The sequence below is a fragment of the Herminiimonas glaciei genome, from assembly GCF_042664955.1.
Lineage (GTDB): Bacteria > Pseudomonadota > Gammaproteobacteria > Burkholderiales > Burkholderiaceae_D > Oxalicibacterium > Oxalicibacterium glaciei.
Genome location: NZ_JBHTBU010000002.1, coordinates 987,792 through 1,045,462 on the forward strand (window position 1 = coordinate 987,792; position 57,671 = coordinate 1,045,462).

At 55.3% G+C, this 57,671-nt stretch carries 54 protein-coding genes (1 of these 54 only partly in view); 31 read left to right on the plus strand and 23 right to left on the minus strand.

The genetic code is table 11. The features are described from left to right. Both ACFQPC_RS15605 and ACFQPC_RS15610 read left to right on the plus strand, forming a co-directional pair. Positions 1-370, plus strand: a 370-nt coding sequence (locus ACFQPC_RS15605) for a histone H1-like DNA-binding protein (protein WP_465261807.1), incomplete at its 5' end; no start/stop codon positions are given. 92 nt (positions 371-462) lie between these two features. Continuing rightward, on the plus strand, positions 463-1,005 hold the full coding sequence (locus ACFQPC_RS15610) for a YggT family protein (RefSeq protein WP_012080825.1): 543 nt from the start codon (positions 463-465) through the stop codon (positions 1,003-1,005). A gap of 52 nt (positions 1,006-1,057) precedes the next feature. Here ACFQPC_RS15610 and ACFQPC_RS15615 read toward each other — a convergent pair whose 3' ends face one another. The 8 genes from ACFQPC_RS15615 to ACFQPC_RS15650 form a co-directional block, all read right to left on the minus strand. Next, the gene (locus ACFQPC_RS15615; protein WP_382272767.1) at positions 1,058-1,990 is read right to left on the minus strand and encodes a carbohydrate kinase family protein; all 933 of its coding nucleotides are present in this window, start codon (positions 1,988-1,990) and stop codon (positions 1,058-1,060) included. A gap of 85 nt (positions 1,991-2,075) precedes the next feature. Next, on the minus strand, positions 2,076-3,248 hold the full coding sequence (locus ACFQPC_RS15620; protein WP_382272768.1) for a DUF3426 domain-containing protein: 1,173 nt from the start codon (positions 3,246-3,248) through the stop codon (positions 2,076-2,078). Between the two features lie 7 nt (positions 3,249-3,255). Continuing rightward, the gene (prmA, locus tag ACFQPC_RS15625) at positions 3,256-4,188 is read right to left on the minus strand and encodes a 50S ribosomal protein L11 methyltransferase (protein WP_382272769.1); all 933 of its coding nucleotides are present in this window, start codon (positions 4,186-4,188) and stop codon (positions 3,256-3,258) included. A gap of 143 nt (positions 4,189-4,331) precedes the next feature. Continuing rightward, positions 4,332-5,693: an acetyl-CoA carboxylase biotin carboxylase subunit gene (accC, locus tag ACFQPC_RS15630; RefSeq protein WP_012080821.1), complete on the minus strand. Its 1,362-nt coding sequence runs from the start codon at positions 5,691-5,693 to the stop codon at positions 4,332-4,334. A gap of 97 nt (positions 5,694-5,790) precedes the next feature. Continuing rightward, entirely contained in the window at positions 5,791-6,252 is a 462-nt protein-coding gene (gene accB, locus ACFQPC_RS15635; RefSeq protein ID WP_382272770.1) for an acetyl-CoA carboxylase biotin carboxyl carrier protein, read from the minus strand. 79 nt (positions 6,253-6,331) lie between these two features. After that, complete coding sequence (gene aroQ, locus ACFQPC_RS15640) at positions 6,332-6,769, minus strand: type II 3-dehydroquinate dehydratase (protein ID WP_012080819.1); 438 nt, start codon at positions 6,767-6,769, stop codon at positions 6,332-6,334. Between the two features lie 83 nt (positions 6,770-6,852). Beyond that, positions 6,853-7,374, minus strand: coding sequence for a TlpA family protein disulfide reductase (locus ACFQPC_RS15645; RefSeq protein ID WP_382272771.1), 522 nt, complete (start codon positions 7,372-7,374; stop codon positions 6,853-6,855). Between the two features lie 2 nt (positions 7,375-7,376). Further along, positions 7,377-7,991 carry a hypothetical protein gene (locus ACFQPC_RS15650; protein WP_382272772.1) on the minus strand — a complete coding sequence of 205 codons (615 nt, stop codon included), beginning with the start codon at positions 7,989-7,991 and terminating at the stop codon, positions 7,377-7,379. 74 nt (positions 7,992-8,065) lie between these two features. On the opposite strand from ACFQPC_RS15650, the gene mpl reads away from it, so the two are divergent. The 8 genes from mpl to corA all read left to right on the plus strand — a co-directional run bounded on the left by mpl (position 8,066) and on the right by corA (position 16,741). Beyond that, entirely contained in the window at positions 8,066-9,439 is a 1,374-nt protein-coding gene (gene mpl, locus ACFQPC_RS15655) for a UDP-N-acetylmuramate:L-alanyl-gamma-D-glutamyl-meso-diaminopimelate ligase (RefSeq protein WP_382272773.1), read from the plus strand. Continuing rightward, on the plus strand, positions 9,436-10,020 hold the full coding sequence (locus ACFQPC_RS15660) for a YqiA/YcfP family alpha/beta fold hydrolase (RefSeq protein ID WP_382272774.1): 585 nt from the start codon (positions 9,436-9,438) through the stop codon (positions 10,018-10,020). The genes mpl and ACFQPC_RS15660 overlap by 4 nt, the downstream gene beginning before the upstream one ends. Next, on the plus strand, positions 10,017-10,607 hold the full coding sequence (locus ACFQPC_RS15665; protein ID WP_382272775.1) for a chorismate--pyruvate lyase family protein: 591 nt from the start codon (positions 10,017-10,019) through the stop codon (positions 10,605-10,607). Before ACFQPC_RS15660 ends, ACFQPC_RS15665 begins: the two co-directional genes overlap by 4 nt. Positions 10,608-10,717: 110 nt before the next feature. Beyond that, positions 10,718-12,781, plus strand: coding sequence for a ribonuclease catalytic domain-containing protein (locus ACFQPC_RS15670; RefSeq protein ID WP_382272776.1), 2,064 nt, complete (start codon positions 10,718-10,720; stop codon positions 12,779-12,781). A gap of 79 nt (positions 12,782-12,860) precedes the next feature. Further along, positions 12,861-13,751, plus strand: coding sequence for a TonB C-terminal domain-containing protein (locus ACFQPC_RS15675; protein ID WP_382272777.1), 891 nt, complete (start codon positions 12,861-12,863; stop codon positions 13,749-13,751). After that, a complete protein-coding gene (gene aroE / locus ACFQPC_RS15680; protein ID WP_382272778.1) occupies positions 13,752-14,567 on the plus strand; it encodes a shikimate dehydrogenase in 816 nt (271 codons plus the stop codon). 91 nt (positions 14,568-14,658) lie between these two features. Next, on the plus strand, positions 14,659-15,354 hold the full coding sequence (gene mtgA / locus ACFQPC_RS15685) for a monofunctional biosynthetic peptidoglycan transglycosylase (RefSeq protein WP_382272779.1): 696 nt from the start codon (positions 14,659-14,661) through the stop codon (positions 15,352-15,354). 421 nt (positions 15,355-15,775) lie between these two features. Then, positions 15,776-16,741, plus strand: coding sequence for a magnesium/cobalt transporter CorA (corA, locus tag ACFQPC_RS15690; RefSeq protein ID WP_382272780.1), 966 nt, complete (start codon positions 15,776-15,778; stop codon positions 16,739-16,741). A 42-nt stretch (positions 16,742-16,783) separates the two neighbouring features. On the opposite strand, the gene hemL is transcribed toward corA, so the two are convergent. Continuing rightward, complete coding sequence (gene hemL / locus ACFQPC_RS15695; RefSeq protein ID WP_382272781.1) at positions 16,784-18,082, minus strand: glutamate-1-semialdehyde 2,1-aminomutase; 1,299 nt, start codon at positions 18,080-18,082, stop codon at positions 16,784-16,786. Between the two features lie 34 nt (positions 18,083-18,116). Then, positions 18,117-18,965 (minus strand): bifunctional hydroxymethylpyrimidine kinase/phosphomethylpyrimidine kinase, encoded by an 849-nt coding sequence (thiD, locus tag ACFQPC_RS15700; RefSeq protein WP_382272782.1) that lies wholly within the window; start codon positions 18,963-18,965, stop codon positions 18,117-18,119. A 54-nt stretch (positions 18,966-19,019) separates the two neighbouring features. Here thiD and ACFQPC_RS15705 point away from each other — a divergent pair, with 54 nt between their 5' ends. The 6 genes from ACFQPC_RS15705 (at position 19,020) to ACFQPC_RS15730 (ending at position 28,996) form a co-directional block, all read left to right on the plus strand. Beyond that, entirely contained in the window at positions 19,020-19,214 is a 195-nt protein-coding gene (locus ACFQPC_RS15705) for a rubredoxin (RefSeq protein WP_012080806.1), read from the plus strand. Positions 19,215-19,365: 151 nt separating this feature from the next. Then, a complete protein-coding gene (locus ACFQPC_RS15710) occupies positions 19,366-19,767 on the plus strand; it encodes a response regulator (protein WP_382272783.1) in 402 nt (133 codons plus the stop codon). Between the two features lie 20 nt (positions 19,768-19,787). After that, positions 19,788-20,153: a response regulator transcription factor gene (locus ACFQPC_RS15715; protein WP_012080804.1), complete on the plus strand. Its 366-nt coding sequence runs from the start codon at positions 19,788-19,790 to the stop codon at positions 20,151-20,153. A gap of 10 nt (positions 20,154-20,163) precedes the next feature. Then, a complete protein-coding gene (locus tag ACFQPC_RS15720) occupies positions 20,164-20,739 on the plus strand; it encodes a chemotaxis protein CheW (RefSeq protein WP_382272784.1) in 576 nt (191 codons plus the stop codon). Between the two features lie 52 nt (positions 20,740-20,791). Beyond that, complete coding sequence (locus ACFQPC_RS15725) at positions 20,792-23,074, plus strand: methyl-accepting chemotaxis protein (protein WP_382272785.1); 2,283 nt, start codon at positions 20,792-20,794, stop codon at positions 23,072-23,074. Between the two features lie 93 nt (positions 23,075-23,167). After that, positions 23,168-28,996: a hybrid sensor histidine kinase/response regulator gene (locus tag ACFQPC_RS15730; protein ID WP_382272786.1), complete on the plus strand. Its 5,829-nt coding sequence runs from the start codon at positions 23,168-23,170 to the stop codon at positions 28,994-28,996. Between the two features lie 46 nt (positions 28,997-29,042). Here ACFQPC_RS15730 and ACFQPC_RS15735 read toward each other — a convergent pair whose 3' ends face one another. After that, positions 29,043-30,530 carry a cryptochrome/photolyase family protein gene (locus ACFQPC_RS15735; RefSeq protein ID WP_382272787.1) on the minus strand — a complete coding sequence of 496 codons (1,488 nt, stop codon included), beginning with the start codon at positions 30,528-30,530 and terminating at the stop codon, positions 29,043-29,045. 113 nt (positions 30,531-30,643) lie between these two features. On the opposite strand from ACFQPC_RS15735, the gene ACFQPC_RS15740 reads away from it, so the two are divergent. The 6 genes from ACFQPC_RS15740 to ACFQPC_RS15765 all read left to right on the plus strand — a co-directional run bounded on the left by ACFQPC_RS15740 (position 30,644) and on the right by ACFQPC_RS15765 (position 35,280). Further along, positions 30,644-31,309: a YqgE/AlgH family protein gene (locus tag ACFQPC_RS15740; RefSeq protein WP_382272788.1), complete on the plus strand. Its 666-nt coding sequence runs from the start codon at positions 30,644-30,646 to the stop codon at positions 31,307-31,309. A gap of 15 nt (positions 31,310-31,324) precedes the next feature. Next, positions 31,325-31,720: a Holliday junction resolvase RuvX gene (gene ruvX / locus ACFQPC_RS15745; RefSeq protein ID WP_382272789.1), complete on the plus strand. Its 396-nt coding sequence runs from the start codon at positions 31,325-31,327 to the stop codon at positions 31,718-31,720. Next, positions 31,695-32,219 (plus strand): bifunctional pyr operon transcriptional regulator/uracil phosphoribosyltransferase PyrR, encoded by a 525-nt coding sequence (gene pyrR, locus ACFQPC_RS15750; RefSeq protein WP_382272790.1) that lies wholly within the window; start codon positions 31,695-31,697, stop codon positions 32,217-32,219. The genes ruvX and pyrR overlap by 26 nt, the downstream gene beginning before the upstream one ends. After that, a complete protein-coding gene (locus ACFQPC_RS15755) occupies positions 32,212-33,171 on the plus strand; it encodes an aspartate carbamoyltransferase catalytic subunit (protein WP_012080796.1) in 960 nt (319 codons plus the stop codon). The genes pyrR and ACFQPC_RS15755 overlap by 8 nt, the downstream gene beginning before the upstream one ends. A gap of 4 nt (positions 33,172-33,175) precedes the next feature. Then, positions 33,176-34,459 carry a dihydroorotase gene (locus tag ACFQPC_RS15760; RefSeq protein WP_382272791.1) on the plus strand — a complete coding sequence of 428 codons (1,284 nt, stop codon included), beginning with the start codon at positions 33,176-33,178 and terminating at the stop codon, positions 34,457-34,459. Positions 34,460-34,533: 74 nt separating this feature from the next. Continuing rightward, positions 34,534-35,280 carry a lysophospholipid acyltransferase family protein gene (locus tag ACFQPC_RS15765; protein ID WP_382272792.1) on the plus strand — a complete coding sequence of 249 codons (747 nt, stop codon included), beginning with the start codon at positions 34,534-34,536 and terminating at the stop codon, positions 35,278-35,280. On the opposite strand, the gene ACFQPC_RS15770 is transcribed toward ACFQPC_RS15765, so the two are convergent. Further along, positions 35,277-36,101 (minus strand): symmetrical bis(5'-nucleosyl)-tetraphosphatase, encoded by an 825-nt coding sequence (locus tag ACFQPC_RS15770; protein ID WP_382272793.1) that lies wholly within the window; start codon positions 36,099-36,101, stop codon positions 35,277-35,279. The two genes, ACFQPC_RS15765 and ACFQPC_RS15770, sit on opposite strands and share 4 nt — an antisense overlap. A 301-nt stretch (positions 36,102-36,402) precedes the next feature. Here ACFQPC_RS15770 and ACFQPC_RS15775 point away from each other — a divergent pair, with 301 nt between their 5' ends. Next, the gene (locus ACFQPC_RS15775; RefSeq protein WP_382272794.1) at positions 36,403-37,779 is read left to right on the plus strand and encodes a phosphomannomutase/phosphoglucomutase; all 1,377 of its coding nucleotides are present in this window, start codon (positions 36,403-36,405) and stop codon (positions 37,777-37,779) included. Positions 37,780-37,959: 180 nt separating this feature from the next. Next, positions 37,960-39,228, plus strand: coding sequence for a lipid IV(A) 3-deoxy-D-manno-octulosonic acid transferase (waaA, locus tag ACFQPC_RS15780; RefSeq protein WP_382272795.1), 1,269 nt, complete (start codon positions 37,960-37,962; stop codon positions 39,226-39,228). Between the two features lie 23 nt (positions 39,229-39,251). Here waaA and ACFQPC_RS15785 read toward each other — a convergent pair whose 3' ends face one another. Further along, positions 39,252-39,581 (minus strand): hypothetical protein, encoded by a 330-nt coding sequence (locus ACFQPC_RS15785; protein WP_382272796.1) that lies wholly within the window; start codon positions 39,579-39,581, stop codon positions 39,252-39,254. A gap of 110 nt (positions 39,582-39,691) precedes the next feature. Next, entirely contained in the window at positions 39,692-40,222 is a 531-nt protein-coding gene (locus tag ACFQPC_RS15790) for a DUF3617 domain-containing protein (protein ID WP_382272797.1), read from the minus strand. Positions 40,223-40,417: 195 nt separating this feature from the next. On the opposite strand from ACFQPC_RS15790, the gene ACFQPC_RS15795 reads away from it, so the two are divergent. Further along, entirely contained in the window at positions 40,418-40,714 is a 297-nt protein-coding gene (locus tag ACFQPC_RS15795; RefSeq protein WP_382272798.1) for a hypothetical protein, read from the plus strand. Positions 40,715-40,812: 98 nt separating this feature from the next. Here the strand turns inward: ACFQPC_RS15795 and ACFQPC_RS15800 are convergent, their stop codons facing one another. The 3 genes from ACFQPC_RS15800 to ACFQPC_RS15810 are packed head-to-tail and all read right to left on the minus strand — an operon-like array spanning position 40,813 to position 46,682. Next, positions 40,813-42,261: an efflux transporter outer membrane subunit gene (locus ACFQPC_RS15800; protein ID WP_382272799.1), complete on the minus strand. Its 1,449-nt coding sequence runs from the start codon at positions 42,259-42,261 to the stop codon at positions 40,813-40,815. Continuing rightward, entirely contained in the window at positions 42,258-45,407 is a 3,150-nt protein-coding gene (locus tag ACFQPC_RS15805) for an efflux RND transporter permease subunit (protein WP_382272800.1), read from the minus strand. Before ACFQPC_RS15805 ends, ACFQPC_RS15800 begins: the two co-directional genes overlap by 4 nt. Positions 45,408-45,419: 12 nt before the next feature. Continuing rightward, on the minus strand, positions 45,420-46,682 hold the full coding sequence (locus ACFQPC_RS15810; RefSeq protein ID WP_382272801.1) for an efflux RND transporter periplasmic adaptor subunit: 1,263 nt from the start codon (positions 46,680-46,682) through the stop codon (positions 45,420-45,422). A gap of 247 nt (positions 46,683-46,929) precedes the next feature. On the opposite strand from ACFQPC_RS15810, the gene ACFQPC_RS15815 reads away from it, so the two are divergent. Beyond that, entirely contained in the window at positions 46,930-47,571 is a 642-nt protein-coding gene (locus ACFQPC_RS15815) for a TetR family transcriptional regulator (protein ID WP_382272802.1), read from the plus strand. A gap of 43 nt (positions 47,572-47,614) precedes the next feature. On the opposite strand, the gene ACFQPC_RS15820 is transcribed toward ACFQPC_RS15815, so the two are convergent. The 3 genes from ACFQPC_RS15820 to ACFQPC_RS15830 are packed head-to-tail and all read right to left on the minus strand — an operon-like array spanning position 47,615 to position 49,955. Then, positions 47,615-48,919 carry a TolC family outer membrane protein gene (locus tag ACFQPC_RS15820; RefSeq protein WP_382272803.1) on the minus strand — a complete coding sequence of 435 codons (1,305 nt, stop codon included), beginning with the start codon at positions 48,917-48,919 and terminating at the stop codon, positions 47,615-47,617. Between the two features lie 52 nt (positions 48,920-48,971). After that, entirely contained in the window at positions 48,972-49,295 is a 324-nt protein-coding gene (locus ACFQPC_RS15825) for a rhodanese-like domain-containing protein (RefSeq protein WP_382272804.1), read from the minus strand. A 9-nt stretch (positions 49,296-49,304) separates the two neighbouring features. Further along, on the minus strand, positions 49,305-49,955 hold the full coding sequence (locus tag ACFQPC_RS15830; protein ID WP_382272805.1) for a protein-L-isoaspartate O-methyltransferase family protein: 651 nt from the start codon (positions 49,953-49,955) through the stop codon (positions 49,305-49,307). A gap of 378 nt (positions 49,956-50,333) precedes the next feature. Here ACFQPC_RS15830 and ACFQPC_RS15835 point away from each other — a divergent pair, with 378 nt between their 5' ends. From ACFQPC_RS15835 to recQ, 3 genes are all read left to right on the plus strand, one after another. Next, positions 50,334-50,600, plus strand: a complete 267-nt coding sequence (locus ACFQPC_RS15835; protein ID WP_382272806.1) for a YkgJ family cysteine cluster protein — start codon at positions 50,334-50,336, stop codon at positions 50,598-50,600. Between the two features lie 237 nt (positions 50,601-50,837). Further along, positions 50,838-51,671, plus strand: a complete 834-nt coding sequence (locus ACFQPC_RS15840) for an undecaprenyl-diphosphate phosphatase (RefSeq protein WP_012080779.1) — start codon at positions 50,838-50,840, stop codon at positions 51,669-51,671. A 9-nt stretch (positions 51,672-51,680) separates the two neighbouring features. Then, positions 51,681-53,504, plus strand: coding sequence for a DNA helicase RecQ (gene recQ, locus ACFQPC_RS15845; protein ID WP_382272807.1), 1,824 nt, complete (start codon positions 51,681-51,683; stop codon positions 53,502-53,504). 28 nt (positions 53,505-53,532) lie between these two features. Here recQ and trmB read toward each other — a convergent pair whose 3' ends face one another. Beyond that, complete coding sequence (trmB, locus tag ACFQPC_RS15850; protein WP_382272808.1) at positions 53,533-54,249, minus strand: tRNA (guanosine(46)-N7)-methyltransferase TrmB; 717 nt, start codon at positions 54,247-54,249, stop codon at positions 53,533-53,535. Between the two features lie 222 nt (positions 54,250-54,471). On the opposite strand from trmB, the gene ACFQPC_RS15855 reads away from it, so the two are divergent. Next, positions 54,472-54,927, plus strand: a complete 456-nt coding sequence (locus ACFQPC_RS15855) for a MarR family winged helix-turn-helix transcriptional regulator (RefSeq protein WP_382272809.1) — start codon at positions 54,472-54,474, stop codon at positions 54,925-54,927. 183 nt (positions 54,928-55,110) lie between these two features. Continuing rightward, positions 55,111-55,536: an organic hydroperoxide resistance protein gene (locus ACFQPC_RS15860; protein ID WP_041296651.1), complete on the plus strand. Its 426-nt coding sequence runs from the start codon at positions 55,111-55,113 to the stop codon at positions 55,534-55,536. An 89-nt stretch (positions 55,537-55,625) separates the two neighbouring features. Here the strand turns inward: ACFQPC_RS15860 and ACFQPC_RS15865 are convergent, their stop codons facing one another. Both ACFQPC_RS15865 and ACFQPC_RS15870 read right to left on the minus strand, forming a co-directional pair. Beyond that, a complete protein-coding gene (locus tag ACFQPC_RS15865) occupies positions 55,626-56,681 on the minus strand; it encodes a M29 family metallopeptidase (protein WP_382272810.1) in 1,056 nt (351 codons plus the stop codon). 143 nt (positions 56,682-56,824) lie between these two features. After that, positions 56,825-57,671: the 3' portion of a serine hydrolase domain-containing protein gene (locus tag ACFQPC_RS15870; RefSeq protein ID WP_382272811.1), read on the minus strand. 491 nt of this gene lie beyond the right edge of the window; 847 of the gene's 1,338 nt are visible here — the last part of the coding sequence; its start codon lies beyond the right edge, outside the window — the gene reads right to left on this strand; it ends in the stop codon at positions 56,825-56,827.

Genomic DNA, 57,671 nt, shown 5'->3' on the forward strand with positions numbered 1-57,671 from the left:
AAAGCCAGTGGCTAAAAAAGCAGCAGCTAAAAAGCCAGTAGCTAAAAAAGCTGTAGCTAAAAAAGTCGTTGCTAAGAAAAAGCCAGCGGCCAAAAAAGCAGCAGCCAAAAAGCCAGCGGCTAAAAAAGCAGTTGCTAAAAAAGCTGTAGCGAAAAAGCCAGCAGCAAAAAAAGCAGCCGCTAAAAAGCCAGCAGCTAAGCCAGCAGCCAAAAAAGCTGCAGCTAAAAAGCCAGTTGCTAAAAAACCTGCAGCTAAAAAAGCAGCGCCTAAAAAGCCTGCCGCCAAGCCAGCAGCAGTAGCAGCACCTGCAGTCAAGACGGTGTTGAATCCGGCAGCAGCATGGCCGTTTCCAACGGGCACACGTCCGTAAATCCAGGTTCGCCTGGATGCGCTTGATTAATTTCAGGCACAATCCCGCTGTGTGGCTTTTGTCGCACAGCGGTTTTTTTTTAAGGAGCCTCCGTGCTGGATAGTGTATTTACGCTGATTATCGATACCGTCGCCATCGTGCTGGCGGGTGCCTTGCTGCTCAGATTCTGGATGCAGGCGGTTCGCGTGCGTCCACCGATGGAGTTGGCACAATTTACCTATCAATTGACTGATTGGCTGGTACGCCCGTTGCGCCGTGTATTGCCCGGTGCCGGTGGTTATGACTGGGCCAGTGTGATTGGTGCTTTCCTGGTGGCGTTGGCGGCAACAGCTGTTGACTTGCTGCTGCGTGGCGGCTTCAGTGCGCAGACGCTGCTATTGTTGTCCTTGTTGCGGGTGGTGCAGTGGGCATTGTATGGCCTGATTGGCCTGATCCTGATTGAAGTGATTTTCAGCTGGGTGAATCCACGGGCTCCGCTGGCACCGTTTGTCCGCGCCCTGAATGATCCGTTGATGCGGCCTTTGCGCCGCGTGGTGCCTTTGATCGGGACGGTGGATTTATCGCCGCTGGTTGCGCTGATCCTGCTGCGCATCGCGATTCAGCTGGTCACTACCCTGGTGGCAGCACTGCTGTAGACACATATTTGTGCGGCCCGGCCTTGCGCCGGCACCGCACTTTGCCTATCAGTTACAGGCGATAGCCGAAAGCCTGCTGGAAGCGATCGTCGATTTCTGCACGCGACAATACATGGTTTTGCGGACCTTGATGCGCGATCTTGATCGAACCCATCAGGCTAGACAAGCGGCCGGTCGTCGCCCAATCCATATTGTTGGTCAGGCCAAACAACATGCCGGCACGGAATGCGTCGCCGCAACCGGTCGGATCGAGTACCTGTTCAGCTTTGACGCATGGGATATTCAAGTGTTCGCTGCCGGTGAAAATCTCTGCACCTTGTTCACCGCGTGTGACGACCAGTGCGGATACGCGTTCCGCGATCTGTTTCAGTGACAGGCCGGTACGCTCGGTCAGCAATTCCGCTTCGTAATCATTGACGGCGACGTAGGTTGCCAGCTCAATGAAATTCTTCAATTCATCACCATTAAACATAGGCAAGCCCTGGCCCGGATCGAAGATCAGTGGGATATCCAGGTCGGCGCAGTGCTGTGCGTGCTGCAGCATGCCGTCACGGCCGTCCGGTGCGACGATGGCGATGGCCACTTTGCTTGCATCTGCGACCTTGTTGTAATGGGAAAAGCTCATCGCGCCGGGATGGAAGGCATTGATCTGGTTGCCGCCGGCATCAGTCGTGATGAAAGCCTGGCCGGTGTAGGAATCGTCTATGGTTTTCAGGCATTGCTGGGAAATCTGCAATTGCTCGAGGCGCTCGCGGTAGGACGCGCCATCCTGCCCTATGGTCGCCATGATCAAAGGATCGCCGCCCAGCATTTTCAGGTTGTAGGCGATATTGCCGGCACAACCACCGAATTCGCGGCGTATCGTCGGTACCAGGAAAGATACGTTGATCTTGTGCAACTGCTCGGCCAGCAAGGCTTCAGCGAAACGACCTTCAAAGGACATGATGGTATCGAATGCAACGGAACCGCAGATTAAGGATTTCATATTAAGTAGGGAACAGGCCAGAGTAAGAAATTGGTCGCAATCATACACTGTGCCGCGGCATTGCGGCATTCAGTGAGACCGTGGTTCATGGATAGAACAGGTAGACGCGGTAACCCGATGCTTTCAGCTGCGTCAGTTCAAAAGATAATTTGACGCTGCGTTCACTGTTGGCGCTAAAGCCGATGCGTACATCTTCGCTATTGTGCAGATAGTCGGCAGGTGTAAAGACGCGCCTGAGCAGGGGTTTCTCGTTGATGTCATTGAGCGTCAATTCTATATGCGGCCATTCCTGATACGTACTGCTGTAGTTGCGTAGCAGCGTAGTGAGTACAAACGTATCCTTGTTGTTGGCCAGCGTTTGCAGTTCGCTGGACTCGATCGATACCTGGTCGATTTGTGCCGGCAGGTCGATGCGACAACCCAGCAGTTCACAAGTCTGGATCAGGGCCGGTTTGGCTTGCGGGAACCAGCCGGCAATTTGATTGCGGAATACATATGCGCCCTGCAGCAAGGCAGCGATCAGCAAGATGAAGCAGCTGACGCCAAGGAAGATGCGCAGCTTGCGGCTCAGGCGCTGTTTGCGCCGACCACGTTTGAGGAAGTCGGGTTCATCATCGGCATCGACTGCATCCAATGCATCTTCGCTTGCGGCTTGGGCGGACTTCCGGCTGCGGCGCCACGGTTTGCGTTGCAAATCGTTGATGGCCTGGTCCAGCTCATTCGGATCGTAAGTCGAAGCGGTGTTTTCTGCATTGATTTCATCCGGCAAGTCGCGCGTGAAATCCAGCAAGGTCATGCGCTGCAGCGGGTCTTCCGGTTTGTTTGCTTCGTAGGCGGGATCCGGCACATACTGGTCGGCGTCGCGTTCAAAGCCGGCCGGGATATCGAAATCGAGCTTGCTGGCGGCAGTGACTTCGGCTACCGGCTCTTCCGTGTCAGCGCTTGCAGTTTCATCCGGCTCGTCGGGAATGGATTCATTGCTATCGGCTATGGCCGGAGCACTGTCTTCGTTGGCGTCTTGTTCTATCTGCGGCGCAACAGCCGTGGCCTGGACCTGAACTTCTGTGGTTTCTGTGTTGGTGGTGGCGGGCACGGCTGGTGCCGCCGAGGTCGGATCTTCCGACGGCAGCAGGTTTTCTATGCCGTTAAAGATTTCCTTGCAATAACCGCAGCGCACCAGGCCTGCGCGCAACTTCAATTGATCATGCGCGACGCGAAACGTCGTTTGGCAGTGGGGACATTGAGTCGCGAGTGCCATGAGCGCGTTATGCCTGGCCGGATTCCGGACCGGGAGGAAGTTGGCCGGCGAGGGCAACCCAACCTTCATGTTCGGCCCAGACGCTGAGCTTGATGAAAGGGGCGTAAGCGGCGCTGACTTCTTCTACCTGGGTCGCAAGCACACCCGACAATATCAGTTTGCCGCCCGGCTTCACGCGTCCGGACAACATCGGTGCCATGACTTTGAGCGGGTTGGCGAGGATATTCGCGACGACCACATCAAAGGTATGCGCATGGCCGGAGTTCGCAAATTCGTCCGGCAGGTAATAGGCAACTTCGCAATGATTGCGTTCGGTATTGAAGAGTGCCGACTTGATCGCTTGCGGATCGATATCGATGCCGATAACGTCAGTCGAACCGAGCTTGGCCGCCACCATCGCGAGGATGCCGGAGCCGCAACCGTAATCGAGTACGCTCAGGCCGACCGGCGGATGCGCTTCCAGCCATTCCATGCACAGGCGTGTGGTCGGGTGGCTACCGGTGCCGAAGGCGAGGCCGGGATCCAGTTCCAATACCAGTGCCTGCGGATCAGGTGCATCGTGCCAGCTCGGCACGACCCAGATATTTTTACCGATATGGATAGGTTCGAATTGCGATTGGGTCAAACGTACCCAATCCTGTTCTTCTACCGCGCGCAGCGTAAAGGCAACATCTGTGGCAGCGAGGCCAACCGCCTGGGCGGCTTCGGCAACGATGGCGGCCTGGTCGGCTTCGATCGGTGTCAGTGCGACCACGCGGCTGTGTTCCCATGCCGCTTCTGTCGGTTCCATGCCGGGCTCGCCGAACAAAGGTTGCTCGGCGTCAGTGCCGAAGTCAGCGTCCTCTACCGAGACTGATAATGCGCCAGCCTCCATCAGCGCATCGGATAATGCTTCCGCATGCGTACGGGCGACTTCGATCACAATTTCGGTCCAGCTCATGAATACCTCGATGTACTTTACTGTCAGCCATTATAGGGGCTGTGTGCCCGCAAGGGGCAGGGTGATGATAGTTTGTATTCGCTGTAACAATCAAATGGAATGATTGTTACAGCGATTGGCTCGCCGCCAGGGAATGGTGCTGCTTACTCTTTAGGCAAATCAGGTTTGTTCGCCAGTTTTTGCTCGAGGTAATGGATGTTGGTGCCGCCTTCGATGAAGCGTGCATCCACCATCAATTCACGATGCAATGGGATGTTGGTCTGAATGCCTTCGACCACCATTTCCGACAAAGCGATCTGCATGCGCTTGATAGCCTGTTCGCGGGTTGCACCGTAGGCGATGACCTTGCCGACCATCGAATCATAGTGCGGCGGCACGTAGTAACCGGCATAAGCATGCGAGTCAACCCGGATGCCAGGACCGCCCGGCGCGTGCCAGGAAACGATCTTGCCCGGCGAAGGGGTGAATTTGAACGGATCTTCGGCATTGATACGGCATTCGATGGCGTGGCCGCTGAGGATCACGTCACGTTGACGGAAACGCAGTTTCTCGCCGGCAGCAATACGGATTTGTTCTTGTACGATATCGATGCCGGTAATCATTTCGGTGACCGGATGTTCGACCTGGACGCGGGTGTTCATTTCAATGAAATAGAACTCGCCGTTTTCGTACAGGAATTCAAAAGTGCCGGCGCCGCGATAGCCCATCTTGCGGCAAGCTTCGGCGCAACGGTCACCGATGCGTTCTATGGTTTTGCGTGGAATGCCCGGCGCTGGTGCTTCTTCCAATACTTTCTGGTGGCGGCGCTGCATAGAGCAATCGCGTTCGCCCAGCCAGATGGCATTTTTGTGTTCGTCGGCGAGGATCTGGATTTCCACGTGGCGTGGATTTTCCAGGTACTTCTCCATATACACTTCCGGATTGCCGAAAGCGCTGCCGGCTTCTGTCTTGGTCATGGTCACGGCATTCAGCAATGCCGCTTCGGTATGCACGACGCGCATGCCGCGTCCGCCACCGCCACCGGCTGCTTTGATAATGACCGGGTAACCAATCTTGCGTGCGATCTGTACGATTTCTTTCGCATCATCCGGCAATGCGCCTTCTGAGCCGGGGACGCATGGCACACCGGCCTTGATCATCGCCTGTTTGGCCGATACTTTATCGCCCATCATGCGGATCGAATCGGAACGTGGGCCAATGAAGACGAAGCCGGATTGTTCTACGCGTTCGGCAAAATCAGCGTTTTCGGACAGGAAGCCGTAGCCGGGATGGATCGCTTCGGCATCCGTCACTTCCGCCGCGCTGATGATGGCCGGCATATTCAGGTAGCTCAGTGAAGAAGGTGCCGGGCCGATACAAACGGACTCGTCGGCCAGCTTGACGTATTTTGCGTCGCGGTCTGCCTCGGAGTGGACAACCACGGTCTTGATGCCCATTTCGCGGCAGGCGCGCTGGATACGGAGCGCGATTTCGCCGCGATTGGCGATGAGGATTTTTTCAAACATAGTGGAAATTGGACTCGTCGTTATAAGGATGGAATCGAATCAGCGAGAGTGGAAGAGGGGCGGCGTGTGCGCCTGTATAGCCCCTGCTGCCATCTTATTAGCCGATGATAAACAACGGTTGGCCAAACTCGACCGGTTGGCCGTTTTCGACCAGGATTTCCTTGATGACGCCGGAAGCGTCAGCATCGATTTCATTCAAGAGTTTCATTGCTTCGATGATGCACAGGGTATCGCCTTCCTTGACTACCGAGCCGACTTCGACAAAGGCCGGCGAGCCTGGAGCGGAAGAGCGGTAGAAACTGCCGACCATAGGTGATTTGACGACGTGGCCTTTGATTTCAACTGGCGCTGCAGCGACTGGTGCGGCGGCGGCAACTGGTGCTGCTGCGGGCGCATATTGCGCTGGTGCGCCTTGCGGTTGCATCATCACGACTTGGTTTTGCGGTGCTGCCGAAGATTTGACGATACGGACTTTGCTTTCGCCTTCCGTCACTTCCAGTTCAGCGATATCTGATTCTGCGACCAGATCAATGAGGGTCTTGAGCTTGCGTAAATCCATGTGAATTTCCTTGGAAATTTTAATTTTTATGATTGAAGATGGCGGCAATTATAAGTCATTTGCCGACAAATGGGAGAAATTAGAGCTTTTTGAGTGCAAAAGAGATGGCTGCTGCATATCCTTCGGTACCCAAGCCGCATATCACGCCGACGGCGATGCCGGACAGATAGGAATGGTGGCGGAATGCTTCGCGCTGGTGAATATTGGAAACGTGAATTTCCACAAATGGAATGGCAACGGCGGCCAATGCATCGCGCAATGATACGCTGGTATGCGTGAGTCCGCCCGGATTAATCACGATGGCATCGATACCTTCTTTTTTCGCGGCCTGGATGCGGTCTATCAACGCACCTTCGTGATTGCTCTGGAAGGTGGTCAATTTGGCACCGGCTTGCGCAACCTGTTCGCTGGCAGCACGTTCCACATCGGCAAGAGTGGTGGCGCCATAGACCTCAGGCTCGCGCGAACCCAATAAATTCAGGTTCGGGCCGTTTAATAAAAGAATATTTTTTGCCATGGAGATGCAACTCCGTTTGACGACGATGGCCGCATTTTGCCGCTAAATGGCGCTGATTGGCAAGGAAAAATCTTGCTTTACGCTTAAAGAGCAGCGATGTCCGCGCGTAATTGATCCATCTTCAGGCGTCCCAGGTAGGTCTTGCGCACATCGCCTTTCGGTCCAATGATAACGGTGAAAGGCAGGCCGCCAGACTGGTTGCCGAATTGGCGCGACAGCTCGCTGCCGGTCAGGCCGGCTATATAAAGTGGATAGGTAATTTTGTATTTGGCGGCAAACTCGCGGATATTGCTCGGCGAGTCGATGCCGACGCCGAGGATCTGGATATGCTTCCCAGCCAGCTCGGTTTGTAATTCAGTCAACTCAGGCATTTCTTCCACGCAAGGTGCGCACCATGTTGCCCAGAAGTTAACAATCAGCGTTTTGCCCTGCCATTCGCCCAGCGTATGCATTTTGCCGGCGCTATCTTCCATTTGCTGGGCAAAGAAGGTGGCGACGGCCGGCGATTCGGGAGCGGCCGGGCTGTGGTGCTTATTACCGAAGTAGATGCCGATGGCAGCAAAGAACACGGCGATAGCGCCGAACAACAATACATTACGTTTCATATTTACTCGTTTTCCCCGGATAGCAGTGCGCGCACAGATTCTATATCAGCCCGCTCGTTACGGCCGGATGGCGATTTTTTCAGGGCGCCGCGTAAATCATCGATTTCATACAAGGCCAGGTGCACGCCTTCCTGCTGCCAGATGAAACTCAGGGTTTCTACCGGTTCGTTATGGCCTTTGAAGTGGCTGGATTCCGATACGTCAAAATCCACGCCTTTATTTAATAAGTAAATCTCCACATCTTTCGGGCTTTCCGCGAACAATTGCAGATGGATGTCCGAATGTTCGCCGGCCGTGCCGTTCAGGATTGCGCCGGTCAGATGCGGCTGGAAAGGTGTTAGTTCCGCCATTAGTCGTACTGCCAGTTGGCGTAAATGCAATAAGCGCGCGGGCTGGGTGTCGCTGAAAAACAGCTCGTTATACTGGCGGACTTCGTCCTCGATCTGGCTGTTGTCCGGCAGGATATTGCCGCGCACCTTGCCATTGCCCAGTATCTGTTTCACCGCCTTGCGTTTGGCGGTGCCGTAATCAAGCCCGTCTTCGGCAATCAGGCGTGCGGCGGCTACGGCGATTTCGGCACGCAGCAATTCTGTATCGGACAGGGGGTGAGTTGACATGGCGCGAATGATACTCCCGCCGACAGAAGCCCATCGTCGGGTAAAATCTCGTTATTCCAATCCGAAATTGTACAATGCATATCCACATACTTGGCGTTTGCGGCACCTTCATGGGTGGTTTGGCAGTTCTGGCAAAGGCCGCCGGGCATACGGTTACCGGATGCGACGCGAACGTCTATCCGCCTATGAGTACCCAGCTTGAAGCGCAAGGCATCAAGCTGATCGAAGGTTACGGTCCCGAACAGATTAGCCTGGCTCCTGATTTATATGTCGTCGGCAATGTCGTCTCGCGCGGCAATCCGTTGATGGAAGAAATCCTCAATCGCGGCTTGCCATATACCTCCGGCCCGCAATGGATAGGCGAGCACATCCTGCAAGGTAAGTGGGTGCTTGCGGTGGCAGGTACGCACGGTAAAACCACAACTTCGTCGATGCTGGCCTGGATACTGGAAGATGCCGGTTACGACCCGGGCTTCCTGATTGGCGGCGTGCCGATGAATTTTGGCATTTCTGCGCGCCTGTCCGGCAGCGGCAAGGAATCCTCATTCTTCGTGATCGAAGCGGACGAATACGATACGGCTTTCTTCGATAAGCGCAGCAAGTTCGTGCACTACCACGCGAAGACAGCGATCCTGAATAACCTGGAATACGACCACGCCGATATTTTTCCTGACCTGCAGGCCATAGAAACCCAGTTCCACCATCTGGTGCGCACCGTGCCCGGCGTTGGGCGCGTGATTGCGAATGGTCGTGAAGCTTCGTTGCAGCGCGTATTGCAGCGCGGCTGCTGGAGTGAGAGTGAGTGGTTTGGCGGCAAGGATGGCTGGTCGTTGGTTACGCACGATGACGGCAATTTCGACGTGATCTTCAATGGTGAATTGCAGGGCACGGTGCAGTGGTCGCTGACCGGCGAACACAATCGCATGAATGCACTGGCGGCCATCGCCGCAGCACGTCACGTCGGCGTGTTGCCGGCGCAGTCGATCGCTGCACTGGGGCAGTTTGAAAATGTGAAGCGGCGCATGGAATTGCGCGGTACCGTCAAGGACATCGCGGTGTATGACGACTTTGCGCATCATCCGACCGCGATCGCGACCACGGTTGAAGGCTTGCGCAAGAAGGTTGGCAAGGCGCGCATCCTGGCAGTGCTGGAACCACGTTCGAATACGATGAAGCTGGGCACGATGAAAGAAGCCTTGCCCGGCAGCCTGGTCGATGCCGACCTGATATTCGGTTATGGCGCCAGCGGTAACGGCAAGGATGCCTTGGGCTGGGACCTGGCCGAAGCGCTGGCACCTTTGGGTGAGAAGGCGCGTGCCTTTCATGATTTACCGGCATTGGTACAAGCCATTGCGCAGAGCGCGCAAGCGGGTGACCAGGTGTTGGTCATGAGCAATGGCGGTTTTGGTGGCGTGCATCAAAAAATTCTGGATGCGCTGGCTAAATGATTTTGTATTTGCACGGTTTTCGTTCGTCACCACTCTCGTTTAAAACCAGTTTGCTGGCCGCCCGTATGCAGACCCTGGGGCGCGGCGATGAATATGCCTGTCCGCAGTTGCCGGCGTCGCCGCGCGCTGCGATTGAACTGGCACTTGCTATTGCGCAAACAGTCCCGCCTGCCGAGCTCATACTGATAGGATCTTCGCTCGGTGGGTATTACGCCACCTGGCTGGCGGAGAAACTGGGTTGCCGCGCGGTTTTACTGAATCCGGCGGTGCATGCAGCACGTGATCTGGCGACGCAAGTTGGTGTCAAAACGCAATATCACTCGAATGAGGCATTTGAATTCAAGCGCGAGTATATTGATGAATTAGCGGCGCTGGCAGTGCCTGCGATTACGCATCCGGAACGCTATTTCCTGATGGCCGCGACCGGTGATGAATTGCTCGACTGGCGCGAAATGGTGGCGCAGTTTGCCGGTGCCAGGCAGCGTGTGATCCAGGGTAGCGACCACGGTATTTCGGACTTTGCCGAATACGCGGATGAAGTATTGGCTTTTTGCGGTGTGGATACCGGGGTGGCGCAGTGAAGTATCGCTCGCATCGCTCGGTTACGCAGGCGCACTGGTTTGAGCACGTCAACGGTGTCCATGCATCACCGCAAATGCGCGGCTGGCTGACCGATTCGATGTCGCTGACGATGAAACTGGTGGCGCGTTGCGAGCATTTCCGCATACGCCGCCTGGTGCAACAGCATGCGCTGCCGCTGGCTGATGAATTTGAGAAGGTTGGTTTGCCCGACCGTCGCCTGGTGCAGGAGCGGGAAGTATTGCTGTGCTGTGATGACACACCTGTCGTCTATGCACACACGATAGTGCCGCTGTCCGCCACTGCTTCCGACTGGCCTTTCTTCGGTCGCCTCGGTGAACGTTCGCTGGGAACGACCTTGTTTGGCGATCCGCGGGTCTGGCGCGGCGAACTTGAATATGCACGGCTGTCGGCACAGCATCCGCTGGTCTTGCGCGCTGCGGCTGCCTTGGGACAGGCCTTGCCAAGTCCCTTGTTTGCGCGCCGCTGTTTGTATCGCCGCGGCAAAGGTTTATTACTGGTGACAGAAGTTTTTCTCCCCAATCTGGCTACGATCCGGCAGAATCCGCACGCCGAGAGGAAAAGCTAAATAACACAGCGCAGCGATGCGCCTAATCCATGCAGCAATCGACTCCGCCTGCCAGCGTGAGCGATCAGTAGACGAAGCTGTTCGAACAATTATTAAATGCAAAGTATTGAATGAATCTATTTTTTGATGAATCCGGCGACTTCAAAGCCGGCGTCGCGATGTCGCAGCAAGGCGAGGCATATCAGGTTGAAATGCCTTCCGGCAAACGCAGCAAGGTGAGATCCAAGGATGTCCTGCTGCAGTTTGCCAGCCCTGCGCCGGCGGAATTCATGACGGACGCGCAAGCCATTGCAGCAGATATCGATCTCGATTTTCTGTGGGAAGTGGCGGGCCAGGAAGAGTTCGGCTTTGCTGAGTTGGGTGCCGAGTATTTCGGCCATGAACCGAAACCACATGAAGCGGCCGGCTTGATCCTGCGCTTGCATGCGGCACCGATTTATTTCTATAAAAAAGGTAAAGGCCGTTACAAGGCGGCACCGGAAGCTTCGTTGAAAGCGGCATTGGCCGGCGTCGAAAAGAAACGCCAGCAAGCCCTGGTGCAAGCGCAGTATGTCGAAGAATTAAAGGCCATGCGTTTGCCGGAAGCGATGCGTCCTATCGTACTGCAACTGCTTTTCAAGCCGGATAAGAATTCCATCGAATACAAGGCGCTGGATGCGGCCTGCACGGAATTGCAAATGGCACCGCAGCGCCTGATGCTGGCGGTAGGCGGGATTCCATCGGCCAAGGATTTGCATTTCTCCAAATTCCTGTTTGAATCTTTCCCCAAGGGTATCGGCTTCCCCGAGATTGCGTTGCCAAGCTTGCCGGAATTGCCGGTGGCCGATGTGCAGGCATTTTCGATTGATGATGTGACAACGACCGAAATCGACGATGCAATGTCGGTCACGCGCCTGCCGGATGGCAAGGTTTGTGTCGGCATTCATATTGCTGCACCGGGTTTGGGCATCAAGCGGGATGATGCATTGGATGTGATTGCGCGCCAGCGTCTGTCTACTGTCTATATGCCGGGCGACAAGATCACGATGTTGCCGGACGAACTGGTGGAAGAATATACGCTGGCAGAGGGACGGGTTTGCCCGGCCCTGTCCTTGTACGTTACGCTGGATCCGTCCGACTGGTCGGTGGTCGCCAGCGAAACACGCGCGGAGCGGGTACCGATTGCAGCCAATTTGCGTCACAACGATCTTGATGCTTACGTCACCGAAGATAATCTGGCGGCAGATGTTGGTGACTATCCGTACAAGGAAGATATCGCGCTGTTGTGGAAATGGGCGCAGGTCCTGGAGCAGGGCCGCATGGCCAAGCGCGAAAGCTTTGGCTTGCGGCCGGAACAAAATAATCGCGTCGACTTCAACTTTTATGTTGAAAACGATGTGGTCTCCATCCAGCGCCGCAAGCGTGGTGCGCCACTCGACAAAATTGTTGCTGAACTGGCGATCCTGACCAATAGCAGCTGGGGCAAGTTATTGCACGAACATGGCGTACCCGGTATCTATCGCGCACAAGGTGGCGGTTCCGGTAATGGCTGGGCGGCCAAGATGCAGGTACGGATGCAAACCCACGCGGCACCCCATCAAGGCCTGGGCGTTGATCAATATGCGTGGAGCACTTCGCCGCTGCGTCGCTATACCGATCTGGTCAATCAATGGCAAATCCTCGCATGCATAGAGCATGGCGTAACCGCTCCGCTGGTTGCACCTTTCAAGCAGCGTGATGCCGATCTGTTCGCAATCGTGTCGGCCTTCGATGCGGCTTACAGCGCGTATGCTGCCTTCCAGGCCGATATGGAACGCTATTGGTGCCTGCGCTGGCTGAGCCAGGAAAAAGGCGAGGCCGAGACCATGAAGGTCGAAGCGGCAGTCTTGAAGGAAGAAATCCTGCGCCTGGTCTATATTCCATTGGTCATCAAGCTGTCCGGTATGCCGCAGGTGGCACGCGGTTCGCAAGTCAAACTGGATTTGCTGCGCTGGGATGAAGTGGATTTGACGGTTGAAGCACGCCTGCTCGATATCATCCAGGATGCCGGCGCCAGTACCGCCGCGGCGGCCGAACTGGACGATGAAATGACTGACGATATGATGGAAGGTGATGCCGAGCCGGTGCCTATTGAGCCGGAGTTGCTGGAAACTGCCGTGCCTGACCCGGCCGCAAATCCTGCTTCGGCCGAATAAGCCGGCTCGATTCCACTGGATCAGCCCGGCTTTGCCGTAAAATTCATTTCTTTAATTACTATTGCTGACTATCCCGCACGTGAAGTCTTTTTTCCAGAATCGCTTTTTGTCTGCCGCCGTCACGATTTCCGTGCTGGCGCATGCGGCGTTGCTGGCCGTGCACTTCACGCCGCCGGAAGCCTTCAAGTTCAAGCCGACCGACCCGGGGCTGGAAGTGATACTGGTCAATGCCAAGCATGACAAGCAGCCACTGAAAGCGGATGCGCTGGCGCAAGCCAACCTGGATGGTGGTGGCAATGCCGATGCCGGTCGTGCCAAATCGCCATTGCCGGATCTGCGTAAAAGCGAAGATGGCGATAGCGCAAAAGCAGCCCGGCGCAAGATAGAAGAGCTGGAGCGGCATCAGCAAAAACTGCTGGCGCAGATGGAAAAGAAAACAGCGGTCCACACGCCTAAAGTCAGTGATGTCGAACCGGTGAAAGATTTGCCCCCGCAACGCAATGCGGTGGATATGCTGGATAGTGCGAAAGCCTTGTTGCGCCGTGAAGCAGAAATTTCGCGCAGCATAGAGGACTACAACAAGCGTCCAAAGAAAACCCAGGTGACGCCGAGCACACGCGAAGTGGGTTATGCGGCTTATTACAAAGCCTTGCAAGACCGTATAGAAAAAAACGGTACGCTGAATTTTCCGCAAAAAGACGGCAAGAAGTTATATGGTCAACTGGTGGTCTACATCCCCATTTTCCAGGATGGCACCATCTATATGAAAGAGGGCGGTCCACGCGTGGAGCGTACTTCCGGTAATCCTGCGCTGGACCAGGCCGCCCTGAACATCGTGCGACGTTCCGCGCCCTTCGGCAAATTCCCCGAGAATATGCGCTCGGTAGGCAAGGATGATGTGTGGGAAATTATTACGCGTTTCAACTTCACGCGTGACGATGCATTGCAAACCGAAACACGAGGCCAATGAGTGAGCACTGACCATTACGCAGTGATCGGCAATCCGATCGCACACAGCAAATCACCGGATATCCATGCACGTTTTGCCGCGCAAACGCAGCAGGATTTGACATACGATCGTTTGCTGGCGCCGCTCGATGGTTTCCTCGCCAGCGTGCAGAAATTCGTCGGCAATGGCGGCAAGGGTTTGAACGTGACGGTGCCGTTCAAGCTCGAAGCCTATGCGATGGCGAGTCGCCTGAGCGAACGTGCACGTGCTGCAGGAGCAGTAAATACGCTGAAATTCGAAAACGGCGAAATGCTGGGTGATAACACCGATGGCGTGGGCCTGGTGACGGACATCGTGCGTAATGCAGGTGTGGCGGTTGCCGGTAAAACGGTTTTATTGCTGGGTGCCGGTGGTGCCGCGCGTGGTGTGATCCTGCCATTGTTGCATGAAAAGCCGGCCAAACTGGTGATCGCCAATCGTACCCATGCCAAGGCGGTGGACCTGGCGGAACGCTTTGCACCGCAGCCCATACTTGAAGTCAGTGATTTCGGTGCACTCGACGATGCTTTCGATATCGTGATCAATGCTACCGCAGCCAGCCTTGCCTCTGAAGTGCCACCAATTTCGCCACGCGTTTTTGCCAAGCGTACTTTGGCATATGACATGATGTATGGCTCGGCGCCGACGCCTTTCATGCAGTTTGCTTTGGAACACGGCGCGACCGTGCGTGATGGTTTGGGTATGCTGGTGGAGCAGGCGGCGGAATCATTTTATGTCTGGCGCAATGTGCGGCCGGAGACCGCTGCAGTGTTCAAGGAACTGCGCGACAAACTGTAAGCTGCGCTGTATCCTGCGCTTACATCTGTAAGCGGGCTATTTCCCTCATGTTTTTTCAGACGTTTTTTACAATCAGGCAGACCATATAAAAATGAAAATACTGCGCAAGCTGCTGTTTTGGCTGATTGTCGTGCCGGTTCTTTTGGTGCTGCTGCTGCAACTGTATTTTTTCTTGCAGATAGGCTGGTGGGTGAATCACAACCCGAGCTCGACCAGCTTCATGCGACACCAGCTTTCCATCCTGCAGGAAAAGAATCCAAACGCGCAGCTCAAGCACAAGTGGATACCCTACAATCGCATTTCAAATAACCTGAAGCGCGCCATCATTGCATCTGAAGATTCCAATTTCTCCGAGCACGAAGGGGTGGATTGGGATGCCTTGCAAAAAGCCTATGAGAAAAATATTAAAAAAGGCAAGGTCGTAGCCGGCGGTTCCACCATCACCCAGCAACTGGCGAAAAATCTCTTCCTCTCCGGCGAACGCAGCTACCTGCGCAAAGGGCAGGAGGTGATCATTACTTATATGCTCGAGTACTGGATGGACAAAGAGCGCATTTTTGAAATCTATCTGAACGTGGTCGAATGGGGCGTCGGTATTTTCGGTGCCGAAGCGGCGGCCCAGCATTATTACGGTGTTTCGGCAGCGCAACTCGGTGCACCGCAGGCTGCTCGCCTGGCAGTCATGTTGCCGAATCCGCGCTTTTATGACGGACATCGCGGCACCGCTTACCTGGCGCGACGCACCGACCTGATCCTGCGCCGGATGAACTCTGCGGCCTTGCCCTGAGCGACTGCCGGCAGCAGTCATATTGCCTGTGTAAAAGAATAACTAAAGGACAAGGTGCCGGGCTTCATGCGCTTACGGATGTCCTTGCGGTAAAAATGCTGCAGTGCGCTATTCGCGGCTTGCTAGGCGTAGCACTTATCAGTACACTTGCGCTGTTTTCGTTTCCGGAGCCCTGAATTGGGTAGTCCTACTTATAGTTGTCCGCCGTCTTGCGACGGTCATTCCGCGAGATAGTGCTTTAGCGATCACCTTCCTTAAGCGTCTCTCGCCGGATTCGGTGAGTGGTCGCGTCCTGGCCTGTAAAGTTTGTTGCATGGCCGCGTTCCCTCAAAAAAGTTAATAAACTGCAGAGTTGGCGCTGCAGCATATGTTGTGTGTTTCATCAATCAAATTGATGTTTCCGGCGCGACAGGGAGAGCTAATGATCAATGTATTTGTATTGCAAAATGGCCGACTGAACCAGATCAATATCGACACGCGCGAGGATCTGGAAAAGGCTACGCCGGTATGGGTAGACCTGACCGACCCGAACGACGATGAGCGTGCGTGGGTCAAAAGTATTTATGGCGTGACCTTGCCGGGTGAGGATGATGTCAAGGACATCGAAGCTTCGGCACGTTACTACGAAGGTGAGAATGGCGACCTGCACCTGCGCACCGATTTCCTGCTCGAAGAAGATGATGGTCCATCACGTGTTGTGACGGTGGCTTTCATCCTGGCGCGCGACATCCTGTTTTCCGTACATCCTGAAGATTTGCCTATTTTCCGCCTGGTGCGCATGCGTGCGCGCTCGCGTCCCGGTTCGATCGCCGATTACAAGGATGTCTTGCTCGACCTGTACGCGACTGATGCCGAGTATTCGGCGGATGCGCTGGAAGGCGTTTATCAAAGCCTGGATGAGGTCAGCCGCAGCGTATTGCAGGAAGAGCTGAGCGATCAGGATGCGGCAGTCGCACTGAATGCGATTGCGCATGAAGAGGATTTGAACGGACGTATCCGTCGCAATATGATGGATACCCGGCGCGCGGTCAGCTTCCTGATGCGTGGCCGTTTATTGAATGCGGAGCAGTTTGAAGAAGCGCGCCAGATTATGCGCGATATCGAATCACTGGATGGCCACACCGCTTTCCTGTTCGACAAGATCAACTTCTTGATGGATGCAACGGTCGGTTTCATTAACATTAACCAGAACAAAATCATCAAGATTTTCTCGGTTGCTTCGGTCGCTTTCCTGCCACCGACGCTGATCGCCAGCATTTACGGGATGAACTTCAGGCTCATGCCGGAACTGGATTGGTCGCTGGGTTATCCATTGGCCATCGTATTAATGATTGCGTCTGCGGTTACCCCATTCTGGTATTTCCGTCGCCGCGGCTGGCTGAAATAAAACACCCCACGCATCACTTGGTGCGTGGGATCCCGCCTTCCATCAATCGTCGCAATCGTCCGCCAGTTGGGCAAACGCGGCGCGCGCTGCCTTGATACTGCTGTCGATGACGGCATCATCATGCTGGGCTGATACAAATCCCGCTTCAAATGCAGACGGCGCGAGATAGACACCGGCGTCCAGCATCGCATGGAAGAAGGCGTTGAAGCGTGTTTTGTCGCACTTCATCATGGTGTCGTAGGACACCGGCACTTCAGTCGCAAAATACAAACCGAACATACCGCCTACCGAGTTGGCGCAGAAGGCGATGTCCGCTTCGCGTGCAGCCGTGCTGAAGCCTTGTACCAGCTTGGCGCTTTGTGCTGTCAGGTTTTCATAGAAGCCCGGCGCCTGTATCAGTTTCAGCGTTGCCATACCGGCAGCCACAGTGACCGGATTGCCGGACAAGGTGCCGGCCTGGTACACACCACCTAAAGGTGCCAGGTGACGCATGATGTCGGCACGACCACCGAAGGCGGCGACCGGCAAGCCACCACCGATCACTTTGCCGAGTACGGTCAGGTCTGGTGTGATGCCGGATAACGATTGCGCACCGCCGAGGGCGACACGGAAACCGGACATTACTTCATCGAGGATCATCACCGCACCGTATTGCGTACAGACGCGGCGCATGGTGTGCAGGAACTCCGGCGTGGCCGGCAGCAAATTCATATTGCCGGCGACCGGTTCCACGATGACGCAGGCAATGGAGTCGCCCATTTCCTTGAACACGTTTTCCAGTTGCTGCGGATCGTTGTAATCGAGCACCAGTGTGTGCTTGGCAAAATCTTCCGGTACGCCAGCCGAAGTCGGGTTGCCGAAGGTCAGCAAGCCGCTGCCGGCTTTCACCAGCAAGGAATCGGCGTGGCCGTGATAACAGCCTTCGAATTTGATGATCTTGTCGCGGCCGGTCGCACCACGCGCCAGGCGTAAGGCGCTCATCGCCGCTTCGGTACCGCTGGACACCAGGCGCACCTGTTCAATCGAAGGCACCAGGCGGCAGATCAGTTCCGCCATTTCAATTTCAGCTTCGGTCGGTGCGCCAAAACTCAGGCCGCGGGTTGCCGCTTCCTGCACCGCCTTGACCACATCCGGATGCGCATGGCCGACGATGGCCGGCCCCCAGGAACCGATGTAATCGATATAGCGCCGGTCGTCGGCATCCCAGAAGTAAGGGCCTTCGGCTTTGGTGATGAAACGTGGCGTGCCGCCGACCGAGCGGAACGCGCGTACCGGCGAGTTGACGCCGCCCGGCGTACTGAGTTGTGCGCGGGCGAAGAGTTGATCGTTCTTGGATGACATGCGGGAACCGTAAGAAAAGTGCGGTGAAAAATAATTATTGTATTGGCGGCGGCAGGATATCGATGTGTTCATCGAACTCGCGCGCCCAGAAATAGCGATCCAGCACCAGCTTGCCCATACCCAGGCGTTGCGCATTGGCGATAGAGGCGATCGTGAATTCCTGTGCTTCAAATACCGCTTCCGGCACATCGATGCCATTCGCCAGCAGCGCGGCGATCGTTGCTGCCAAAGTACCGCCGGCACCACTATAGGAGCCGGAGATGCGTTGCCAGTTGTCGTGGCGGATTACGCCGCTTTCATCGAACAGGGTATTGGCGACATCGGTGAGGTCGGACGGCGTGCCGGTGACGAATACATACTCGCAACCCATTTCGATCAGGCGCATCGCATCGACCGCCATCATGTCTTCTTCCGACGGCTCGCGCCAGGTTTCGGCCATGCGTGCCAGTTCGACGGTGGACAGGATGAGGACGGTGGTTTGCGGGATCAGCAATTCACGCGTCGCCATCAACATGTCTTCACCATCCGGCCCCTGATCGGGCAGCGCGGACAGGAAAGGATCGAAGATCAGCGGGATATCCGGATAATCGGACACGATTTCGGCAATGGCCGAGACGTTTTCTATGCTGCCGACGGCGCCGACCTTGAAAGCGGCGACCGGCATATCCTCGAGGATCACGCGCGCTTGGTCGGCGACCCAGTCGGAATCGATGATTTGTGTATCTTCGATGCGGGCGGTATCGCCTATGAATAGGGAGGTTATCACTGACAGGCCGTGGCAACCCATGGCGGCAAACGAGGCCAGATCAGCCTGAATACCAACGGCGCCGACCGGATCGGTGGGGCCAAAGGTTAATATAAGCGGAGAAGTTTGGTTTTGCACGGCGGGTATATTAAGATAGCTGACTATGCATTTTAACTTGAAGGGCTGTCAGACGTGAGCAATAACGAAACATCGAACGAACAATTCCAAACCTGGATGTGCCTGATCTGCGGTTGGATTTACGACGAAGCCGCCGGTTTGCCGGAAGAAGGCATCGCGCCTGGTACGCGCTGGGCCGATGTGCCTATGAACTGGACCTGTCCGGAGTGCGGCGCGCGCAAGGAAGATTTTGAAATGGTGGCGATCTAATCAAGTAATCCTGCATTCCCAGCGTTGCGACTTCGGCAATTTTTGTTTAAAAACCACGAGCGTCGATGCAGGTCCCAATGTTGGGTTAAAGAATCTTGCTTTTTGTTACGGATGAGCCGTATATTGTTGACACAGTTCAACGAGACGAATCATGACAATAGCGCTGGATAATGCGGATATGAGAATCATGGTGATCGACGATAGCAGCACTATTCGTCGGTCAGCCGAGATATTCCTGGGTCAGGCTGGTTATAAGGTCGTGCTGGCGGACGACGGCTTTGATGCGCTTGCCAAGATGAATGATCACAAGCCTGCGCTGATCTTCTGCGATATCCTGATGCCGCGTCTCGACGGTTATCAAACCTGTGCACTGATCAAGAAAAGTGCGAAATTTCATTCAACGCCGGTCATTATGCTGTCATCCAAGGATGGTTTATTCGACCGTGCGCGTGGCGCGATGGTCGGCTCCGACGCCTACCTCACCAAGCCATTCACAAAAGACAGCCTGCTTAAAACCGTGCGCGAACACGCGCTCGAGGCAGTCGCAAAGTAAATTCGATCTAAAGGTTTCAGATGGCTATTCAAAAAATTCTTGTCGTAGACGACTCACCGACTGAACGTTACTTCCTCACAGATATCCTGATCAAAAGAGGTTTTTCTGTCTCTACCGCAGAGAATGGTGAAGAAGCGCTGTTGAAAATCAAGGCTGACAAGCCGCAACTGATCCTGATGGATATCGTCATGCCGGGCCAGAACGGTTTCCAGGTAACACGTTCCATCACGCGCGATCCGGAAACCCAGGACGTGCCTATCATTATCTGTACCAGCAAAGGCCAGGAAACCGACCGCATCTGGGGCTTACGCCAGGGCGCACGCGATTACATCGTCAAACCAGTGGATCCGGCTGAACTGCTATCCAAAATTGCCGCACTCGGATAAGTAGCTCCTCATGAGCCAGCCTACGTCGGATTTTCAAACGGATATTGCATCCCCGAAATCGGATATCACCGCGCGGCGTACGCGTTTGCGCGAATTCCAGGCACAACTGGTCGAACGCATGCAAACCGCGCGCAGCGGTGCCGATACACGCGTCAACCAACTCGGCGTGCTGATAGGCGAGCAGCGCTGGCTATTGAATCTGCAAACCGCAGGCGAAATCGTGGCGGTCGGCACCATTACACCGGTGCCGCTGACGCAGCCATGGTTCCTCGGCTTGAGCAATATCCGCGGCAACCTGATCAGCGTGATCGACTTCGCGCGGTTCCAGGGTTTGCCCGCTACCAATATAGAGAAAGACAGCCGCATCGTGGCCTTCGGTCCGGCGCTGGCATTTAATAGCGGCCTGCTGGTGTCGCGTGTCCTGGGTTTGCGCAATGTGGCAGAAATGCAAGTGCATGCCGACGACGCCGATGCTGCCGCCCCCTGGGCCAGCAAGCGCTACCTCGATCAAGAGTCGCAAGTCTGGACTGAACTTGATCTTTCCTCGGTTATACAAAATCCCCAATTTTTGCAGGTCGGCCTGTAGCCTCGAAACGATAGTTCGGGTGCTTCATCAATAGAGAATCAGGAGAATCAGTATGGCGTTTAATTTACCGCTCTTTTCCCAACGTAAAAAAGAGACGGCTGCGCAAGGCGATGATGCCAATAATGCTGTGCCAACTGAGGACGGTGTAGCAGCGATTGCTGCGCCCACTACCATTACGAATACGCGCGCCCATATCAATCCGAACGCGACCTATATCGGCGACGTACTGCAAAAGAGTGGTGATATCAGCCTGCCGCTGATCGGCAAGCTGCCACTGCAACAACAGGTTCGTATCCTGCTGATCGCACTCGGCAGCTCGCTGGCACTCGGTGCGGTTTTCGTCTGGCTGAACGCCGACTACTCCGCTTTGACCTCGACCCAGACCCAGATCGCCGGTGACGCGCTGATGCACTCGCAACGGGTAGGTAAGGCAACACCGAATGCGATTCAGGGTAATAAGGAAGCGTTCAAGCAATTGGCCGACAGCCGCAAGGAATTCAATAACGACCTGGCCATCCTGTCCAAGGGTGGTGTGTACCAGGGGCGTAATATCAGCCCGCCGGATGCACAGATGGATGCGATGCTGAAAGAAACGCAAAAACTGTGGACTGGTACTGACAAGGCTGCGGCAACCATCCTGAAGCTGGAAAAAGAACTGACCGGCTTCGGTACGACTTTGCAGATATTGAATGGCATTTCGCCTAACTTGCTGGAATTGACCGAACAGATTTCGACATTGAAAGCGCAAGGCGGTGCTTCACCGCGTGAAACAGCGGCAGCCGGCCAGCTGGTCATGTTGACGCAACGCCTGGCACGTAGCGCGAACGAATTCTTGAGCTCCGAGGGTGTGAACCCGGAAACCGCATTCTTGCTGGGTAAAGATACCAATACCTTCCGCGAAATCGTCGAAGGTTTCATCAATGGTAGCGAGGCGCTGCGCCTGAGCAAAACCACGGAACCTGATACCCGCGACAAGCTGCTCGAATTGCAGGCGAACTTCAATGAATATCAAAAATCGATTGCACTGATTCTCGGCAACCTGCAAAACTTTATCTCGGCGAAGCAGGCCGAGGAATTGATCTTTAAGGAAAACGAAGCACTGAAACAGCGTTTGACCGAGCTGCAACAAAGCTATCGCAATGAGCAGGATTCGCTGACGCTGCCATTCTGGTTGATGCTTTTGAGTGTATTGGCTGCGCTGTTGTCGGCGGCAGGTATTGCGCTGGTGCTGTTGCAGGACAGCCGCAACCGTACCAAGGAAGCGGATGCGCGTCGTCTCGAAGCTGAGGGCCAGCGTCTGGAAGCGCAGAAGCAGGAAGAAGAAGCGAAGCAGGCCAACGATCAAAACCAGGCCGCGATTTTGCGCCTGATGAATGAATTGCAGGAAGTGGCCGATGGTGACTTGACGGTGCAGGCGACGGTGTCGGAAGACATTACCGGCGCGATTGCCGACTCGGTTAACTATACGGTGGAAGAGTTGCGCGGGCTGGTAGGACGGGTGACCAACACTGCGGAACAGGTTACTTCGGCTTCGACCCAGGCACAGAACATTTCGACCGAGTTGCTGGAAGCATCGCAAAAACAATCGCGCGATATTCAGGAAACCGGTCAGGCGGTATTGGATATGGCGGTACAGATTACCGACGTTTCCAAATCAGCCAATGAATCAGCCGAAGTTGCGCGTCAGTCTGTGACGGCGGCGGAAGAAGGTTCGCGCGCGGTGGAAAACGCGATCAAGGGCATGAACGAGATCCGCGAACAAATCCAGGAAACCTCGAAACGAATCAAACGCCTCGGTGAATCGTCGCAAGAGATTGGCGAGATCACCGAACTGATTTCCGATATTACCGAACAGACCAACGTACTGGCGCTGAATGCCGCGATCCAGGCTGCATCCGCAGGTGAAGCAGGACGTGGCTTCTCGGTGGTGGCGGAAGAGGTGCAGCGACTGGCGGAACGTTCCGGTGAAGCGACCAAGCAGATCGGTGCGCTGGTACGTACGATTCAAACCGATACCCACGATGCGGTAGCGGCGATGGAAAAATCGACGCAGGGTGTGGTCGAAGGTGCCAAGCTGTCAGATGCGGCCGGTGCGGCGCTGTCCGATATCCGGCGCGTGTCGAACCGACTGGCGGAACTGATTCAGGGCATTTCGTCCGCGACCGAACAGCAGGCAACTTCGGCCAACGGCGTGGCGCAGAACATCCAGGGTATTTTGACGGTGACCGAGCAAACGCAGGAAGGTACGCAGCAGACTGCGCATTCGATTCGCGAATTGTCGAAACTGGCCGAAGAATTGAAAAACTCGGTGTCACGTTTCCGCGTCACGGCTTGATATCAGTTTATTGCAGGCTTGCAGAGGCTTAGGCCCAACAGCAATTGCGGTGATCGACCACAGGGTTGATCACCACCGCACCGCGAGGCAGTCATGAATACCCCTTCCTCCCCTTTGTCGCAAGGCAGCAGGGAACACTTCGATACCGGCCCCTTGTCATGGGTGATCGGTGAAATCAGCGGAGCGCTGACGCGTTCAAAAATCGCGCTGGGCGAAGCATTGATGCAGGATGCAGAAACCAGCTCGACCACCATGCGCCACGCCAAGGCCTACTTGCATCAGGCGCACGGCGCCTTGCAAATGGTCGATGTCGACGGCGTTGTCATCATTACCGAAACCGTAGAAGATTTATTCGACCGCTTCGAGTCGGGCCAACTGCAACTGGAAGAGGGAAGTGTCCAGGCGATTACGCACGCCTACCAGGCCTTGCTCGAGTACCTGGAAGAATTGCTGGCCGGTGTGCCGCATCAACCGGTACGCCTGTTCCCTTACTATCGTGCGCTATTGCAGGTGCGTGGAGCAGAACGTATCCATCCGGCCGATCTGTTTTTCCCGAACCTGGCAATCCGTCCGCAATTACCGTCAGCTTCCATCAAGTTGTCGCACGATGATTACGTTTCATTGCGCAAGCGTTTCGAACGCGCGCTCCTGCTATTCCTGAAAAACGCCGCTGACGGTTCCGCCATCGCCAGTGCACAAGCGATGCGCGACATCATCCTGCGCGTTGAGCAGGCACAAAATACGCAACAGGGACGCAGCTTCTGGTGGGTCATGCGCGGCTTTGCCGAAGCGGTCGCCGGCGGACAGGTGCCGAATGAACTCTACGTCAAACAATTGTTTGCGCGTATTAACCTGCAGATCCGTCGACTGAGCGAAGGCTCGTCCAGCATCACCGAAAGATTGTTGCGCGATGCCTTGTTCTTTATCGCCAAGGTGGAAGATCCGTCGCCGGTGGTGCAACAAATCCGTACCGCCTATCAGCTTGATGGCGTCGTCCCGGCTGATTACGAGAAAAAGCGCTACGGGCAGATTGATGCACAGGCTTTGACGCAGGCGAAGGAACGCCTGGCGCAGGCGAAGAATCTATGGAACCGGATTGCGACTGGCGATGCCGGCGTCGCGCCGGTCTTTGAAAAAGAAATGGGCAGCCTGGCCGAAGCCGGTGCCCGCCTGAATGCCCCGGCGCTGGCCAAATTGTTGCGTGAACTGGGCGGCATCGCCCGCCATGCGGCGCATTCTCAACCGGGTGATAGCCTGAGCCTGGAGATTGCCACCAGCCTTTTGTTCGTTGAAAACGCCTTGCAGCAAATCGGCCATTTGTCGGAAGACTTTGCGGAACGTGCGGATGCGGTAACGGCGCGTCTGTTGTCGGCGGTTTCCGGTGAACAGCTGGCCCAATCGGCGCCGTGGCTGGATGATATGTCGCGTGAAGCGCAGGAGCGCCAGACCATGAGCGCGCTGGCAGGAGAAATGCAATCCAGCTTGCGCCAGGTGGAAAAGCTGCTTGACGAATATTTCCGCGATACGACGCAACGTGCCGGCCTGGCCGATATCGATGCCATCCTGTATCAAATCAGTGGCGCGCTGGCCGTGCTGGAGCAGGATGATGCGGTGCAGGCTGTACAACATACGCAAGCCGCGGTGCGTCGCTTTATCGATGCGGAAGAAGAACCTTATGTGCAGGAATTCGAGCAGGTCGCGCAAAACGTCGGCGCGCTGAGTTTCTTTATCGAGACGCTGCAACTGCACCCGGACGGCGTACAGAATCGCTTTTCGTTTGATCCGAAGCTGGGCGTATTCCATGCCCGCCTGACCGAGAAAAATCACGCAACAGCGGATGCCGCCCTCGATGTCGCGCTGACACCGATACCGGATGCGGATGAAATGGTGCCGGCCGATCGTGCTTTCGACGCCCCTGATTTGCCTACGGTTGAAGCTGAACTCGCTTATCACCAAAAGCAGTCGGAAGAGCTGGCCATGTCCTTGCTGGCCGAGCCGGACAATTCCCTGTTGCAGGAACAATTGCGCGAATCGCTGGAGCAGGTCAGGCTGGATGCGACCCTGGTTGATAATCCGGAAGCCAATGATCGTGCGCGTGCCGTGATCGATATGCTGGAACATCCGGCTTTCGTTGCGTCACAGGATGCAATGGAAGACGTCGCACTGGCTGCCGCTGCGCAAGTCAAACCGGTAGTACACGTGGAAGAGGAAGAGCCGCGCGCGACCCCGGTCAGCGATGAAGCGATCGATGCCGAGCTACTGGAAATTTTCCTGTCGGAAGCGGTCGAAGTACTCGATTGCGTCAAACAGACGACACCGGAATCGCGCAACGCGCCGCATAACCAGGAATACCTGACAACCTTGCGTCGTTCTTTCCATACGCTCAAAGGTAGTGGCCGCATGGTCGGCTTGCTGGCCTTTGGTGAAACCGCGTGGAGTGTCGAGCAGGTCTTGAATTTGCGCCTTTCGGAAACCCGCGGCGGCGATCCTGATTTGTATGCGCTGCTGGAAAACGCGACGCAGGTACTGGATGCCTGGGTCCATGATTTGCAAACGCAAGGTCGCTCGGATCGGGTCGGCCTGGCTTTGATCAATGCGGCAGAACGCGTTAAAAACAATGCCGGTTTTTACTACGATGCCGCAGATGAATCTGTTGCTCCACTGGTAGCTGCCGACACGGCTTCATCGGATGGTGCGGCCAGCGAAGCGGAAGTCACTGCCGAAGCCGCTGCAGAAGAAAGTCCGGCTGTTGCTGAAGCCGAAGAACTGGAATTGAGCGATGAAGAGTTGGCGCAATTCCGTCAATTCGATGCTGCGCCTGAGACTACGATGAAGCCGGGCAAGCCGGCCGGCGAGTTCGATCATCTGCAGATTGCCGATGTCATCGATTTCCCGAATAAGCCGACTCCGCTTAAAACAGATGACAACATCAAGTACATAGGTGATCTGGAAATCAGTTTGCCCTTGCACAATATTTATCTGGCGGAAACCGATGAGTTGGTACGCTTCCTGTCGCAGGACATCGGTGAATGGCGCCACGAACCTGATCGCCAGGTCAATACACAAGTCGTGCATGCCGCGCATTCGCTGGCGGGCAGCTCTGCCACGGTCGGCTTCCGGCCTTTGCAGGAAATTGCATACGCGCTGGAAAATGTATTGCAATACCTGGCGCGCAAGCCGGTCAAATTGCTGGTGTCGGAATACGATGCGCTCGAACATGCGGTAGGCCGCATCCGCTTCATGTTGCAAATGTTCGCCCTCGGTGAAATGCCGGATGCCGAGCCGGAGCAAGTTGCCATTCTGCAGGCCATGCCGGAAGACTTTGAAGCCCGTTCCGGTTTGCGTTCCAGCCTAGTGCCGCCGCCAGAATATATTGAACCGGAAGAAGTGCCATTGCCGGTACATGCGCCCGAAAGTGCGACCTTGGCAGAACAGCCGGAAGAGGCTATGCCGGCCGTGCCAGATAGCAGCCAGTCGCCACTGGTGCATGCGGACAGCCTGGCGACGACTGCACCTTTTGCCGAACCGGTGTATCCGCAGCTGGATGAAGAGTTAAGCGATCCTTCCTTATTGATCCGCGATGAAATCGATACCGATTTGTTGCCGGTCTTTATAGAAGAAGGTCGCGATATGTTGCCGCAGATGGGGCAGGCCTTGCGGGCCTGGCAGCAAGACCTGGGTAATACCTTATTGCCGCAATCGCTGTCGCGCCTGTTGCACACGGTCAAGGGTAGTGCGCGTATGGCAGGTGCGATGTCGCTCGGCCAGCATATGCACGAGATGGAAACCCGCATTGAAAATATTACCCATGCAGGCCATCCTTCCGGTGCCGCGCTGGAAGATTTGCTGGCGCGTTACGATCAGGGTTTGTATCTGTTCGAGCAATTGCAAAATACGAATAAGCCAGCAGTGTCGGCAAGTGACACCAAGGCTGGGAGTGTCGCCGCGAAAACGGAATTGCCGCAGATACACAGCGCGATGCCGGTCACACCGAACAAGTTGGCACCTATAGTTCCGCAAGCCGGTGCGCTGGCTGCTACCGCCGCCGCACCACTGGTCCGGGTCCGGGCCGATATCCTGGATCGCCTGGTCAACCAGGCCGGTGAAGTATCGATCTCGCGTTCCAAGCTGGAAACCGAAGTCGGTACCTTGCGTCAGTCCATGGGCGAGTTGTCGGAAAACGTGGTGCGTTTGCGCGAGCAATTGCGTGAGATTGAAATGCAGGCTGAATCGCAAATCACATCGCGCATGGGTATTTCCGCCGACCGTGAATTTGATCCGCTGGAGTTCGATCGCTTTACGCGCTTGCAGGAACTCACACGCATGATGGCGGAAAGTGTGAATGACGTCGGTTCGGTGCAGCAAAACCTGAGCCGTACCATCGATAGCGCCAGCACCGACCTGACGACGCAAGCGCGCCTGACGCGTGATTTGCAGCAGGATTTGATGCGCGTGCGCATGGTGCAGTTTGCCAGTATTTCGGAACGCCTGTTCCGCGTGACACGCCAGGCTTCGAAGGAAACCGATAAACGCGTCAACCTCGATATCCGCGGTAGTGCAGTCGAAATTGATCGCGGCGTGCTGGAGAAAATGGCGGGGCCATTCGAGCATTTATTGCGTAATGCGATTGTGCATGGCATCGAGTCGCGCGAGAAACGGCAGGCTGCGGGCAAGAATGAAACTGGCGAGTTGCGCATAGAGATCCGCCAGGAAGGTAATGAAGTTGTGATTCATTTCTCTGACGATGGCCAGGGTTTGAATCTCGACAATATCCGCAACAAGGCGCTCAGCAGCGGCTTGCTGACCGCAGACATGGCCTTGTCAGATGCGGAAACGACTGACCTGATTTTCCATCCGGGTTTTTCCACTGCAGAAGAAATCACCGAGCTGGCCGGACGCGGCATCGGCATGGACGTGGTGCGTTCGGAAGCAGCGTCACTCGGTGGTCGTGTCGCGATTGCTTCGGAAGCCGGCAAGGGTGCGAATTTCACGATCCATTTGCCGCTGACGCTGGCAGTGACACAAGTCGTGTTGCTTTCCACTGGTGGCAAGACTTACGCGATTCCTTCGGTACTGGTGGAGCAGGTGCAACAATTGAAAACCGGTCCGCTCGCCGCCGCCTATAACGAAGGTGCGGTGATGTGGCAATCGCAACGTGTGCCTATGCATTATCTGTCCAGCTTGCTGGGCGACTTGCAGGTGGCGCCGGTAACACAGCAGTATTCACCTTTGCTGATCCTGAAGAGCGGCAATGAACGTGTCGCCCTGCACGTCGATGAAATCCTCGGCAACCGCGAAGTGGTGGTGAAGAATATCGGCCCGCAACTGTCACGCATGATAGGGATAGCCGGTGCGACAGTGCTGGGGTCCGGCGAGATTGTCCTGATCCTGAATCCGGTTCCTTTGGCACAGCGCGCCGCACTGGATAATATCCGTGCACCACGCCTGACGCCATCCGATGCACCGGATGGCATGGGTGCGATAGCGGAGATGGCCGATTCGAACCTGCAAAGTGCCGCGCCGGTACAAGGCTTGCGTACACAGTCGATAGTGATGGTGGTCGACGACTCGCTGACCGTGCGTCGTGTTACACAACGCTTGTTGACGCGTGAAGGTTATCAGGTGGTGTTGGCGAAAGATGGCGTCGATGCCTTGCAGCATTTGCAATCGGTGACGCCGGATGTAATGTTGGTTGATATCGAAATGCCGCGCATGGATGGTTTCGATTTGACACGTAATATCCGTGACGATGAACGCACGCGCGATATTCCTATCATCATGATTACCTCGCGTACTGCCAGCAAGCATCGTAACTATGCGATGGAGCTGGGTGTGAATGAATATCTGGGCAAACCTTATCAGGAAGATGCCTTGCTGGAGTTGATTGCCGGTTTCGTGGCAAAAGCACCTACCCTGAATTAAGCAATGGCCGTCCACAAAAAATCCCGCATCAAGGTGCGGGATTTTTTTATGGCTTGCCGTCTTCTGCCGAGACTTTCTTCACGACCGCATAGCGCTGCAGGGTGCGCGCTCGCGCTTCATCATGTTGCAATAAGGGGTGTGGGTAGTCACGTCCCAGCGTGATGCCGGCCATTTGCAATTCCAGCGCCGGTACCCGCCATGGCGCATGTATCTGCTTGCCTGAAAGCTTGTTCAATTGTGGCAGGTAACGACGTATGAACTTGCCGTCGGGATCAAACTTTTCCGATTGCGTGAGCGGATTGAAGATGCGGAAGTAGGGTTGTGCATCGCAGCCGGAGGACGAGGCCCACTGCCAGCCGCCATTGTTTGCCGACAGGTCGAAGTCATTGAGTTTTTCTGCGAAATAACGTTCGCCCCAACGCCAGTCTATGCCGAGGTCCTTGATCAGGAAGGATGCCGTGACCATACGCAGGCGATTATGCATATAGCCTGTCTGGTTTAACTGTGCCATTGCAGCGTCTACCAATGGATACCCGGTCAGGCCATCGCACCAGGCCTGGAACAGATCGATTGCGTGCTGTCCGCTTTCCCAGACGATGGCGTCGTAGTCGGGCTTGAATGCGCGCTCGTGTACATGCGGATGCTGGTACAGGATCATGAAATAGAAGTCGCGCCACACCAGTTCCGACAACCACACAGCAGCACCGGTGCCCCCGGCACCGATGCGCATCGCATCCAGCGCACGTCGCACCAGTGCGCGTATCGAAACAGTTCCGAAGCGCAGGTGCACTGACAGGTAGGATGGCCCTTTGACGGCAGGGAAGTCACGCGTGCTGTCATAGTCGGGCATGCGATCAATGAAATCGTCAAATAGCGCCTGTCCGCCTTGCATGCCGGTGGGGATATGCAATTCGCTTAAATTGGTTTTTTCAAAACCCAGTTCGCTTAGCGCAGGGATACCGCTAAGGGCTGCCTGCAATGGAGCGAAATGCGCACGCAGCGTGTCGATTTCATACGCCGGCATATCGGTTGGTGCCAGTTCGGTGTGCAGTTTTTTCAGCCACGCATTCTTGTAGGGCGTGAAGACGGAGAACGGCTTTCCCGACTGTGACAGGACTTCGTCTTTTTCGAAAATGACATGGTCTTTATAGCTCTGCAGTTTGCGTCCGTCCCTGGCAAGCGCGGTCGCCACGGCGGTATCGCGTGCAATTGCCTGCGGTTCGTAATCATGATTGCAGAACACGGCATCCACACCCAGCTCGGCCGCCAGTTGCGGAATCGCCTGTTCGGCCCACGCGTGGCTCACGATCAGCCCGCCGCCCAGTTCGCGTAGCGCGGTATCCAGTTCCAGCAAGCTGGCATGGATGAATTCGACCCGCCGGTCGTTCGCTGGTAGCGTACCCAAGATCGCACGGTCAAAAATAAAGGCGCAATACACTTGCCGGCTCTGCCGCAGTGCATGGTGCAGGGCGGCGTGGTCGAAACTGCGCAAATCGCGGCGGAACCAGACCAGGGTTTTTTCAAATTGCGGCATCGAAGGGGCGGCTTTAATTCAGGGTTGAAGGAAAAACATGAAAAATATGGTCAAAATCGACCCGGACTGCGGTTTGGAGGCGAGATTTCGGCTAAAACTGCTAAAATAACGGCATGCCGAAGCAACGTAAGACTAGCAAATCCCCCGAACATCCCGATTCACCTTGGGACTCCCTCGATTTTTCCGCAGCACCCGATACCCCACCCCGCGAATCGCTGAACCTGGCCGATCATTTCCTGATTGCCATGCCGTCCATGCTTGATCCGGTTTTTGGTGGAACCGTAGTGTACCTGTGTGAGCATAACGCCAATGGTGCGCTGGGTGTAATTATCAATAAAGCGACCGATATGACGGTCGATGTCTTGCTCAATCGCATCGACCTGACGCTGGAAATCGCGCCCGAACTGTCGATGCTGGACCGCGCGCCGGTTTTATACGGCGGTCCGGTGCAGGCGGATCGCGGTTTTGTGCTGCATGCGCCGCGCGGTGACTTTTCATCGACTTTGCCGGTGACCGAAGAAATTTCGCTGACCACGTCCAAGGATATCCTGGCCGCGGTCGCGCTCGGTTCCGGTCCGCAACGCCTGCTGGTCAGCCTCGGCTGTGCCGGTTGGGGGGCGGGCCAGCTGGAAGATGAAATTACCCGCAATGGCTGGCTCACGGTACGCGCCGACCCGGCGGTATTGTTCGACCTGCCGCTGGAGCAGCGCTTTGTCGCAGCGATCAAATTGCTCGGTATAGATCCGATGATGCTGAGTGGCGAGGCCGGGCATGCGTGACGGGATGGCAGGCTAGTGGAAACCGTACTTGGTTTCGACTTTGGCCTGAAGCGCATAGGCGTTGCGGTTGGCAATACATTGTTAAAGCAGGCGCAACCGCTGATGATCATCAGTGCGGCGACCAATGACGCGAAATTTGCGGCGATCGCCGAGCTGGTGCAGCAATGGCAACCAACACTGTGCATAGTTGGCCTGCCGCGCCACCCCGATGGTGCAGAACATGAAATGACGGTGCGTTGCCGGCGTTTCGCAAATCAGCTGCATGGACGTTTTAACGTGGCAACGGTGCTGGTGGATGAACGCTATTCATCCGCAGTGATTTCTCATCAACGCGGTGAACTGATCGATGATCAGGCTGCCGCAATCATCTTGCAACAATACTTCGATGACTATACCCAATCCGAATCCTGATAATGCACTCGACGCCGAAGCCTTGTACCAAGTGCTGGCGCAACAAGTGAAAGCCGGACTGGCACATGCGGAAAATGTCGCGATAGTCGGCATCCATTCCGGTGGCGCCTGGCTGGCGGAACGCCTGGCGCAAGAGTTGCAATTGACTGAACGCCTTGGCTTTATCGATGTATCTTTTTATCGCGACGATTTTTCGGAAAAAGGTTTGCGTCCTGACGTGAAGCCAACCCAGATCCCATTTGATGTCGACGGTGCGACCATCCTGCTGGTGGATGATGTGCTCTACACCGGACGCACAACCCGTGCGGCGATCAACGAATTGTTCGACTACGGTCGTCCGGCCCGCATCCTGCTGGCTGCGCTGGCGGATCGTGGTGGCCGTGAGTTGCCGGTCGCAGCAGATTTTGTCGCAAAAACCATTTCGATTCCAGGCGAGCAATCGCTGGTACTTCAACGGGCCGATGACGGCCGCTTTTCCCTGACGGTGGATCATGTTTAATCCGCAACTGAATAAAAACGGTGAGCTGCAACACTTGCTCACCATCGAAGGCCTGCCCAAGGCGAATATCCTGCACATACTGGACACGGCTTCGTCCTTCGTCAGTATCGGTGACCGGGAAGTGAAGAAGGTACCGCTGATGCGCGGTAAAAGTGTGTTCAACCTCTTCTTTGAAAACTCGACACGCACGCGTACCACTTTCGAAATCGCTTCCAAACGTTTGTCGGCAGACGTGATCAACCTGAATATCCAGGCGTCGAGTTCGAGCAAAGGCGAATCGTTGCTCGATACCATCGATAACCTGTCGGCGATGCATGCCGATATGTTCGTCGTGCGCCATGCGCAATCGGGCGCACCGTACCTGATCGCCAAGCATTTGAGCGATACCTCGCAATCGCATGTACACGTGGTGAATGCCGGTGACGGTCGTCATGCACACCCGACCCAGGGTTTGCTCGATATGTACACGATCCGTCATTACAAAAAAGATTTCAGCAACCTGACCGTGGCGATCGTCGGCGACATCCTGCACAGCCGCGTCGCGCGTTCCGATATCCATGCGCTGACTACCTTGGGCGTGCCGGAAATCCGTGCGATCGGCCCGCGTACGCTGCTGCCTAGCGGCCTCGAACAAATGGGCGTGCGCGTCTTTACCGACATTAACAAGGGTTTGAAAGACGTCGATGTGATCATCATGTTGCGTCTGCAGAATGAACGCATGAGTGGTGCCCTGCTGCCTTCCGCGCAAGAGTTTTTCAAGAGCTACGGCCTGACTACGGAACGCCTGGCGTTGGCCAAGCCGGACGCCATCGTGATGCATCCGGGCCCGATGAATCGTGGCGTGGAAATTGAATCGGCGGTAGCGGACGGTACGCAAGCCGTGATCTTGCCGCAAGTGACCTTCGGTATTGCAGTGCGGATGGCAGTGATGAGTATTTTGGCGGGAAATTAAAAAGATGAAAATTCATATCAAGAACGGCCATCTCGTCGATCCGGCCAACGGCATCGATGCACAACAGGACGTCTATATTGCAGCAGGAAAAATCGCAGGCATAGGCAAGGCGCCGGAAGGCTTTGTCGCCAGCAAGGTGATTGATGCCAGCGGCTTGATCGTCGCCCCCGGCCTGGTCGACCTGAGCGCACGTTTGCGCGAACCGGGCTATGAACACAAAGCGACACTGGAATCGGAAATGCAGGCGGCAGTGCAGGGTGGCGTGACCAGCCTGGTCTGTCCACCGGATACCGAACCGGTACTGGATGAGCCGGGCCTGGTGGAAATGCTCAAGCATCGCGCCAAGTCCCTGAACCAGGCGCACGTCTATCCACTTGGTGCTTTGACGGCTGGTTTGAAAGGCGAAGCATTGACCGAAATGGCCGAGTTATCGGAAGCCGGTTGCATCGGATTTTCACAGGCCGACAATCCGATCCTGGATACCACTGTCATGCTGCGCGCCATGCAGTATGCCAAGACGTTCGAATACACAGTCTGGTTGCGCCCGCAAGACCCGCACCTTGGTCGCACCGGCGTTGCGCACAGTGGGCCGGTCGCTTCGCGTCTCGGCTTGTCAGGCGTGCCGGTGATGGCAGAGACAGTCGCCTTGCATACTATCCTGGAGCTGGTACGCGTGACCGGTACCCGCGTCCACCTGTGCCGCATGTCGACTGCGGCCGGGCTGGAATTGGTTCGTGCGGCGAAGAAAGAAGGCTTGCCTGTTAGCTGTGACGTTGGCGCCCATCATGTGCACCTGACTGAAAACGATATCGGTTTCTTCGATTCGAACGCACGCCTGACGCCGCCTTTGCGCAGCCAGCGTGATCGTGATGCAATCCGGAATGCTTTGCTGGATGGCACCATCGATGCGATTTGTTCCGACCATACACCGGTCGACGATGATGAAAAATTATTGCCTTTCGGCGAAGCATCGCCAGGTGCAACCGGCCTCGAATTGCTCTTGTCACTGGCTTTAAAGTGGGCGGAAGATTGCGTCGACGGCAAGCAACAAGTGTCGCGTGCAGTGGCGAAGGTAACTACCGATGCGGCACGCATAGTCGGCTTGCCATCCGGTCAGCTGGCAGTCGGCAGCGTTGCGGATATTTGCCTGTTCGATCCGAACCAGCGTTGGACCGTGGCGGCCAAAGTGTTGGCGAGCCAGGGCAAACATACGCCTTTCCTCGGGTATGAATTGGCGGGGCAGGTGAAGACCACTATCGTTGCCGGTCATATCGCATTTCAGCGCTGATTTTTCGTTTCTTTATCCGGTTCACGCATGATTCTGCATCAGCTGATGGCTGTCATCATCGGCAAGGCTTTCGTATGATCGCCTTGCCGTTTCTACGTGTAATGCTGCACTTGGTGCAGGGCCTGTGCACGAGTGCCTTTATTTTCCCTTTTATCAGCACGGCCAGTCGCGATCAGCGTATCAAGAAATGGTCGGCGGGTTTACTGGCTATCCTGCAGGTGGAAGTGGATATCCGCAATGATGCAGGGGCGGCCACCCAGGCATTGATCGTTTCCAATCATGTTTCGTGGCTGGATATTTTCGTCATCAATTCCCTGCAACCTTGCCGCTTCGTCGCGAAAGCGGATATCCGCAGCTGGCCGGCGTTGGGCTGGTTATGCGAAAAATCCGGCACCATCTTTATTGCGCGCGGCAAGCAGCGTGAAGTACGGCGCGTGTATGAAGGCCTGGTGACGAGCATACGCGCTGGCGAACGCATCGCTTTTTTCCCCGAAGGCACGACGGCGGCACAAGGCACGCTGTTATCCTTCCATCCGAATTTATTTGAAGCCGCGATTGAAGCCGGCGTACCGGTTCAGCCTTATGCTTTGCGCTATGTTGACGAACAGGGGAATTTGCATGCGGCGGCTGACTTTATCGGCGACATGACTTTTGTTGACAGCATGTTGCTGATCATGAAGGCGCGCAAGATGACGGCGCAACTGACTTTGTTGCCGGCGATAGCAAGCACAGGCACGCATCGTCGCGATTTATCACTGGAAGCACGCCAGGCCATCGCGGCCAAACTCGGCTATGAGCGACAGCCGGGAACCACTGCCTAGTTCTTGCCCGGCTTTTGGTGTTGCGGGCATTTGACCTGTATCGTTGTCCGGTCTGCCAGGTTCATGGCAGTCAACTGCCCACCCCAGACACAACCGGTGTCCAGTCCGATCACATTCGGTAGCACCGTCAATCCCAGTGTAGACCAATGACCAAAGACGACGGTCGTGTCGGCACTGCGGCGATCGGGCGCTTCAAACCACGGCATTAATCCAGCCGGTGTATGTGCCAGACCTTCCACCGCCTTGAAATCCATCCGGCCATCAGCCTGGCAAAAGCGTATGCGCGTCAGCGCATTGACGATGCAGCGCAGGCGATCATCACCCTGCAAGCTGTCATCCCATAAGGATGGCTCATTGCCATACATTTTTTGCAGGAAGGCGACCCAGTCCTGACCTTGCAGCACTGCTTCGACTTCGCGTGACAGTGCGACCGTTTGCATGGCGCTCCATTGTGGCAGCACACCTGCATGTACGAATAAATGGCCATCCTGTGCCAGTGCCAAAGGCTGGTGACGTAACCAGTCTATTAGTTCGTCGCGATCATCGGCTGCCATGATGTCATCCACCGTATCGCTTGCGTGCGGCTTGCGCAGGCCACAGGCGATTGCCAACAGGTTGAGGTCATGGTTGCCCAGCACGATGCGTGCACGCGTTCCCAGCGCACGTACTTGGCGTAAGGTAGCGAGCGAGCGCGGACCGCGATTGACGATATCCCCGACGAATACCAGTTGCGCCTGCGGTGCGACCGCATCAATTTGTTGCAGCAAGTCGTCTAGTTGGGTCTGGCAACCTTGCAAATCACCAATGGCGTAAGTAGTCATGTATGCGGACAATCCGATAAAAGCGGGTGGGATGGCGGACATTATCGCGGATTCCGCAGAGAATTTCCGGAGTGCAGCAAAAGATAGGGCGCTATAAGCAATCAGTTTGAAACTAGCTGGCCGACTCTGTGTCGAACAAGCTCATTGTAAAAATGTTGGCTGCAGGAATGACGGTGCCGCTACTTTAATGTATCGCATCCTATAAAATGCGTCAGAGCAAGTTGCAAAGCCTGGCCAGGTGTTTTTGCCGCTGACGTAAAACCAAATCGCTTAATCGGATAAATAAGGATAACGACCTAACATGCTGACTCTCTCGCAAAGCATTTTCAAAGCCTATGACATACGCGGCATTATCGGTTCGACACTGGATGCTGATGTGGCCCGCGATATCGGACGCGCTTTCGGTAGCGCGGTACGCGCCAAAGGCGAGCAAGTCGTGGTGTTGGGACGTGACGGCCGTTTGTCCGGCCCCGAACTGGCGACGGCACTGGCCGCAGGCATGCAGGAAGTCGGCATCGATGTAGTCGATCTCGGCGTGGTGGCTACCCCTATGCTGTATTTCGGTACGCATGTATTGGATGCACAATCCGGCATCATGGTGACGGGCAGCCATAATCCGCCTGACTACAATGGCTTCAAGATGGTGCTGGCCGGTGAAGCGATATACGGCGACACTATCCAAGCCTTGTATCAAGCTATTGTGAATAAGGAATTTGCTGAAGGAAAAGGCAGTTATCGCACCTACGATATCGCCGACGGCTATCAAAAGAGAATCGTGAGCGACGTCAAGCTGGCGCGTCCGATGAAAATCGCAATCGACTGCGGCAACGGGGTGGCGGGTGCATTCGCCGGTGATTTGTATCGTGCGATGGGTTGCGATGTGATTGAACTGTTTTGCGAAGTGGATGGCACCTTCCCTAACCATCATCCGGATCCGGCACATCCGGAAAACCTGCAAGACCTGATCCGCTGCCTGCAGACGACCGATGCCGAAATCGGCCTCGCTTTTGACGGTGACGGCGACCGTCTCGGCCTAGTGACCAAGGATGGCCAGATTATTTATCCGGATCGCCAATTGATGTTGTTTGCGCAGGATGTACTGACCCGTCATCCGGGTGAGCAAATCCTGTATGACGTGAAATGTACGCGTCACCTGGCACCATGGATTACCGAGCGTGGTGGCAAACCGCTGATGTGGAAAACCGGTCATTCGCTGGTCAAGGCGAAAATGCGCGAAACCGGTGCGCCACTCGGTGGTGAAATGAGCGGTCACGTTTTCTTCAAGGATAGATGGTATGGCTTTGATGACGGCATGTATGCGGGTGCGCGTATGCTGGAATTGCTGAGCCGTGAAAAAGATCCGTCGGCAGTCTTGAATGCCTTGCCGCAATCGGTAAGTACCCCCGAATTGCAATTGAAACTGAAGGAAGGCGAAAGCTTCCCGCTGATCGCCAAGTTGCAACGTGAAGCGCAATTCCCGGATTCCGATCAGATCATCACGATTGATGGTTTGCGTGTCGAATATCCGGATGGCTTCGGCCTGGCCCGTTCATCGAATACGACGCCGGTGATCGTGATGCGCTTTGAAGCGGAGTCGCAGGCTGCTTTGCAGCACATCCAGGCCGAATTCAAACGGGTGATCCTGGCGGCCAAGCCGGATGCGGTATTGCCGTATTAAAGCGGTAAGGCAGGGCGCGGCCGGTGCAAAGCCGGTTGCGCCTGTTGATGAAATACGAAATCCGGCTTGAACTCCTTACAGAACACGCACTAGTTTCCCGCTGCACGGCATAATACGGCTGAATTATTCAATTTATCCCTTTATGTTCGCCTTCTTGCCCTTATCCGGCTTATCCATCTTATGCGCCTGATTTATTCCCTTGCCTGGTGGTTTGCCTTGCCGCTCGTTTTGCTGCGGCTGTTTGTGCGTGGTCGCAAGGAACCGGGTTATCGGCAACACATCGCGGAACGCCTGGGGTTTTATGGTGGCGTACCGTATGACGGTTCGACCCCGTTGTTGTGGGTGCATGCGGTGTCAGTAGGCGAAACGCGTGCCGCACAACCACTGATCGATGCCTTGCTGGCCGCTTATCCAAGCCATCAATTATTGCTCACGCATATGACGCCTACCGGGCGCGCGACGGGTAAGGATTTGTTTGGCAAGCAGCCACGCGTGTTGCAAAGCTATTTGCCGTATGACACGGCCTGGATGGTAGGGCGTTTCCTGCGTGCTTTCCAGCCGCGCATTTGCGTGCTGATGGAAACCGAAGTGTGGCCGAATGTGATGGCGCAATGTACACACTACGATGTGCCAGTCGCTTTGGTGAATGCGCGCTTGTCCGAGCGCTCATTGAAAAAGGCATTGAAGTTTCCATCGCTGTTTGTCGAAGCTGCTGCTGCCATGTCGTGCGTGGCGGCGCAAACCGAGAGTGATGCGCAGCGTGTGAAACAGTTGGGCGCGCCTGATGTGCATGTGACCGGCAGTATTAAATTTGATGTGACGCCGCCAGCGGAAATGTTGCAACGTGGCGCATTGCTGCGCACGCAGTTCGGCCAGCGCAAAGTACTGGCATGCGCCAATACGCGGGATGGGGAAGAAGCACTGATCCTGGATGCGCTGCTCGCCGTGAACCGTCCCGACATCTTGCTGATGATAGTGCCGCGCCATCCGCAGCGCTTCGATGACGTAGCGCAAATGGTGCAGGTGCGTGGTATGGCCTTGGCACGCCGTTCGACTGCCGGTAGCGCGTCGCTGGATGCGGATGTGCGCGTATTCCTCGGTGATAGCATGGGTGAAATGTTTGCCTATTACTCGGCTTGTGACCTGGCATTTGTCGGCGGCAGTTTATTGCCGCTGGGCGGACATAATCTGATTGAAGCCAGTGCGGTCGGCAAACCGGTACTGGTGGGGCCGCATACCTTTAATTTTGCTGATGCAGCAGAGAATGCCATTGCTGCCGGTGGCGCCATCCGGGTCGCGAATGCCGCGGACATGTGGCAGCAGGCGATCCGTTTGCTGGACGACGATCTTGCACGGAATGCGATGGGACTAAAAGCGCAACACTTTGCACAGCAACACGGCGGTGCGACCCGCCGTACCATGAGCTTGCTGATGCCGCTCATCAAATAGCGAGCGGCTTCAAATATCTTTGATTAATAGCGGTGCGGATTGTTCGGCCTACGGTCGTAACGATTCGGTACGCCGTCATGATCGCGATCATGGCGATCGTAGTAGTGCCTGTGGCGATAATGCCTGTCACCGTAGTAAGGGCGCGGATGGACATAAACCGGGCGTGGCTGCACATACACTGGTCGTGGTTGTACATACACAGGCTGTGGCTGCACATAGACAGGTGCTGGTGCGCCGTAGACCGGGACGCCAATATTCAGGTCTACATCCACGCGTGCCATCGCAGGTGTGGCTGCAAACAGCAAGGTCGCGGTGGCCAGTATTCCTGCAGTCGCGCTTAAAAATTTATTCATTATCTGCTCCTTGTTCGATGGCTCTATTACAAACCAAGGCAGCAGTGATATCTAGAGCAAATCCGTAAGCTTTGTTACGACTTGTATCTGCGCATCCGCCTGCAACAAAATCAGTTTACGGTTTTGCCGGCGGTGCAAGTTGCGGCCAGCCAGCGACCACTGGTATTGGCGGATTCATCGACTGCCACGCCACGCACCGTACCCTTGAATGAGGTTTTTCCACTGAAACTTTCGGGTGTATTAAGTGTGGCTTCGGCTTTGCCCTGGCCATTGACTTGATCACTGTTGCAAACCAGGTCAGCGCTGTAACGGTTGTCAACGCGGCTGGCATTGCGTGCTTCACAACCGGACTGGCGGTGATATGCGGAAGGTGGAATGTTTTGTGCCGCCATTTCAGGTGTGATGCAAACCTTGGACGTGGCTGCACCGTTTTGAATCTTTGGCATGTCAAAACCATATTGTTTTGCCAAATTGCTCAGATTTTGCATTTGATTTGGTGGAATTTGTTCGACCAGATTCAACAGTTCAGAGCTCGCGCTCATTTCCCATAAGCCAGGTTTCATTTGGGTCTTGTTTTCCTGCGCATGCGCCCCCATATGGAGAGCCATCAGCAGCGAGAGGGATAGTGAGAGTTTACGCATGAACTTTCCTGTTGAATTTGAATCCGATGTGGGTCTGAGTGCAATCAGGCGACGAGGTTCAAAAGCACAGCCGAAACATATCGGCATAAAAAGAAATTACGTCTTACGCGCCTATCTTGATCGATATCCCATATCGATGGGATACGAAAAGAACGCGAATACGACGAGAATAGAGACTGAAACGGAGCACACACTATGTCATTTCAATTACCACCGAATGTTACCGCGCAGCGGAAACCCATCTCTGCAACATCCTACGAATACATTTTGCGACACAGCGAACTCGGCCAATTGGGCCAGATCCTGTTAAGCGCATGTACTTCCGGTAGTTGCAAGGTGACTTGCCTGGTAAATGGTCAGGCCGGTGATGCGTTAACCGAACAGCGTCGTGCCGTGTTCGAGCCGCTGGCAAGAACGCTGGCCGAACAAATCCAGCTGACAACCAATTTCCCCAAAGCAGCGGCAGAAAAAAATCAGTCTGTTGCTGCTTAGTACGTTGATGCAATCCATTAACGGGTAGTCGTCTGGACTTGCAGACGAAAAAAAAGGGAGGCCACAAAATGGCCTCCCTTTTTTATTGCTGCAGCAACTTACTTTATGGTTGCCGGTGCCGGTGTTGCCGCCGGTGCCGTAGCCACGGTTGTTTCCACCAGACCACCGCCGAGTGAACGATACAGGTCGACTGCGTTCGTCAGGCGCGTCAGACGTACTTGTACCAGGCTTAGCTGCGCAGTGAACAATTCGCGTTGTGCATCGAGCACGTCCAGCGAACTGGCGATGCCATTCTGGAAACGCTGGGTGGCGAATTTGAAACGTTCAGCCTGTGCTTCCTGTACCAGGCGCTGCGCTTCGACTTGCTGGTCGAGCAAATCACGTGCAACCAGTGCATCCGATACTTCGCGGAATGCAACCTGTATGCTCTTCTCGTAATTTGCCACTGCAATGTCTTTGCGTACTTCAGCCAGGTTCAGGTTGCCACGGTTACGGCCGGCATCAAAAATCGGCAGCACCAATTGCGGTGCAAACGACCATGAACGCGAACCACCTTCAAACAAACCGGCCAATTCATTGCTGGAAGTACCGAGCCCGGCCGTCAGCGAAATGCGCGGGAAGAAAGCAGCCCTTGCTGCACCGATATTGGCATTGGCGGAGAGCAGGGTTTGTTCTGCGCTGCGAATGTCAGGACGCTGTGTCAGCAAATCCGAAGGCAGGCCGGCCGGAATATCGGTCAGAATAGTCTGTGACGACAGTGCTTGCGCCGGTGGCAGGTCGGTCAATGGTTGGCCAACCAGCAGGGTCAGCGCATTCATGGCCTGCGCACGTTGGCGTTGTGCCAGCAATTCAGCGGCACGTGCTGTTTGCAGCAGTGCTTCATCATTGCGCAAGTCCAGTGCCGACGATGCACCTACTTCAAAGCGTTGCTTCGACAGCTTGTAGGCTTCGACGCGGCTTTCATAGGTTTGGCGTGCCAGATCCTGTTGCTCGGCAAATGAGCGTTCCGACAGATAGGCTTTGGCGACTTCCGACACCAGGCTGATCTGTGCTGCGCGCTGCGCTTCTTCGGTCGACAGGTAGGCGGCCAGGGCGGCATCGCTCAGGCTGCGTACACGACCAAAGAAGTCCAGTTCGAATGCCGCCAGGCCGAGGCCGACCTGGTAATTGCTCGAAACGACGCTGCTGCCGGTGTTGCTGATCGAAGCCGGTACGCGGGCACGTGAGCCGGTGGCATTGACATTCAGGGTCGGCAGCAAATCCGCCGATTGAATGTTGTACAGCGCACGGGCTTCTTCGATACGCAAGGCCGCAACACGCAGGTCACGGTTGTTGGCGATTGCATTGCCGATCAAAACCTGCAGGCGCGGGTCGGTAAAGAAATTACGCCAGCCGATGTCAACTGCACGCACCTGGTTGTTATCGGCTTTGGACGGCACGCCGTATTCCGCCGCTACCGGTGCGTCAGGACGCACATATTTTGGGGCCATGGAGCAGGCGCTCAATACGCCTGCTGCCAGTAAAGCCAATGTTATGGTCTTCATCATAATTCTTCTTCCTCATCACGTGGCTTGCTCGCCGCATATTTGCGACGCTGACGTTCGCTACCTTTAAACAGCGTGCGAACTACCACAAAGAACACCGGTACCAGGAACACGGCGAATACGGTTGCTGTGATCATGCCGCCCATCACACCTGTACCAATCGCGCGCTGGCTGGCAGAGCCGGCACCGCTTGCAATAACCAACGGCAATACACCGAGGATGAAAGCGAGCGAGGTCATGATGATAGGACGGAACCGCAAGTGCACCGCTTCCAGTGTCGCTTCTATCAGGCCTTTGCCCTGTGCCTGCAAGTCTTTCGCAAATTCGATAATCAGAATCGCGTTCTTCGCAGACAAGCCGACCACCGCAATCATGCCGACTTTAAAGTACACGTCGTTAGGCATGCCGCGCAGCGTGACACCCAGCAGCGCGCCAAAGATACCGAGCGGTACCACCAGCATCACCGAGAACGGGATCGAAGTGCTTTCATACAATGCAGCCAACACCAGGAATACGGCGATCAGCGACAGTGCATACAAGGCAGGAGCTTGCGAGCCGGAGGTTTTTTCTTCCAGCGACTGGCCAGTCCATTCGAAACCGAAACCAGGCGGCAATTTGGCAACCATGGCTTCCATTTCAGCCATTGCTTCACCGGTACTGCGGCCAGGAGCTGCACCACCGGAGATCTTCATTGCCGGATAGCCGTTATAGCGTATCAATTGCACCGGACCGGTAATCCACTTCGATGTGATGAAGGAGGAGAACGGAACCATCGTGCCTGCGGAGCTACGTGCATACAGGCGGGTCAGGTCTTCCGGTTGCAAACGACCTTGTGTATCCGCTTGCACGATTACACGTTGTTGACGACCCTGGTTCGGGAAGTCATTGATGTAAGCCGAACCGAGTGCGGTGGACAGCACGCTATTGATGGTAGAGAACGGTACGCCCAAGGCATTTGCCTTGTCGCGGTCGATATCCACTTGCAATTGCGGTGCATCTTCCAGGCCTTCAGGACGGACACCTGCCAGTACCTTGCTTTGTGCAGCCATCCCCAACATCTGGTTACGTGCGGCGACCAAAGCGTCGTGGCCGAGACCGGCACGATCTTGCAGACGGAAAGTGAAGCCGGTTGCATTACCCAGTTCCGGAATCGGTGGCGGGTTCAGTGGATACACAATCGCATCCTTGATACCCATGAAGGCACCGAAAGCTTTACCTGCAACGGCATCGGCAGATTCCGCCGCGCTACGTTTGCTCCAGTCTTTCAGCGGGGTAAATACCAGACCCGCATTTTGACCGTTACCCGAGAAGCTGAAGCCGGCGATCGAAATAACGTGTTCGACGGCAGATTCTTTCAGGTAGTAGTTTTCGATGGTCTTCAGCACTTCCAGTGTACGACCGGTGCTGGCACCAGCCGGCAACTGCACGTTGGTCACGATGTAGCCCTGATCTTCGTTCGGCAGGAAGGAAGCAGGCAGGCGCGCATACAGTACGCCGACGCACACCAGGATCAGGCCGTAGACCAGCATGTAACGACCGGTCTTGGTCAACATCTTCGCAACGAAGCCTTGATAGCCGGCAGCAGTAGTATTGAAGTGACGGTTAAACCAGCCGAAGAAGCCACGTTTTTCGTGATGATGGCCGGCTTCTACCGGTTTCAGCAAAGTAGCGCACAGTGCCGGTGTCAGCGTGAACGCCATCAATACCGAGAACACCATCGACGCAACCATGGACAGCGAGAACTGACGGTAAATCGCACCGACCGCACCACCGAAGAATGCCATCGGGATGAACACCGCGATCAATACCAGCGTAATACCGATCAGCGCGCCGGTAATCTGGCCCATCGCCTTGCGGGTTGCATCACGTGGCGACAGACCTTCTTCGCTCATGATCCGTTCGACGTTTTCCACCACCACAATCGCATCATCGACCAGGATACCGATCGCCAGCACCATACCAAACATGGTCAGCACGTTGATCGAGAAGCCGAACAGCAACAGGGTCGCAAAAGTACCCAGCAATGCGACCGGCACCACGATGGTCGGGATCAATGTGTAGCGGATGTTCTGCAAGAACAGATACATCACAAGGAACACCAGGATAATCGCTTCGATCAGGGTTTTAACTACTTCTTCGATCGAGATCTTGACGAACTTGGAGGTGTCGTAAGGGATGGTGTATTTCACGCCTGCCGGGAAGTACTTCGACAGTTCATCCATCTTCTTGTGCACGGCGGTTGCCGTGCCCAGCGCATTCGCGGTTGGTGACAGCTGTACTCCGACGAAGGAACTTGGCTTGCCGTCAAGACGACCGGACGTTGCATACGACTGGCCGCCGACTTCGATGCGTGCGACATCACGCAGGCGGACAGTGGAGCCGTCCTTGTTGGCACGCAGTACGATATTGCCGAATTGCTCAGGGCTGTTCAACTGGCCATTCACCACCACCGTTGCCGCGATCTGCTGCGTGCTTGGGCTAGGCAAATCGCCGAGTGTACCGCCGGCAACCAGTGCATTTTGTGCAGTGATCGCGCTGTTGACATCGGATGGCGTCAGGTTCAGGCCGACCAGTTTGGCAGGATCGATCCAGATACGCATCGCACGTTCTGTACCAAACAATTGTGCCTGGCCGACGCCTGGCACACGCTTGATTTCATTGAGTACGTTACGTGACAGATAATCACCGAGTGCAACCGGATCCAGAGTGCCATCGGTCGAGGACAGACCGATAAACAGCAGGAAGTTACTACGTGATTTGGTGACTTGCACACCTTGTTGCGTGACCGCAGCCGGCAAACGTGCTTCCACCCGTTTCAGGCGGTTTTGTACGTCGACTGCAGCCAGATCCGGATTGGTTGCCGGCGAGAAGGTCACAGTCATTTGCACCTGGCCATTGGCCTGGCTTTGCGACTCGATGTATTGCAAACCATCGGCGCCATTCATCTCCTGCTCAATCAGGCTGGTAACACTATCGTCCAACGTTTGTGCAGTAGCACCAGGATAGGTAGCGGTAACAACGATTTGCGGTGGTGCGATGTTCGGGTACTGCGAGACCGGGAGGCTGGTAATTGCCAGGACGCCGGCCAGCATGATGAAGATCGCCAGCACCCAGGCAAAAACCGGGCGGTCAATAAAAAATTTACCCATTAAAGTACTCCCTTACTTCGACTTCGGTTGTTCTGCGGTCTTGTCTGCAGGGGCGGGTTGCGCTGGTTTGTCTGCAGGAGCAGCAGCTGCGGCCGGAGCTGCTGGTGCTGCCGCTGCAGGAGTTGCGCCCGCTGGAGCAGGTTTTTGCCATTGCACTGGTTTGACCGTTGCGCCCGGTTGGACTTTTTGCAGGCCTTCAACGATGACCTGGTCACCTTCTTTCAAGCCGTCAGTGATGATCCACGCGGTGCCACTGGAGCTGCCGGTTTTGACAGGACGCGAAGCGACCTTGCCGTCAGCACCGACTACCATGACGGCGGAGCCGCCCGGGGTACGCAGCACAGCCTGTTGCGGTACGGTGATAGCGTTTTCATCAACCGCTTGCTCGAGACGGGCACGTACATACATACCCGGCAGGAGCAATCCGTCAGGATTAGGGATTTCAGCACGCAGTGTGACCGAGCCCGAGCTTTCGTCAACCGTCAGGTCGGAGAACAGCAGTTTGCCCGGACGACCATATTCCTGGCCATCATCGGTGATGAGGGTAACTTTGGCAGCGCCTTTGCCGGCGCTCTTCAACTTACCTTCATCCATTGCGCGTTTGAGCTTCAGGACCTCGTTCGCCGATTGCGTCATGTTGACGTAGATAGGGTCGATTTGTTGCACGATGGCGAGCGGGGTGACGTCGCCCTGACCAACCAGAGCACCTTCAGTCACCAGCGCGCGACCGATGCGGCCGGAGATAGGCGAAGTGACGCTGGCATAACCGAGCGACAGGCGGGCGTTTTCACGTGCGGCCTTGGCCGATGCCAGGTCGGCGATCGCTTGCTTTTCGGCGGCCGCGACATCGTCGTATTCCTGTTTGCTGACGGCATTGGTTTCAACCAGCGGCTTGTAACGTTTGGCTTTCTGTTCAGCGGTCGCCAGTGTTGCTTCGCTGCGCGCGACTGCCGCATCGGCACTGTTATAAGTGGCTTGCAATTGGGCCGGATCGATCTGGTACAACAGCGTTCCTGCTTTGACATCGCTGCCTTCACGGAATACACGTTTCAGTACGATGCCAGGTACGCGAGCACGTACTTCGGCGACGCGGATGGATTCCATGCGGCCCGGCAATTCATTCGTTACACCCAGTACGCCTGGTTGTACGGTGACGACGGAAACTTCTTGGGGTGGGGGTGCTGCTGCTTGGTCTGATTTTGCACCGCAACCGGCGATTGCATAAACAAGGAAGAGGGCGGCGCTAAGGCGTGTCAAACGGGGAAGTGAACTCATAAACATCTCGCACGGTAGGTGGATTGCGCTGTCAGAACATCAACAGTCCGGTAAAGAAAAAGGTAAGACTGAATAAAGGCAAATGCATTCGTTTATGCAAGTTTGCCAGAATGCTTTGCTTTGCTGCTATGCAGTAAATCGGGTATTATACATACGTTCGCGAATGTATGTATAGCTGGCAATTATTGTTTTAACCAGACACTAAACATACATAAATATTCGAAAATTATGACAGGACTATGATTTTATGGCTCGCTCAACGAAAGAAGAGGCACTGGAAACACGCAACCGCATTCTGGATGCTGCGGAAGAGGTGTTTTTTACCCGTGGCCTTGCGCAATCTTCGTTAGCAGATGTTGCAGTCGCGGCAGATGTGACGCGTGGTGCAATTTACTGGCACTTCAAAAACAAGAGCGATTTGTTTGAAGCCATGTGCGAGCGCGTGCGTTTGCCGATGGAAACCATGATGACAACGCCGGGCGAAAAATTCGTGCGTGATCCCTTGGGGCATCTACGTCATACCTGGATTTGGTTATTGCGCGATGTCGTCGACAATCCGCGCTCACGCAGGGTTCTGGATATCATATTCCTGAAATGCGAATTGGTCGATCACAACGATCCGATCTGGGTGCGTCAGCGCGAATGTCATCGCGAAGGCCTGGAAAACATGAAGAGTATCCTCGAAGAGGCAGTTGCGATGGGGCAATTGCCGGCCGACCTCGATACCCAGCTGGCGGTATTGAGTTTACACAGCAGCCTGGTTGGTTTGCTGACAGACTGGTTATTTTCGCCGGACAGCTTCGACCTGAAAGAAGTGGTCGAGCCTTTGGTCGATGCCTGCCTGGATGGTTTGCGCAATGCACCATCCTTGCGCCGCAAGAAGGCCTGAATAGTTAATTGATTTTTAGTTAGCCGCGCCGCCGGCGACTGCTTCAGGGCTGGATCAATAAAGTATTGATCTGTACCAGGTCCTGTTCCCGCAGCGAGCCTGCCGCTGATTTCAGGCGCAGGCTATTCATCAATGTGTCGTAACGCGCTTTCGACAGATCGCGCTGCGTGATGAATAATTGCTGCTGCGCATTCAGCACATCGATGTTGATGCGCACACCTACCTGATATCCGAGGCGATTTGATTCCAGTGCCGAACGGCTGGAAACTTCTGCCGCCTGCAAGGCTTTGACTTGCGCCAAACCACTCGTCACACCCAGATAAGCCTGCTGCGCATTTTGTGCGGCAAAACGACGCGCGCTTTCCAGATCAGAGCGTGATTTGTCTTCCAGTGCGATTGCCTGGCGTACACGGCTGGTGACGGCAAAGCCGCTGAAGAGCGGGATATTCCATTGCAAGCCGATTGCACTGGTCGGTCCGGTTCCGCTATTGAGGCTTGAGATCGCGCTGTTGCGCTGGTTGCTGTCGCTGCGGCTGGCGACCAGATCAACGGTAGGGTAATGACCGGCACGGTTGCGCGTGATTTCGCGCTTGGCGATTTCCAGTGCCAGCTTTTGCTGCAATACGACGTAGTTCTGTTCTTCCGCGCTGCTAACCCAGGTATTGATCTGGGCCGGTTCCGGCGCGCTTAATTCCACCCCTTTACGCAAGATGGCTAATTCCGCTGGTGCCTTGCCGATAATTTGTTGCAGGGCGGTGCGCTTGATAGCCAGGTCATTTTGCGCGCCGAATTCCTGCGCGATCACCAGGTCGTAGCGGGCTTGTGCTTCGTGCGTATCGGTGATGGTGGCGGTGCCGACTTCAAAGTTGCGCTTGGCCGAAGCGAGTTGTTCGCTGATTGCATCCTTTTGTACCAACAACGCTGTCAGCGTGTCTTGTGCCGCCAGCACATCAAAGTAGGCTTGCGCCACGCGCAGGATTAGATCCTGTTGCACGATGGCGAAGGCAGCTTCGCTGGCGGCAACCGAGAGTTTGCTTTGTTCGTAAGTCTGCCAGGCGGCGACATCGAGCAAGGGTTGCGACAGCGACAGCGTATAGCCACGCGACTTGATATCCGGCACGTTGTCGCGTTGTGCGTGTTGGTATGTGCCGCTAATGCCGATCAGCGGCAAGAGATTGGCGCGCCCCTGTACCGATGCTTCCTGTCCGGCACTCAGGTTGGCGCGCGCGCTGGAGTAAACCGCGTCATTGACCAATGCTTCCTGATAGAGCTGCAGCAAATTGACCGCCTGCGCCTGCAGTGTAAGAAAAGCGCCTGCGATCAATATGACGAGCTTGGCTTTGGGCATTGCTTTTCCGATTACTGAGGTGGAGATTGAGGCAGGCGAATGACAGATGTAATTAATAAGTCGGCATGGCCGGATCCACCTGTTGCGCCCATGCATGGACGCCGCCAGTGAGATTGGTCACGCGGGAGAAGCCATTGGCTTCAAGGAAGTGCGCTACGCGCAGGCTGCGTGCGCCGTGATGACAGATGCAAACGATAGCGGCATTCCGGTCCAGCTGTTCGAGCTGGCCGGGAATGGTATTCATCGGAATCGAGACCGAGCCTTCGATTTTGCAGGTTTGATATTCCCACGGCTCGCGCACGTCGAGCAGATAGGGGGCGGCACCTTGCGGTGTCGCGATCAACGCTGCCAGTTCCGGCGCGGTCAAGTGTTGCATTGCAATTCCTTAGAACTTGAACTGTGATGGCACAGGTGCGTTACGCAGCGGCTTGAGTAATGTTTCAAACAAGCCGACAGTGCTGAAAGCCACATCAGATGTACGTGTGATGATTTGTGCTGTCATCGCAGGTGCGGTACCGACGACGGCCAGCAGGCGGCCACCGACTTTGAGATTCGCCAGCAATGCTTCCGGTACGCTGGGTACCGAGCCCGATACCACTACGACGTCATAGCTTGCATCGCCCCAGCCTTGTACGCCGTCACCCAGTTCAACCGTGACATTGCTTACGCCATAGTCGGCCAGGTTCTTTTCTGCCAGTGCTTTCAGTTCAGGTTCGATTTCCACGGTGGTCACGTGGCGCGCCTTGTGCGCCAGCAGTGCTGCCATATAACCGGAACCGGCACCGATTTCGAGGACGTTTTCGTGTTTCTTGACGGCCAGCTCCTGCATGATGCGGGCTTCGAGTTTTGGCGTCATCATGCTTTCGCCATGCGGCAGCGGGATTTCGCTATCGGCAAAGGCCAGTGCACGGTAGGCAAGCGGCACGAATGCTTCGCGCTTTACTACAACCAATAATTCGAGGACGTCCAGATCGAGCACATCCCAAGGACGAATTTGCTGTTCGATCATGTTGAAACGGGCTTTTTCGATGTTCATTTTGTTGGCTCTAGAATAGCTAAATAAGAAAAACAGGCATTTTATCAAATGACAGGCGTCCGGCCGCATTCTGACAGTCGAAAACAGGCGCAACATAGCTGGCGTAAGCGCTTGCTATGAAGCGGATGGACTTGAGCATTCCAGGGGGAGGCTGCGGTCACGACGTGATCAGTGTTTGCGGCACTGTGCTGCGCTTGGGCAATGGCTACATTGCCGGGCATCCGTAATGTAAGCGCCCACCCCGCAAGCGTCAAGCCTGCGCGCTGATTCGGGCACCGATTTGTGGTGACAAATGGCTTTTGCACCATAAAAGCGGTGATTTCCGCGCTTCCCGGTAAAATCGCGCCTGTCTTCCATCCCCATCCGAAAAATTGTCGAATGACTAATGTCTTGAGTTGCCGCCCCGATTGCGGTGCCTGCTGCACCGCGCCGTCGATATCCTCGGCGATACCCGGCATGCCGAATGGCAAGCCAGCCGGCGTGCGCTGCGTGCAACTGGATGAGGACAATCTGTGCCGCATCTTCGACCGGCCGGAACGCCCGGCCGTGTGTGGCGGCTTGCAGCCGCAAGCGGAAATGTGCGGCAACTCGCGCGCGGAAGCGATGATTTATTTAATGACATTGGAACGATTGACGGCAGCCTGAGTCGGAGCGTTAGTGCATCTGGGCAGACCGGCTTCCAGTGCGGCAACAGCCCTGCGACAGCTTCTGTTTGCAGAGCAAAATCAGAACAGCGGCATGCGGTCTCGTGGTAACCTTTGAGCCTGCTCGATCGCGCTGACCGAAGTGCCGCATTGCTGGCAGCACAGCGCATACGTTGTAACCCGTACGGCGTCACAACCGGCGGGTTTTTTATTACCCCCTCATATTGAACACATCGCCATGGATCCAATACTCGCGCTCAAAGCCATCATCATGGGCATCGTCGAAGGCTTTACGGAGTTTTTGCCGATTTCATCGACCGGACATTTAATTCTTGCAGGCAGCCTGCTGGACTTTACCGGCCCCAAGGTCAAGGTTTTTGAAATTGCGATCCAGACCGGCGCGATGCTGGCCGTGGTGTGGGAATACCGCGCCAAGATTGCGGCAGTGCTGGGCGGTTTGCTGACCGAGCGTAAAGCGCAAAAATTCGCGCTGAATATTATTATCGCCTTCCTGCCGGCAGCATTGCTGGGCCTGGTGTTCGCCAGCAAGATCAAGGAAAAGCTGTTCGCCCCGGTACCGGTGGCGATTGCCTTTATCGTCGGCGGTTTCATCATCCTGTGGATAGAAAAACGCAATCGCAATACGGATTTCGTTGCCCGTGTCGAGACCGTGGATGACATGACCATGCTGGATGCACTGAAGGTCGGTTGTGCGCAGGCATTCGCACTGATCCCGGGTACCAGCCGTTCCGGTGCCAGCATCATAGGCGGCATGTTCTTCGGCCTGTCGCGCAAGGCGGCTACGGAATTTTCTTTCTTCCTCGCGATTCCTACCCTGATGGGCGCAACGGTTTATTCTGTTTATAAAGACCGGGCCTTGCTGTCCATGGCTGATATTCCTTTGTTCGGCCTTGGTGGTTTCGCTGCTTTCGTATCGGCTTTCCTGTGCGTACGCTGGTTGCTGCGTTACATCAGCACGCATGATTTCACCTTCTTTGCGTACTACCGCATCGTGTTTGGCCTGTTTGTATTGCTGAGCGCTTACTACGGCTGGGTTGTGTGGGCAGATTAAATTGCAAGAATGAGCAAGACTGAACTCGGCGCGCAGGCGCTGCATATCCTCGAAACCGTTTTCGGCTACTCATCGTTTCGCGGTGAACAAGCCGAGATCGTGGATGTGGTCGCGCGTGGCGGCGATGCTTTGGTATTGATGCCGACCGGTGGCGGCAAGTCGCTGTGCTATCAGATTCCGGCCTTGTTGCGTGATGGCGTTGGTGTCGTGATTTCACCGTTGATTGCCCTGATGCAGGACCAGGTGGATGCGCTGGCCGAAGTCGGTGTACGTGCCGCTTTCCTGAATTCCACCCAAAGTTTTGAAGAATCGGTGCGCATAGAAAGACGCTTGCGCAGCGGTGACCTCGACCTGCTGTATGTCGCACCGGAACGTTTGATGACGCCGCGCTGCCTGGACATGCTGGAAACCACCAAAATCGCCTTGTTTGCGATTGATGAAGCCCATTGCGTATCGCAATGGGGGCATGATTTCCGCCCCGAATATATACGCCTGTCAGTCTTGCATGAACGCTTCCCGCAAGTGCCGCGTATTGCGCTGACTGCGACAGCCGATCACCAGACCCGTGCCGAGATTGCTCATCGTTTGCAACTCGACGATGCGCGCATGTTTGTTTCATCTTTCGACCGTCCTAACATCCGTTACCAGATCGTGGAGAAGGCGAACGGTCGCAAACAAGTACTGGATTTTATCGAAAGCGAACATCCGGGCGATGCCGGCATTGTGTATTGCCTGTCGCGCAAAAAAGTCGAAGAGACTGCCGAGTTCCTCAATGAAAACGGCATTACCGCCTTGCCTTACCACGCCGGTATGGAGTTCGCCACGCGCAGTAAAAACCAGGCGCGCTTCCTGCGTGAAGAAAGCATCGTCATGGTGGCGACCATTGCTTTCGGCATGGGCATAGATAAGCCTGACGTGCGCTTTGTCGCGCATCTGGATTTGCCGAAAAGCATAGAAGGCTATTACCAGGAAACCGGCCGCGCCGGGCGCGATGGTGGTGCGGCCAACGCCTGGATGGCTTACGGTTTGCAGGACGTGGTGCAGCAGCGCCGCATGATAGATGAATCGGAGGCGGACGAAACTTTCAAACGGGTACAGAGCGTCAAGCTGGATGCAATGCTGGGCTTGTGCGAGACGCTGCATTGTCGCCGTTCACGCTTGCTAGATTACTTCGGGCAGGCGTCTACACCTTGCGGTAACTGCGACACTTGTCTGAATCCGCCGCGTTCTTTCGATGCAACGGTCGAAGTGCAGAAATTGCTGTCGACGATATACCGTGTAGGGCAGCGCTTCGGCGCGATGCATGTGCTCGATGTCTTGCGCGGTGTGGATTCAGACAAGATCAAGCAATGGCAACATGAAGAGGTTTCCACCTTCGGTATTGGCTCTGATCGCAGCGAAGCGGAATGGCGCGCCATCTTGCGTCAATCTATCGCATTGGGTTTGGTCAGTGTTGATCATGAGTCTTACGGTGCGCTCAAGCTGACCGAAGCGGCACGCCCGGTGCTGAAGGGCGGCGAAAAAGTACAACTGCGTGAATACCAGAAACCGCTCAAATCCAAGCGTGCCAGCAGCAAGCCTAAGGGCTTTGTTGAAACCGATTTGTCGACAGCGGAACAGGCGGTGTTCGAGAAACTGCGTTGGTGGCGTATGGAAACGGCCCGCAAGCACAATGTGCCAGCCTATGTCATTTTCCATGATGCGACGATGCGCGAAATCGCCAAGGCACAGCCGGCTTCGCTCGATGATTTGCGCGGCGTCAGCGGCGTAGGTGAAAAGAAACTGGAGACTTACGGCGCGGATATCGTGGCCTTAATCGCGGAGATGGATTAAGGCCTTCGGCAATACTTCTGCGACAGATTTACTTTTTTTCGAACACCAAATCCCACACACCGTGGCCCAACTTCAAGCCGCGGTTTTCAAACTTGGTGACAGGCCGATAATCCGGCCGCGGTGCATAGCCTTCTGCAGTATTTTGCAAGCTAGCCTCAGCACTCAATACTTCCAGCATTTGTTCCGCATATTCCTGCCAGTCGGTAGCGCAATGCAGATAGCCACCTTTTTTAATCCGTGACGACAGCAATTCCACCAAAGGCGGTTGGATCAGGCGGCGTTTGTTATGCCGCGCTTTATGCCATGGATCCGGGAAGAACACATGCACTCCGGCCAGGGATTCCGGCGCTATCATATTCGTCAACACCTCAAACGCATCGTGTTGAATGATGCGCAGATTGCTTAAGCCCTGTTCGCCTATCAGTTTCAATAAGCTGCCCACGCCGGGCGTATGTACTTCGACACCGATGAAATTCTTTTCCGGCATGCCGGCGGCTATCTTTGCCGTGGTCTCGCCCATGCCGAAGCCGATTTCAAAAATCGTCGGTGCAGTGCGGCCGAAGGCCTGGTTTATATCCAGTGGTGCTTTGGTATAAGGAATGAAAAATTGCGGTCCAAGTTCTTCGATAGCGCGAGCCTGCGCAGTCGACAAGCGACCTGCGCGTGTCACAAAACTGCGGATGCGGTGCTCGGTCGGATCGTAGAAAAGAGGCTTTTTGCCGTCGTCGGCTGTGTGATCGGTCATGCTGGATATCTTCTGTGCGGGAAATAAAGTGCGCGCTTGCCTCGGGGAAAAGCCCAAAAAAGGCCTTCACCAAGTGCGCTGGCGGGGCGTATTGTACCGTGCAGGCATAGTTCCGGCCGTATTCCCGTTGATTTATGCGGCTGAACGACGGGTGGTGCTGTTACAACATTTATTTTTAAAAATAGCTTGCAATTAAATAGCGCACTATATATTATTCTTTCCATGAAATCGAAATCCACAAAACCCGACAACGCTCCGCGGCTGGATAACCAGCTTTGCTTTGCGCTGTACTCGACTTCATTGGCGATGAGCAAGGTGTATCGCAAGCTCTTGCCAAGGTTGGGCCTGACCTATTCGCAATACCTGGTCATGATGGTGTTGTGGGAGCAGGATGAGTTGACGGTGTCGGATATTGGCGAGCGGCTGTTCCTTGATTCGGCTACTTTGACGCCCTTGCTCAAACGCATGGAAGCGGCGGAATTGATTACACGGGTACGTGCGGCCAATGACGAGCGCCAGGTCATTATTACGCTGACCAAAAGCGGCGATGCCTTGCGCAGCAAAGCGCTGGAAATGCAGGGTGAAGTATTGTGTGCGACCGCCTGTAGCTTGGATGAAGTCGTGGCAATGAAAGAACAATTGGTTGCCTTGCGCAGCAAGCTGGCGGCCGGTGGCTAGGTTTTAAAAGCGATGGGGCAAGTGGTATAAATGTCCCATTAATATTTGTATTTAAGTAGTGCGCTATTTAATAGTTTGCAATTAATGTGTTTGTAATGTTTGTTTGGTAGTTTCGGTATGCAGCGAACCGTCCAATTTAAATCGCTGAATTTCTTAAATGAATCAACCTTCAGGAGAATGACCATGTCGATCGAAAAAGTCCTTTACCGCGCTCACGCAACTGCAACCGGTGGCCGTGACGGCCGTGCCGTTTCATCCGATGGCGTACTGGATATCAAACTGGGTACACCGAAAGAACTCGGCGGTGCCGGCGGTGCCGTCACCAATCCGGAACAATTGTTTGCCGCCGGTTACTCGGCATGCTTCCTGGGCGCGATGAAGTTCGTCTCCGCCCGCGAAAAAATCGCCTTCCCGGCAGATGCCTCGGTACAGGGCAATGTCGGCATCGGCCAGATCCCGACCGGTTTTGGTATTGAAGTGGAATTGCAAATCAACCTGCCAGGCCTGGATCGGGCGGTTGCACAAAGCCTGGTTGATAAAGCGCATATCGTTTGCCCATACTCGAATGCCACACGTGGCAATATCGACGTTACGCTGACGCTGGTGTGATTGAATTAAACAGGTTTATAAGCGTTGTGTGGAAAGCGGACTTGCTGATGCAGGTCCGTTTTTTTTGCGGCTGTGCAAGTGTTGGTCGCCTATGCGACTTGCCACGCACCTTCGCTATAGACCAGTTCATCATCCAGATAAACTGCATCCGTCACGGCAAATACATCCACGTGATAACGTGCGGTGGCGCGCCTGATAAGGGCCTTGTTGTAGACGCCGTGTTTGGCACCCAGCGACAAATGGATACCGCACATGCGTTCATAGGTGCCGATGTCATCGACCAGGCGTTCCCGCGAAAAAGCGCGGTTCATGCCAAAGCCCAGTTCCCGTAACCAGACTTCGCCTTCGTCGGCGCGGATATTGGCGAGTACTTCGTCGAATGCCGGTGTCGAATCAATTACATCCGCTACCCGTCCTTTTTCAATGACGAGGGTAATCGCATGTTCCGGTTTATTGACACGGAATGCGGTATCGCCAAAGACGAAAATCTTGACACGGCCGTTGACCGCTTCCAGGTCTTGCGCCTCGGTGAAGACTTCACCTATCGGGAATTGACCGCCGACATTATTCATCTCGCTGTAATCACCGATATTCAGTTTGGCCGGTTCGAACGGCGAGGCAAATAGCAAACGTTCACCCCCGCTTTCAAGTACACCGCGACTCGCCTGGTCGATACGCATCTTCAAGGCTTGCCCGACACCACGGTAATAGTCCGGATCGTAGGCCAGGGATGCAATGTAATGTCCTGCCTGCTCGCCGGTCATGCGCGACAGATGCGGATGTTCTATGACCTTGAGGGAGCGTTTGAAGAGTTCGACGCGGATACGGAAAGCTTCCAGGCGGAAGTTGGTGGATTGGATCAATACCACCAGGTCGTCTGCTTCAAGTTCAGCAAAAGCGGCGAGTACGGCTTCCGGCGCAACGCTGTCAAAGTCGATGAAGCGGGCATCCGGCAGGCAGCGTCGATATGCTTCGCCCAATACCAGAGCAAGCTCGCTACGTGTATCGGTCACTACGAGTGCAGCATGCGCAGCAGTATGTTCTATTGCCAGCGCCAGCACGTTGCGCAAATGTCCTTCAGCGGCGCTGATGGCTTCTTCGCTAATCGGTTTGACGGGTGCTGCATTTGCGCTGGGACTGGTCATCGTGCTGTTCTGAAAGGAGAAATGTCGTGGTGCAGGCAATAATGGTGTGCAGGCAGAAGACAAAGGATTTCTTGTCTGCCTGTTATCGCTTGCACCCCGATGCGGTGACGCATGTTACACCATGCGCCATCGGGAGCCATGTATCAGCGTGGACGGGCGAGCAGGTGCTGTGCCAGTGCATGATAGGCCGGCAGCGAAGTCGGGTCGTTGGCGGCATTGCCCGCTATCGGATTCGATGCAAACCGCACGATCACCATTTCCGCTTTCGGATCGATATAGATGGTTTGGCCATGTACACCGCGTGCCGTGTAAGCGCCATCTTCATTGTGCGTAACCCACCACATATTGCGATAGCTCCAGCCCGGTAACAAGGTGTAGTTCGCTTTGGCAAAGGCTTCCTTGTCGCCGCCGCGGCGTATATCGTCCACTACCGATTTCGGCACGATTTGCTGGCCATTGAAACGACCATTGTTGCGCAGCATTTCACCAAAGCGGGCGAGGTCGCGCAAGCCGGCGTTCAGACCACCACCTGCGAAGGGAGTGCCTATCGAATCGACGGTGAAGTAGGCATCTTGTTCGGCTCCGAGGCGTCGCCAGATGCGTTCGGATAGCAGTTCCGCAACATTACGTCCGGTGACGCGTGCAATCACCCAGCCGAGCACATCGGTGTTCACGGTTTTATAGCCGAAGGCCTCGCCATGCTGTCCTTGCGGTTGTACGGTTTGCAGGAATTCATAATAGCTGCGTGGGCCGGTGTAGTCCTTGGGTTTGGGGAGCGGATTGCCTGCTTGCGCATGGGCCCAGACTTCCGCATTCGGATCGGCATAGTCTTCGCTGAACTTCAGGCCGGTGGTCATATCCAGCACCTGTCGTATGGTGGCATTGCCAAATGCGGATTGTGCCAATTCAGGTACGTAGTCGGCGACGCGCTTATTGGCGTCAATGCGTCCTTCGGCGACCAGCATTGCGCCCATCGTGCCGACCACGGAT

Excerpts from the sequence above, each read along its gene's own strand:
- ACFQPC_RS15615 (WP_382272767.1), bottom strand. The coding sequence starts at position 1,990 with ATGAAATCCTTAATCTGCGGTTCCGTTGCATTCGATACCATCATGTCC.
- ACFQPC_RS15620 (WP_382272768.1), bottom strand. The coding sequence starts at position 3,248 with ATGGCACTCGCGACTCAATGTCCCCACTGCCAAACGACGTTTCGCGTC.
- prmA (WP_382272769.1), bottom strand. The coding sequence starts at position 4,188 with ATGAGCTGGACCGAAATTGTGATCGAAGTCGCCCGTACGCATGCGGAA.
- accC (WP_012080821.1), bottom strand. The coding sequence starts at position 5,693 with ATGTTTGAAAAAATCCTCATCGCCAATCGCGGCGAAATCGCGCTCCGT.
- accB (WP_382272770.1), bottom strand. The coding sequence starts at position 6,252 with ATGGATTTACGCAAGCTCAAGACCCTCATTGATCTGGTCGCAGAATCA.
- aroQ (WP_012080819.1), bottom strand. The coding sequence starts at position 6,769 with ATGGCAAAAAATATTCTTTTATTAAACGGCCCGAACCTGAATTTATTG.
- ACFQPC_RS15645 (WP_382272771.1), bottom strand. The coding sequence starts at position 7,374 with ATGAAACGTAATGTATTGTTGTTCGGCGCTATCGCCGTGTTCTTTGCT.
- ACFQPC_RS15650 (WP_382272772.1), bottom strand. The coding sequence starts at position 7,991 with ATGTCAACTCACCCCCTGTCCGATACAGAATTGCTGCGTGCCGAAATC.
- mpl (WP_382272773.1), top strand. The coding sequence starts at position 8,066 with ATGCATATCCACATACTTGGCGTTTGCGGCACCTTCATGGGTGGTTTG.
- ACFQPC_RS15660 (WP_382272774.1), top strand. The coding sequence starts at position 9,436 with ATGATTTTGTATTTGCACGGTTTTCGTTCGTCACCACTCTCGTTTAAA.
- ACFQPC_RS15670 (WP_382272776.1), top strand. The coding sequence starts at position 10,718 with ATGAATCTATTTTTTGATGAATCCGGCGACTTCAAAGCCGGCGTCGCG.
- mtgA (WP_382272779.1), top strand. The coding sequence starts at position 14,659 with ATGAAAATACTGCGCAAGCTGCTGTTTTGGCTGATTGTCGTGCCGGTT.
- corA (WP_382272780.1), top strand. The coding sequence starts at position 15,776 with ATGATCAATGTATTTGTATTGCAAAATGGCCGACTGAACCAGATCAAT.
- hemL (WP_382272781.1), bottom strand. The coding sequence starts at position 18,082 with ATGTCATCCAAGAACGATCAACTCTTCGCCCGCGCACAACTCAGTACG.
- ACFQPC_RS15710 (WP_382272783.1), top strand. The coding sequence starts at position 19,366 with ATGACAATAGCGCTGGATAATGCGGATATGAGAATCATGGTGATCGAC.
- ACFQPC_RS15715 (WP_012080804.1), top strand. The coding sequence starts at position 19,788 with ATGGCTATTCAAAAAATTCTTGTCGTAGACGACTCACCGACTGAACGT.
- ACFQPC_RS15720 (WP_382272784.1), top strand. The coding sequence starts at position 20,164 with ATGAGCCAGCCTACGTCGGATTTTCAAACGGATATTGCATCCCCGAAA.
- ACFQPC_RS15725 (WP_382272785.1), top strand. The coding sequence starts at position 20,792 with ATGGCGTTTAATTTACCGCTCTTTTCCCAACGTAAAAAAGAGACGGCT.
- ACFQPC_RS15730 (WP_382272786.1), top strand. The coding sequence starts at position 23,168 with ATGAATACCCCTTCCTCCCCTTTGTCGCAAGGCAGCAGGGAACACTTC.
- ACFQPC_RS15735 (WP_382272787.1), bottom strand. The coding sequence starts at position 30,530 with ATGCCGCAATTTGAAAAAACCCTGGTCTGGTTCCGCCGCGATTTGCGC.
- ACFQPC_RS15740 (WP_382272788.1), top strand. The coding sequence starts at position 30,644 with ATGCCGAAGCAACGTAAGACTAGCAAATCCCCCGAACATCCCGATTCA.
- pyrR (WP_382272790.1), top strand. The coding sequence starts at position 31,695 with ATGACTATACCCAATCCGAATCCTGATAATGCACTCGACGCCGAAGCC.
- ACFQPC_RS15755 (WP_012080796.1), top strand. The coding sequence starts at position 32,212 with ATGTTTAATCCGCAACTGAATAAAAACGGTGAGCTGCAACACTTGCTC.
- ACFQPC_RS15760 (WP_382272791.1), top strand. The coding sequence starts at position 33,176 with ATGAAAATTCATATCAAGAACGGCCATCTCGTCGATCCGGCCAACGGC.
- ACFQPC_RS15765 (WP_382272792.1), top strand. The coding sequence starts at position 34,534 with ATGATCGCCTTGCCGTTTCTACGTGTAATGCTGCACTTGGTGCAGGGC.
- ACFQPC_RS15770 (WP_382272793.1), bottom strand. The coding sequence starts at position 36,101 with ATGACTACTTACGCCATTGGTGATTTGCAAGGTTGCCAGACCCAACTA.
- ACFQPC_RS15775 (WP_382272794.1), top strand. The coding sequence starts at position 36,403 with ATGCTGACTCTCTCGCAAAGCATTTTCAAAGCCTATGACATACGCGGC.
- waaA (WP_382272795.1), top strand. The coding sequence starts at position 37,960 with ATGCGCCTGATTTATTCCCTTGCCTGGTGGTTTGCCTTGCCGCTCGTT.
- ACFQPC_RS15785 (WP_382272796.1), bottom strand. The coding sequence starts at position 39,581 with ATGAATAAATTTTTAAGCGCGACTGCAGGAATACTGGCCACCGCGACC.
- ACFQPC_RS15790 (WP_382272797.1), bottom strand. The coding sequence starts at position 40,222 with ATGCGTAAACTCTCACTATCCCTCTCGCTGCTGATGGCTCTCCATATG.
- ACFQPC_RS15795 (WP_382272798.1), top strand. The coding sequence starts at position 40,418 with ATGTCATTTCAATTACCACCGAATGTTACCGCGCAGCGGAAACCCATC.
- ACFQPC_RS15800 (WP_382272799.1), bottom strand. The coding sequence starts at position 42,261 with ATGATGAAGACCATAACATTGGCTTTACTGGCAGCAGGCGTATTGAGC.
- ACFQPC_RS15805 (WP_382272800.1), bottom strand. The coding sequence starts at position 45,407 with ATGGGTAAATTTTTTATTGACCGCCCGGTTTTTGCCTGGGTGCTGGCG.
- ACFQPC_RS15810 (WP_382272801.1), bottom strand. The coding sequence starts at position 46,682 with ATGAGTTCACTTCCCCGTTTGACACGCCTTAGCGCCGCCCTCTTCCTT.
- ACFQPC_RS15815 (WP_382272802.1), top strand. The coding sequence starts at position 46,930 with ATGGCTCGCTCAACGAAAGAAGAGGCACTGGAAACACGCAACCGCATT.
- ACFQPC_RS15820 (WP_382272803.1), bottom strand. The coding sequence starts at position 48,919 with ATGCCCAAAGCCAAGCTCGTCATATTGATCGCAGGCGCTTTTCTTACA.
- ACFQPC_RS15825 (WP_382272804.1), bottom strand. The coding sequence starts at position 49,295 with ATGCAACACTTGACCGCGCCGGAACTGGCAGCGTTGATCGCGACACCG.
- ACFQPC_RS15830 (WP_382272805.1), bottom strand. The coding sequence starts at position 49,955 with ATGAACATCGAAAAAGCCCGTTTCAACATGATCGAACAGCAAATTCGT.
- ACFQPC_RS15835 (WP_382272806.1), top strand. The coding sequence starts at position 50,334 with ATGACTAATGTCTTGAGTTGCCGCCCCGATTGCGGTGCCTGCTGCACC.
- ACFQPC_RS15840 (WP_012080779.1), top strand. The coding sequence starts at position 50,838 with ATGGATCCAATACTCGCGCTCAAAGCCATCATCATGGGCATCGTCGAA.
- recQ (WP_382272807.1), top strand. The coding sequence starts at position 51,681 with ATGAGCAAGACTGAACTCGGCGCGCAGGCGCTGCATATCCTCGAAACC.
- trmB (WP_382272808.1), bottom strand. The coding sequence starts at position 54,249 with ATGACCGATCACACAGCCGACGACGGCAAAAAGCCTCTTTTCTACGAT.
- ACFQPC_RS15855 (WP_382272809.1), top strand. The coding sequence starts at position 54,472 with ATGAAATCGAAATCCACAAAACCCGACAACGCTCCGCGGCTGGATAAC.
- ACFQPC_RS15860 (WP_041296651.1), top strand. The coding sequence starts at position 55,111 with ATGTCGATCGAAAAAGTCCTTTACCGCGCTCACGCAACTGCAACCGGT.
- ACFQPC_RS15865 (WP_382272810.1), bottom strand. The coding sequence starts at position 56,681 with ATGACCAGTCCCAGCGCAAATGCAGCACCCGTCAAACCGATTAGCGAA.